This is a genomic window from Nonomuraea sp. NPDC049158 (assembly GCF_040648335.1).
GTDB lineage: Bacteria > Actinomycetota > Actinomycetes > Streptosporangiales > Streptosporangiaceae > Nonomuraea.
This window is the reverse complement of record NZ_JBEZDM010000036.1, coordinates 57672-106928: the sequence shown is the minus strand read 5'-3', so window position 1 is coordinate 106928 and position 49257 is coordinate 57672. Positions and strand designations below refer to the sequence as shown.

The following is a 49257-nucleotide window of genomic DNA, read 5'->3' as shown; positions in this document are numbered from 1 at the left end:
CCAAGGTGACGCGCTCGGCACTGCAGAACGCCGCTTCCATCGCGGCGCTCTTCCTCACCACCGAGGCGGTCATCGCCGAGAAGCCCGAGAAGACCTCTGCCGCTCCGGCCATGCCGGGTGGCGACATGGACTTCTGAGCCGGGTCGTGGGGTGGGATCGCTCAGGGTCCCGCCCCACCCGGAGCTCCGCTCAGCCGGTGAGCCGTCGGTGAGCGTGCGGTGAGCCACCGCCGCCACTGTTGAGCCATCGCCGGATCCGCCGAGGACCGGCCGCTGAACGAGGAGCAGAGATGAACAGCTTGACCGGCAAGACCGCGCTGGTGACCGGTGGATCGCGCGGAATCGGCCGGGCGGTCGCGCTGCGACTGGCCGCCGAAGGCGCTCTGGTCGCCGTCCACTACGGCGGCAACGACGACGCGGCCAAGCAGACGGTGGCGCGGATCGAGCAGGAAGGCGGCCGGGCGTTCGCCGTCCAGGCCCGGTTCGGCGACGATGGCGCGGTGGACCGCCTGTTCGAGGGGCTGGCCGAGGGACTGGCGGGCGGCGGCCTGGACATCCTGGTCAACAACGCGGGCATCAGCTCGGTCAACCCGATCGCGCAGATCACGCCGGAGGAGTTCGGCAGGCTGCTCACGATCAACGTCAGCACGCCGTTCTTCGTGATCCAGCGCGCCCTTCCGCTGCTGAACGACGGCGGCCGCATCATCAACATGGGCTCGACGGCCAGCCGCTTCGCGGTCTCCACGCAGATCGGCTACACCATCAGCAAGGCGGCACTGGAGTCGATGGCCCCGTCCCTGGCCAACGAGCTCGGCAGGCGCGGCATCACGGTCAACACGGTCGCGCCCGGCGCGGTGCGTACCGACATGACCGCGGGCTACTCCTCCATCCCCGAGGTGGTCGCCGGCATCGAAGCGATCACCGCGCTCGGCCGGCTCGGCGAGCCCGAGGACGTCGCGGACGTCGTCGGCTTCCTGGCGGGCCCGCGGGGCCGATGGGTGACCGGCCAGACCATCGACGTCTCGGGCGGCACCTACCTTGGCCCGATCGCCATGGTGTGACCGCGGTCAGTCCGGCCCAGGGCGGGGGCGGACCAGAAGGCGGTCGGCCAGGGCGTTGACGTAGTCGGGGGTGAGCGGGCCCGTGCCGAACAGGACGCGGACGTACATCGGGGCCAGGAGATGGTCGAGGATGTCCAGGCCCTCGGGGGGATGTTCGCCGCGGTCTCGGGCGCGGTCCAGCATGCCCTGCAGCTGGCGTCCGCGTTCGGCCAGGAACGCGTCTCTTGCCCGTACGCCGGCCTCTCCCCCGGTCGACAGGGCGATGACCAGGCGCAGCACCGCCAGCCCGTCGGGTCCGGTCACGTCGCGCGCGACCCCGGCGGCGTACGCGCGCAGGTCACCCTCCAAGCTGCCGGTGTCCGGGATGGGCGAGGTGGTGGTGAGCCAGGTGATCGCCACGTCCGTGAGCAGGGCCTCCAGGGTGCCCCAGCGGCGGTAGACGCTGGTGTCGGCCACTCCGGCGCGGGTGGCGACGTCGCCAACGGTGAAGTTGCCGTGGCCGCGCTCGGCGATCAGGTCGGTGACCGCGTGATGCACTGCGGCGCGGACGCGGGCGCTACGCCCGCCAGGCCGGCGAATCGGCTGCTGTTCCACCATGCCCGCCAGCTTAACGCAGTCACGACTTGCGTTTGCGAGCAATGGCGTCCTAAAGTCCCCCTAACGCAGTTAACCACTGCTTTAGGAGCGACCATGCGCCCGCTGTTCTTTCCCGACAACCCTCAGTTCTGGTACGAGACCCTGCCCACCTTCGGGCACATCGCCTACGGAGGCGCCGACTTCGGCGAGGTCGCGATCACCTGCGGCGCCCAGCGGCTGGCCTTCGCGCGCGTCTACGACTGGCTCGACGACGTACTCAGCCCGACCGACTGACCCCTCTCCCCGCCCTCATTTCGCAGACGCTCATTTCGCAGACGCTCATTTCGCAGACCTCGTTCTGGAGGACGACATGACCACCGCCACGATCGACAAGATCGACCGCGCCCTCGACATGACCGCCGCCATCGTCAAAGGCATCACCGACAGCCAGCTCCACACCCCTACCCCCTGCACCGGATGGGACGTGCGTACCGAGCTCAACCACATGGTCGGCGGCATGCGTGTCTTCGCCGCCGAACTCACCTCGACGGACGCGGGCGGCGACCACGAGGATGACTGGCTCGGCACCGACCCGCAGGCCGCCTTCGTCACCGCGGCCGACCTCGACCGCGCCGCCTGGCACCGCCCAGGCGCCCTCGATGCCACCGTACGCCTGGGGTTCGGGGCCGTTCCGGGGCCGATGGCCGCCCTCATCCACCTCACCGAAGTCCTCGTCCACGGCGCCGACCTGGCCCTGGCCACCGGTCAGGAGCACCTCGTCGACGAGCGGTCGTGCGGCGAGCTGCTCACGATCATGCACGGCATGGACTTCGATACCTTCCGCCGCCCTGGCATGTTCGGCCCCGCGGTCCCCGCCCCCGCCGACGCCCCCGCGCACCGGCACCTGCTGGCCTTCCTCGGCCGCGACGTCCCCGCATGGTGATCTGGCCGGCACCCCGGCGATGAGTTTGCGGCACGCGTCCGGTCTACCTTCCGACCACACGTCAACGGGAGGTAGCCATGACTACAGCGGGACACACAGCCAACCAGCGGTTGCAGAGCCTGGATGTGCTCGTCGGGGGGTGGGACATGGAGGCCTCGATCGACGGGCAGTCGATGGGCCGGTCCACGGCGATGTTCACCTGGCACGACAGTCGGGGATTCCTCATCATGCACGTCGACCCACCTCAGGCGATCGCCCGGCAATGGCAGGAGAGTTCGCCGTTTCCGATCGATGCCGCCATCGGTCTCGACGACCACAGCGGCGCCTTCGCCATGCTCTACGCCGATGCGCGGGGTGTCTGCAGGATCTACCGGATGAGCTTCGAGGACGGTCATTGGGAGATGTGGGGGCAGGCGGGGCCGGGCTTTCACCAGCGCTTCGAGGCAACCGTCCGTGGCGACGGCCGCCTTGTCACCGGGCGATGGGAGGCCTCCGACGACGGCGAAAGCTGGAAGCCTGACTTCGACGTCACCTACGCGCAGAGGTGAGGCGTGCTCTCGGGCCGGAACGCTTAGCGGAATCGACAGGCGGTGCCGGGCCTTCGCCCACCCTCGCCCCATCCTCCTGCCCGCGCACGCCCGACCTCCTGGACACAGGCAGCTGAAGCCACTGGCTGCCGGTCAGCCGATCGGTGGGGCGGATCAGCCGTTCGGTGGGGCGGAGAGCTGAGCCGCTGATTCATGCCACGGGTTGATGTGTGCCTTGCTGCCAGCTTGAGAGGCTGACGACCTCAATCGGAAGGGGCGAGCCACATGGCAGAAGTGAGCGACGGGCGTACGAACACGCCGGACGGCGGAGCGGTGAGTCGTCGTGGGCTGCTCGCCGGCGCGGGTGCCGCGGCGATCACCGCAGCGGGCACTGCGGCGGCCGGCACGTGGGGCGCCAATGCGGCGTTGGCGCAATCGGACGCGGCGGAGTCGGTCGCGGCGGGAGCGGACGCGGACACAGCGATATTCGGACCGGTGACCGTACGTCCAGGCGACTTCCGCTACGACAACCTGTTGCGAGGCAACAACTTCCGGTTCGTCGGCCGGCCGGAGGAGATCCGCGTGGTCGGGTCCACCGATCAGGTGGTGCGCGCGGTGTCGGAGGCCGTGCGCTCCGGCCGGCGGGTTGCGGTGCGCAGCGGCGGGCACTGCTTCGAGAACTTCACCGCCGATCCAGCGGTACGCATGCTGCTGGACCTCTCTCCAATGGACGCGGTCGGCTATGACGCCGGTCGGCGGGCGTTCGCCGTGCAACCCGGAGCCACCCTCGGCCACGTGTACCGGACGCTGCTCAAAGGCTGGGGCGTGACGATCCCCGGGGGCGGCTGCCCAGAGGTGGGTGCCGGTGGGCACTTCGCGGGCGGCGGATACGGACCGCTGTCCCGGCGGTACGGCTCGGTGGTGGATCACCTGTACGGCGTGGAGGTCGTGGTGGTCGACCGCGACGGCACCGCCCGCGCGGTGGTCGCCACCTGCGAGCCGGACGACCCGCACCGCGACCTGTGGTGGGCGCACACCGGCGGTGGCGGCGGCAACTTCGGCGTGGTCACCCGCTACTGGCTGCGCTCCCCCGGCGTGGCCGGCACCGACCCGTCCCAGCTGCTGCCCGCGGCGCCGCAGCGGATGCTGCAGCACGTGGTCATCTGGTCCTGGGAGCACATGACCGAGCAGGCGCTCACCGGCCTGCTGCGCAACTTCGGCACCTGGCATGAGCGCAACAGCGCGCCCGGCTCTCCGTACGCCGGACTGTACGGGATCCTCCAGCTGTCGCACCGCGCCGGCGGAACCGTCATGCTGGTCGCGCAGATCGACGCGGACCTCCCCGACGCCGACAGCATGGTGACCGGCTTCGCGTCCGCGGTGACCGCTGACGTCGACCTCAAACCGGCGCTCGACATCCGGCGGACGCTGCCCTGGTTGCACCGGATGACCTGGCCGGGCACCGGCGAGCCAGGTGACGTGCTCACCCGGCGCTACAAGATCAAGGCCGGCTACCTGCGACGCTCGTTCACCGAGACCCAGCTCGCGGCCATCCACCGCAACCTGACGAACGCCACCGGCGGCCCCAACGCAGGCATGCTGCTCATCGGCTACGGCGGCCAGGTCCGCGCGGTAGCGCCAGGAGCCACCGCGATCGCCCAGCGAGAGGTGGTCATGAAGGCGGTCTACCAGACGATCTGGGAAGACGAAAAGGAGGACAAGGCCAATCTGGCCTGGGTCCGCGGCCTCTACCACGACGTATACACCGACACCGGCGGCGTGCCCGTCCCCGGCGAGGTCAACGACGGCTCCTACATCAACTACCCGGATGCCGACCTGGCCGATCCGGTATGGAACACCTCAGGTGTGCCCGCGCACACTCTCTACTACAAGGACAACTACCCACGCCTCCAACGGGTGAAGGCCCGGTGGGACCCACGCAACGTCTTCCGGCACGCCCTGTCCATCGAACCCCCTCAGGCGGGCTGAGCCGCATCGGGAGGGAGCCGTCGTGAAGGTTGGCCGCATCGGAGCGCGCCGATGCGGAGGTTGGCCGCATCGGAGCGCGCCGTCGTGGAGGTTAGCCGCGCCGGGCCGCGCCGGCGCGTGCCGTCGTGGAGGTTAGATTCTGCGCTGGAGGCCAGCGACAGATGAAGACAAAGGAAGACAGAGGAAGAGGAGGAGGACGCGGATGAGCGATCCAGCGGCACGGTGGCCCGTGCTGGTGACCGTCGGGCCGTACGCGTTGCTGGCACTCCTGGCCGCTGTCACCGTGGCCATCAAGCGCTCGTCCGGCGCCTCCCCGCTCATCGACCTGGTTCTGTGCGCGCTGATGGCGGCATGGATAATGGGCGTCTTCACACTCCGTCCCGCCTGGCGCGAGCGCGTGCCGGTGATGGCCGTGTTCTTCACTGTGCTGATCCTGCTCACGGCGATTCTGGTGGTCAGGGACCCGTGGTTCGGGTTCTTCACCCCCGCCGGCTACCTCTACGCCTTCCGGGTCCTGCCCTGGCCGTGGGAACCGGTCGGCGTCGCGGCGGTGGCGATGGTGGCGGGCACGGCGCAGGCGTACGACGTGGACAAGACCACGCCCGTGGGGCTGATCACGTACGTCGCCGTCATGGCCGCGAATGTGATCCCTATGTGTGGCTTCGCCTGGTTTGCTCGGCGCGGCGCCCAGCAGAACGACGAGCGCAAGCGGGCGCTGGAAGAGGCGCGCGAAGCGAACCGCAGGCTGGAGACGACGCTGACGGAGAACGCTGCCCTGCACGAGCAGTTACTGGCGCAGGCCAGGCAGGCCGGCGTGCAAGACGAGCGGCGGCGGATGGCGCGGGAGATCCACGACACCCTGGCGCAGGGTCTCACCGGCATCATCACCCAACTGCACGCGGCCGAGCACGCCGGCGACGACCCAGTGGAATGGCGCCGGCACATCGAGGCCGCGACCGGGCTGGCCCGGGAGAGCCTGTCCGAGGCGCGGCGATCGGTGGACGCGCTGCGTCCTGAGCCGCTCCGGACGGCACGGCTGAGCGAGGCGCTGGCGAGCGTGGCCAGCCGCTGGTCGGTACTGCACGAGATCCCGGTCCAGGTCACGACAACCGGCACGGGCCGGCCGATGCGCCCGGAGGTCGAGGTCGCGCTGCTCCGAATCGCGCAGGAGGCGCTGACGAACGTGGCCAAGCACGCGCGAGCGACCCGGGCGGGGGTGACACTGTCGTACATGGAACGCGAGGTGGCTCTGGACGTGCGTGACGACGGCGTCGGCTTCGATCCGACTCGACTCGGGGACGGTAGTGGCGGCTTCGATTCGGTCCGGCTCGGGGACGGTGGTGCCGATGGCCCGCGTGCGGCTCACCTCGGATTCGGGCTGGTCGCGATGCGGCAGCGGATCGAGGGTCTGTCAGGGACGCTGCAGGTTGAGTCGGAGCTCGGCGGCGGCACGGGGATCTCGGCCCGCGTCCCTGCCGAGCGGGCGGTGTCATGAGCCGCCCGGATGCCGTGATCAGGCTGCTGGTCGTCGACGATCATCCGGTGGTCAGAGATGGTTTGAGCAGTATGTTCGCTCGCGATCCGGACTTCGAGGTGGTCGGTGAGGCCGCCGACGGAGCCGAGGCGGTTCGGCTCGCCGAGACCCTGCGGCCGGATGTGGTCCTCATGGATCTGCGGATGCCCGGCGTGGACGGCGTGAGCGCGACCAGAGAGCTGGCCGGGGGCGGGAGTGGGGCGCGCGTGCTGGTGCTCACCACGTACGACACCGATAGCCACGTGCTGCCCGCGATCGAGGCGGGCGCCACCGGCTACCTGCTCAAAGACGCTCCCCGTGACGAGCTCCTGCGGGCGGTCCGGGCGACGGCTCGGGGCGAGGCGGTTCTCGCGCCGTCGGCGGCGGCCCTGCTCATGAGCCGGGTACGCTCCTCCCCCTCGGGGCCGCTCAGCCAGCGAGAGCTCGAAGTACTCCAGCTGGTGGCGGCCGGTGGCACGAACCGGGAGGCGGCGGCGCAGCTGTTCATCACCGAGGCCACGGTCAAATCCCACCTGCTGAACATCTACGGCAAGCTCGGCGTCGGCGACCGCGCCGCCGCCGTCACCGAGGCGTTCAACCGGGGACTGCTCGTCCCGCGGACACCGGAACAACCCTGACGTGATAGCGGTGCGGCACGGCTGCCAGAAGGCACCGCGCCGGTGCGCGCATCAGCGCGCACCGGCGCGTGCCGGGCGTGGGCGGACCTGCTCGGGTGTGCCGGACCTGCTCGGGCAACGCGGGAAGATTCACCTGCTCGTGTGGGTGGCCGCCGGTCTCAGGCGGGTCCCTTCTCGTCGGTGGATTTCGCCACGTCTTCGGCCATGAGGGCCAGGACCTTGACGTGGCCGATGAGGAAACGCCGCGCAGGCTCAGGCAGCGTGAGCCCCAGGCCCGACTCGGTCGCGGGGACCAGTTGCTCGCGCAGGGCTCGCATGATCTGTGCGCGCCCGGCCTCCGGCAGCGTTCGCAGGTCGACGGCGCCACGCGCTGACGCCTCACCGCAGGACAAGGCGCAGGCAAGCGGGGCGCTGTTCGGCTACCTGCTCGGCCTGGTGGAGCACAAGGAACGCCAGCCGGGCGACGACCTCATCAGCCGCCTGCTCACCGAGCGGGTCGCCAAGGGCGAGCTCAGCCGCGAAGAAGCCGCCATGAACGGCATGATCCTGCTGTTCGCCGGACACGAGACCACGGCCAACATGATCGGCCTGGGCACGCTGGCGCTGCTGCGGCATCCGGATCAGGCCGCCCGGATCCGCGACACCGACGACCCCGCCGTGGTGGCGAACGCCGTCGAGGAGCTGCTGCGTTATCTGTCCATCGCCCGGGACATGATCGTACGAGTGGCCACCGAGGACCTCACCATCGGCGGGCAGCTCATCCGGGCCGGCGAAGCGGTGACCGTCAACCTGCCCGCCGCCAACCGGGACACGGCGTTCCTCGACCAGCCCGACACCGTGGATCTCGGCCGCAACACCCGCGGGCATCTGGCCTTCGGCTACGGCATCCACCAGTGCCTGGGGCAGAACCTGGCGCGGGTGGAACTGCAGGTCGCGCTGCCGGCACTGCTGCGCAGGCTGCCGGGGCTGCGCCTGGCCGTGCCGTTGGAGGACGTGAAGTTCCGGCATGACATGTCCGCCTACGGCGTCCACGAACTGCCAGCCGCCTGGTGACAACCCCCGCTACCGGCGGGAAGTCAGAACCGATGGATGCACTGAACGGCAAGGCCGTTCGTCGTGACGGACGCGGGCACAGCCCTCGGACGAGTCATCGCCCGCGGTGACCGGTGCCGGACGTGGCATCGGACGGCCGGTCGCGATAGGGCTGGCCGGCTGACTCAGTCGTCGCTCGGGAGCCTGGCCTCGCCGGCCGACTGGCGGACCGCGATCTCGACGAGCTTGCCGATCTGAGCCGCGGGAACGGCGACGCCGGGCGTCTGGAGGGTCCAGCGGAGGAAGGCCTCAACGTTCATGGCGGGCGTTTCACCGAGATAGGGGTGGATGTATACCGGCGTGTTCGGTTCACTGCGCCAGCTGTCGGCAAGTGTGCCGATGTCCACCGCGTCATAACCGAGGACGTCCAACAGCCGGATGGTCTCCGCCTTGGCCGCCGCGTCGTCGCCGGCGAGGGGCAGGGCGCTGCGGTCCGGCGCTCCTGTGGGCCGGGCGAGGGCGAACAACTGGTGCGGGGTGATGGTGTTGAAGACCTTGACCACCTGGGAGTCCGCGAGGTGGCGCTGGATCAGCGCGCTGGAGGTCAGTTCACCCGCGTCCAGGTCGGCCAGGTGCCCGTCCCGCTCGGGGTAGTAGTTCGCCGTGTCCAGCACCGTCTTGCCGGCCAGCGCCTCGGCGGGGAGCTGCTCGTAGGCGTTCAGCGGGATGGCCGCCACCACCAGGTCCGCGGCGCGTGCCGCTTCTGCCGGTGTGGCCGCTCGCACGCCCCGCCCAGCTCGGCGACGAGATCGGCGAGGGTCTCGGGCCCTCGCGAATTACTGAGGACAACCTCAAGGCCGGCCGTGACGGCCAGGCGGGCGACGGACGTACCGATCATTCCGCTGCCGATGAGTCCGAGGGTTTGGGACACGACTGATCTCCGTTCGTTCGTTTTGTGTAGATGCCGGGACAGGAAGCGCGGCACGGCCGTACCCGCTTTCGCGTGGGTGGCTCGCCTGACAGCGTGGAACCACCGCGACCGCCCGGCCAGGCCCGCGTTCTGCGTACTCACGGCGTGATCACCCGCCGCACACCCAGACGTAGGGTTGTCGCGTGGACGACCGGATCGAGCTGAGCGAGTTCCTCAAGTCACGCCGTGCGCGCCTGCGCCCGGCGGACGTCGGGCTGCGCGACTACGGCGGAACGCGCCGGGTCGCGGGGCTGAGGCGTGAGGAACTGGCCCGGCTGGCGGGTGTGAGCATCGCCCACTACACGCGTCTGGAACAGGGCCAGGGCGACAGCGTCTCGGACGAGATCTTGGGCGCCGTCGGCGCGGCGCTGCGCCTGGACACCGACGAACTGACTTACCTGCACCAGGTGGCACGGCGCCCCCAGCCGTGCGCGGGGGCCGCGGACCCGTCGGAGGTGCCGCTCAGCTTTCGGTACCTGCTGGCGTCGTTCGTGACGACGCCGGCTCTGGTGATCGGCCGGCACACCCAGATCGTCGGCTGGAACCAACTCGCCGTGGCGGTGTTCGGCGACTTCGCCGCGCTGCCCGAGAACCGCCGCACGCTCTCGCACCTGCTGTTCGCCGAGCCCTCCGTGCGCGCGTTGCACCGCAGCGGCTGGGAGCGGGCGGCACGCGAGCATGTGGCGCATCTGCGCGTACTGCTCGGGCGCTATCGCGGGGACGCCGGACTCGCGGCGCACATCGACCACATGGGGGAACTGAGCGCGGAGTTCGCGCGGATGTGGGCCGAGCATCCGGTCGCGCGGCTGCGGTCCCGGACGTACGTGCTGCACCACCCGGTCGTGGGCGAACTGACCCTGCACGGCGAGCTCATCACGCTGCCCGACGAGCCGTCATGCTGCGGGCTGGACCTGTACGCCGCCGAGCCGGGCTCGGCATCTGAGCAGGCACTGAAGAAACTCGATAGCCGGTAACCGTCCACGACGAATTCATGCCCGGTCGGTGTCCGCTGGTTCGACGTCGATCTCCCCGATGTGATCGACCTGCGCCGTAAGCTCTATCCGGAGCCGGACGGGTATCGCACCGAAGACGAGAACAAGCGGATCCTTCAACAGTTCGCCGACCGTTTCAGCACTGGCGAGTTGCTGTTCGAGGCACCATGGGTCGTTCGCATGACACAGCGGATGTCGAAGAGTCTGGCCCGCAAGGGATATCCGCCCTACTGGACGGCGATTCGCGACCGCCGGGAGATCGAGCGATGGAATCCGCGATTCAGGTACATCGAGAATGTCCCCTTCACCTCGCTGTTCGCGAAGATTCCCGTACGCGTCTACCGCGTCACGTACCGGCTCATGAACACGTTCCCCGCGTCCAGGGACAACTACCGGATGTTCCGCTTCAGCTTCTGACCGCGCTGGGCGCCAGACCTGATTGATCGTTTAATCTTTCCGGGTGACGGACACACCTGAAGCTCTCGCACTGCCCACTGCCCTGGCCGAGGTGGCCCAGGTCGGCTTCGAGTGGGAGTGGGACGAGGAGACCGATGAGAGCCGGGGCTGCGACTTCGAGCTGTACGACCACTTCGAGGAGCCCGACCGGACGGCGTGGTGGTTCCGCCTGTGGACCGGCAACCAGGAGGTCGACGGCGGCGATTTCCGCTTCTTCGGCACGACCGGGTCGGGTGACTACACCGGCTTCTGGCTGGTACGGCCCGATGCGGCGATCACCGACCAGCCCGTGGTCTACATCGGTTCGGAGGGCGAGTACGGTGTGATCGCCCGGGATCTCGGCGACCTCCTCTGGCTGTTCGCCGCCGGTCTGGGCCCCGCCGAGGCCTTCGCGGACCCCGACTCCCCTACCGAGCCGAATGCGGCCTTCCAAACGATCGCCGAGCGGCACGCACCCGGCCGCCGCCGTACCCCCAAGCAGATCGTGACCGCCGCACAAGCGGAGTTCCCGCATTTCACGGGCCTCATCGACGCGATGTGCCGGTGAGCGATGACGAGTCCCGAGTCCCGCGCTATGTGGGGTCGTTCTCACCGGTAAGTCGACGGGTCATGAGGTCGATCGCCGGGAACGTCACCGGTTCCGGTGGTTGGCCTGCCTGTACTACCCAGGCTTCGCCGGTCGCGCCGTGCCGGACGATGGCTTGGACCGCGTCGGCGACTTCGTCCGGGTCGGCGATGGCGAGATGGTGCCTGAGGACGTGGTCGCGGATGCCGGCGAGCATCGGTGTGTCGACGAAACCCGGGTAGACCGCGTTGATGGTTACCCCGGATTCGGTCAGGGCGGGTGCGAGTGACCGGACCAGCCCGATGATGGCGTGCTTGCTGGCGGAATAGACGGGGTCGAACGGGTTGGGCGCGATGCCGGCGAGGCTTGAGGTCACCACGATGGGGCCCTTGGCCCGGACTGCCACCGCCGACCTGGACGGCGCCTTCGAGCGGGCGCAGACCGGCGGCGCCGAGGTCGTCCAGGAGCCGACCGAGCAGCCGTACGGCGTCCGCGACTGCGCCTTCCGCGATCCCGCGGGCAACCTCATCCGCATCCAGGAGCAGCGCTGAGCCGACCGGCGATAACATTTCGCCGACCTGAGGAGGAGACCAGCCCATATGCCCAGCGGAGCGACCCCCGAAGCCAACCGGTCCTACCGCGCGGTGCTGCGCGACCGCCAGATGGCCGGGCTCCTGCTGGGCGACCTCCTGGCCAACGCCGGTACGGGCATGATCATCGTGGCCATGCCCGTACAGACGCTGTCCATCCACGGCAGTGTGCCCAAGGCGATCGCCATCGGGCTGGTGGAGGCCGCGCCGTTCGTCCTGTCCACCATCCTCGCCCTGGCCATCGGACTGGGGCGGGTGAGGGTGCCGCCGCGAACCCTGCTGATCGCCGACTGTGCCTTACGGTCGCTGACTTTCGCCATCCTCGGCGTCTTGGCCGTCACCGAACAACTTTCGCTGCCCGTGCTGATCGTTGGTCTCCTCTTTGGCGCGACGTTCCGGATGGCCGGCTCAAGCAGCCGACGTCTGCTGGCGACGTCCATCGCGGGCGAGAGCGGGCGGTTCGCGGTCAACGGCTTGCTCGGGCTGAATTCCACGTTCGCGCTCTACATCGTCGGCCCGGTGCTGGGCGGAGTGATCGTGGCGTCCACCGGCGCGGGCGTCGCGCTCTTCTTCGACGCGTGCGGTGCGCTGATCCTGCTGGCTGCCGTCCTGGTATCCGTTCCCCGAGCCACCAAAGATCGTGACGCGCCTGGTCGCGCAGGAGCCCGCGAATCGGGTTGGCGGATCCTGCGTCGCCGACCGGTCGCCGCGCGGCTGCTGGTGGTCGAGTTCTTCTTCAATTTCTTCTACATGCCGATCGAGGTGGCGCTTCCCCTGTACGTACGCGGGACGCTGGACGCCGACGCGTCCGCTCTGGGTCTCATGTGGGGTGCGCTGGGCATTGGCGCATTCGTCGGCGCCGCTCTCGTCAATCAGTTGCGCAACCTTCCGCAGCGTCATGTGCTGATCGCCATCATCGGCCTGTGGGCGATGTGCCCGATCGCTCTGGCGTTCGTCGGCGATCTCACTCTCGCGCTGATCGTTTTTGGTCTGGGCGGCCTGGTGTGGGCGCCGTTCACGCCTGTCGCGTACAGCTTCCTGCAATCGGGGCTCGAGCCCGACGAACAACAGCAGGTCGTCACGCTCTGGACGACCGGCTCCACGGTGGCCGCCCCGCTCGGCCTGATCGTCGGCGGACCACTGATCGAGCTGGCCGGGAGCACCGGAGGGCTGGCGTTGTCGGGTGGGCTGACTCTGCTGCTGCTCCCGATCGCGGCACTGGCTGTGCTCAGACGAGCACCCGGGTCGATCGCGCATTCCAGGCGCGATCGGGTGCGGTAAACGGACCTGTCACTTGCCGTGGCGTCGAGAGATCAGACGCGGAGCAGGTCGGTCGAGACCGTCCAGAGGCGTTTGGCGGCGGTGGGATCGAGCGCCCATTCCTTGACACCGTGGGGGTGCTGTGTCAGGTCGGCGTCGTCCGGCACGGTGTAGGCCTCCTGTGCGTCGTCCAGGTAGTGGCCTCCGGAGTGAGCGAACTCCGGGGCGACGGCCGCGACGATGCTGGCGGCGGCTCCCTGCTCGACCGTTTTGTAGGTGAAGACTCCGGCGGCCTCGGCCGCATCGAGCGACGCCTTCTGCTGCGCGGTGAAGTTCCGCTGCAGTCCCGTTGCGACACCGCCGGGGTTCACCGCATTGGCGATGATTCCGTCGGATGCCCAAAGGCGGGTCGCCTCGACGGCGAATAGAGAGTTCGCCGTCTTCGATTGGGCGTAGGCGATCTGCGGGTCGTAGCCGCGACGCTCGAAGTGGAGGTCGTCGAAGTCGATGCCGGAACGCATGTGCGCTGTCGAACTGACCGAGACGATCCGCGCTCCGTCGCGGTCGGCCGCTCCCAGCGCCAGAGCGTCGTGAAGGCCGGAGGCCAGGGCGAAGTGGCCGAGATGGTTCGTCGCGAATTGCAGTTCCCAGCCCTCAGGCGTCCGTTCGAGGCCACCGGTGACCACGCCCGCGTTGTTGATCAACAGGTGAAGCGGGCCGTTCCACGTGTCGACGAATCGCGTGACGGTGGTCCTGTCGGTGAGATCGAGCCGGACGACTCGGGGCCGGATCCCTCCGGTCGACTTCGCGATCGTCTCGGCGACAGCGTCACCCGCGGTCGCGTCTCGGACAGCGAGCGTCACTTCCGCTCCGGCAGAGGTCAACACACGAGCCGTCTCGGTCCCGATTCCAGAGGAGCCTCCGGTCACGATCGCGCGGACGCCGGTGAGATCGACGCCCCGCAGCACCTCGGCGGCGGTGCTGGAAGAGGTAAAGGGCGTGGAAATGAGTTTGGCGGCGGTCATGGCCGCGACTATACAGACTAGACAAGATTTGTATAGTTAGCTTCTCGCTCGTATGCTCGCTTCATGAGCAGTCCCGAGGTTGGTCACCCGCCGCCGTCGACAGTCGCCGACACCGACCGTCGGTCCATGGTTCTGGACTCCGCCATGGGCACGTTCGCGCGATTCGGTTACCGGAAGACCTCGATGGAGGAGGTGGCGCGGGCGGCGCGTATCTCCCGGCCCGGGCTCTATTTCCTGTTTTCCGCGAAGGAGACTCTGTTCCGTGCCGCGGTTGCCCAGGCCTTGGATCGCGACATCACAGCGGTCGAACACGTCCTGGCCGACACCGGCCGACCCCTTCTGGAGCGTCTCGTCGAAGCGTTCGATCAGTGGGCGGGTCGTTACATCGGCCCGCTGACGAGCGATGTCGCGGTGGTCATCGAGGACAATCCCGACCTCCTCGGAGAGATCATCGAGACCCCGCGGCGACGTTTCGAGGAACTGATCACAGACGCGATCGCCATGAAGTCGGGACGAGAGGCGGCTTCCCCTGTCGCGCAGACGATGATCAGCGCATCGATCGGCCTCAAGCATCAGATCGCATCACGGGAGGTCTACCTCGAACGACTGGAGGTAGCCATCGATCTCCTGCTGCGCTGAAGACGCTTGCCAAAGTCGCGCGGAGGCGGTGATGGCGCGGTGGTAGCGGCTGTCCTCTTCGCTATGGCTGTGGCCGCCGCCGGGCTACAGCACCGGCCGATGGCGCGGACGCGACGATCATCTCGAAGGCGGTCGCCTGGCCCGGCGGGAGAAGGGTGTCGCGCAGCTCGGTGAGGCTGGTGCCGGTGTCGCGGAAGTAGCAGGCCAGCTGCACGCTCATCAACGTGATCATGCCTGATCGGTCAGCGTCGGCGTTGCGCAGGAAGCCGATCGCGTCGTCGCGGAGGGTGCCGGTGTCGGGCACCGCGATCAGCTGCCAGAACTTGGTGAGGGTGGCCAGCAGCAGGTCCTCGCGCTCGGCGGGGGCCGAGGGGCACCGGAGTCGGCGCCTGGGTTCTTCTTCGCCGGGATGCCGCTGCCGCTGCACACGCTCGGCAAGGAGAACCCGATGTACCTCCTGCCGATCAACCAGCGCGATCTTGAACGCGTGCTCAACGAGCGCGCGGCCGAACTCGGCGCGGAGGTCCGGCGAGGGTGGGACGTACTGTCCTTCAGTCAGACCGATGACCAGGTCGACGTCGTGGCGCGCGGTTCGGACGGCACCGAGACGACCTTCACGGCCCGATACCAGCCCTCACCCGCTGGTTCAGCCCGGGCCGGCTCGCCGTACGTTGACGAGCCGACGACTCGAGCCTCCGGGCAGCTGAACTTCCCTCGGGAGGGTGCCGGAGCACCCTCCCGAGGCCGCGCCCGCTACAGCGGAGCGCGGCGAACGGAGTGCTAGTCGGCGAGGAACAGTTCGATGACCGGTACGACGACGTCAGGACGCTGGACCGGCAGGTCGAGGGTCAAGGTGTCCGGGTTCAGGGCGCCGATGGCCGTGTTCTGGGCCGTCTGGGAGGGGTCGATGACCCGCGTACGGATCTCCGAGGCGTCGTGCAGGAACTGGGCGTACTTCACGCGCCCGCCCAACCCGGGCAGGTGCAGGTGGCGGAACGGCCAGCCGAACACGTGCAGGTAGAGCCGATCACCGCGCTGGGTGTAGCGGCAGTCGGGCGGCGCGGTGAAGCCGCTGGGGCCGGCGCCGTAGATGGAGCGGGAGTTCAGCCGCATCCACTCACCGATCTCAGCCAGGCTCTGGCGGGCCCGCGGGTCGATCTGGCCGCGTCCGTCCGGGCCGACGTTGAGCAGCAGGTTGCCGCCCTTGGCGACGCTGTCGATCAGCATGCGGACGAGCAGGTCAGGGGTCTTGTAGTCAAGATTGTCCCGGTCGTATCCCCAGCTGCCGTTGAGGGTCTGGCAGGCCTCCCACGGCACCTCTCGGCCGTCGATGGTCATCGGGGCGGCGGGCTGGTACTGCTCGGGGGTGACGAAGTCGCCGGGGATGGCGAGCCGGTCGTTGACGATGATCCCCGGCTGGAGTTCGCGCACCATCTCCAGCAACTCCGGTGAGCGCCAGTCGTCGGCGCCCTTGCCGCCCCAGTAGCCCGTTCTGCCGGCGTAGGAGAAGTCGAAGAACAGGTAGTCGATCTGACCGTAGTCGGTGAGCAGCTCGCGTACCTGGGCGTGCAGGTAGTCGGCGTACTTGGAGATGTCGCGGCCCTTGGCGGCGGCCTTGAACTCCTCGTCCTCGCGCTGCGGGTGCAGGGAGTCGACGGGGAACTCGGGGTGGTGCCAGTCGATCAGCGAGTGGTAGAAGCCGACCTTCAGCCCTTCGGCGCGCAGGGCCTCCACGTACGGCGCGATCAGGTCCTTGCCCCAGGGCGTGCGCGTCACCTTGTAGTCGGTCTGCGCGGAGTCCCACAGGCAGAAGCCGTCGTGGTGCTTGGTGGTGAGGACGACATAGCGCATGCCGGCTTCCTTGGCCAGCCGTGCCCACTCCGCCGGGTCGTACAGGTCGGGGTCGAAGTGGTCGAAGTAGCGCTGGTAGTGCTCGTCGGTCATTTGCTCGCGGTTCTTCACCCACTCGTGGCGGGCGGCCAGGGAGTACAGCCCCCAGTGCACGAACATGCCGAAGCGGGATTCGGAGAACCAGGCGTGGTCCACTACGTTCCTTTCGAAAAGAGATTTCGCGAAAAGAGATTTCATCGGCCGCCGAGACCGCTGGTAGCGATCCCGCGTATGAGATGTTTCTGCAGGAGGATCAGGATCGCCGCGGTCGGCGCCATGGAGATCACCGAGGCGGCCATGATGAGGTTCCACTGGGTGCCTTGCTGGCCGACGAAGAGCGACAGGCCCAGCGGGACGGTGGCCTTCTCATCAACTGTGTTGATGATGATCAGCGGCCACATGAAGCTGTTCCAGTAGTTGATGAACGTGAAGACCGCCAGCACCGCGAGCGCGGGTCTGATCAGCGGCAGCATGATGCTGGTGAAGATGCGCACCGATCCCGCGCCGTCGATGCGGGCGCCCTCGGAGATCTCTTCGGGGACGGTCAGGAAGAACTGGCGCAGCATGAACGTCCCGAAGGCGGTGAAGGCCCAGGGGAAGATCAGCGCCTGGAACGAGTCCACCCAGCCGAACCATTTCATCAGCATGAACATCGGCACGACCAGCACTTCCTGGGGGATCATCAGCGTGGCCAGGAAGACCAGGAAGAAGCCGTCGCGACCGCGCCAGCGCAGCCGTGAGAAGGCGTAGGCCGACATGGCCGAGGCCACGAGCACCACGATCGTGCCGCAGATGGCGACGGCGAGCCCGTTGAGGACGAACTTCCCGAACGGCAGGAACTCGAACGTCTCGCTGTAGTTCTCCCACCGGACCAGCGAGCCGAACAGGCTCGGTGGCGACTGGAACACCTCGTCGGCGGGCTTGAGCGAGGTGGCCAGCATGTACACCAGCGGCGTCAGGAACGCGGCGGCCACCAGGTAGAGCGCGACGTGCGAGATGACCAGCCGGATGCGGCGGACGGCGTGATCAGACATCGTAGGTCACCCATCTGCGCTGGCCGACGAACTGCACCGCGGTCACGCCCAGGATCAGCACGAACAGGATCCAGGCGCCGGCGGACGCGAGTCCGTACTGGTAGATCGAGAACCCCTTGTCGAAGACGAACATCATGAGGGTCTCGGTGTCCATGCCCGGCCCTCCGCCGGTCATCAGGAACGGCTGGGTGAAGACCTGGAACGAGGTGATGAGCGTCATGGTCGAGGCGAAGAACAGCGCCGGGGAGATCATCGGCAGCATGATGCGGAAGAACTGCCGCCACGGTCCCGCCCCGTCGATCTGCGCCGCCTCCAGCAGATGCCGCGGGATGGCGTCCAGCGCGGCCGAGAAGACCAGCATGTTGTAGCCGAACCCCTGCCACACGCTCATCGCGACGACGGCGAACATGGCCCAGCCCGGCTCGCCGAGGAAGTTCGGCGCGTGCGTGCCGGTGGCGGCGTACAGCGAGCCGTCGATCAGCCCGTTCGGCTGGTAGATCATCCGCCAGACGATCGCGTTGGCCACCATCGGCGTGACCACGGGCAGGAAGAACACCACCCGCAGTGCCTTGCGGCCCTTGATGCGCGGGCCCATCCACACCGCCAGCCCCACCGACACGATGAGGTTGAGCGGCAGATAGAGCACCACGAACAGCAGTGTGTTCAACAGCGCCCGCCGGAAGACGGGGTCGGTGAACAGTGTGGTGAAGTTCTCCAGTCCGGTGAAGGTTCGCTCGCCCACCGCGGGCCACTGGAAGAAGGCCATCACCAGGGACAGCACGATCGGGAAGAGGGTGAAGACCGTCAACCCGATCATGCTGGGCGCCGCGAAGAAGGCCGCGGCCCTTCCGTCGCGGCGCAGACGGGGGCGCCGTCTGCCCGCGACCGCCGCGGGGCGGGCTATGGCGTCGTCGGACACTTCGCTCCTTAGGCCGGTGACTGCTGCTGCACCTGGTCGAGTGCGTCCGCCGCCGTGGTCTGGCCGTTGAAGGCCTGAATGCCGTACTGGGCCAGCAGCTTCTCCACCGGGTCCCAGTTCTTGGTCGTCCGGAACGGCTTCGCGGAGGCGTTGGCGGCGTCGAGGACCGGCTTGGAGCCCTCGAAGGCGTTCTCGTACCACTTGTTCTGTACGGACTTGCGCGCCGGGTAGGCGCGCCCGACCGCGCCGAGCTGCCCGAGCACCTCGGCGCTGGTCATCGTGCTGACCGCCTTGAACGCCTCGTCGGGGTACGGGCAGGACTGGGAGATGCCGAAGCCGGACCCGGCGGTGTAGCTCTTGGTCCCGTTGGGACCGGCGGGGATGGTGGCCAGGCCCACACCGAACTTGGCCTTCGCCTTGAGCTCCAGAACCGACCAGGGCCCGTTCACCGACATCGCCGCGTTGCCGTTGAGGAACTGGGTCTCGGTGAAGTTGTTGTCCACGCCGGGTATCTTGGGCGAGACTCCCTGCTTGGCGGTCAGGTCCGCGTACCACTGGAAGCCGGCCTTCATCTGCTCAGTGGTGAGGGTGAGCTTGCCGGACTCGTCCATCGGCTCCGCGTTGCCGGTCTTGGCGAGGATCATCGAGAACATCCCCAGGGCCGAGGGGTAGCCCACGAAGCCGTACTTGCCGCCGGTGGTCAGCTTCTTGGCCGCCGCCTCGAAGTCCGCCACGCTCCAGCCGACCTTCGGCTCCGGCACGCCGGCCGCCTTGAACATGTCCTTGTTGTAGGTGATGATCAGCGAGCCGACGTCGTACGGCAGCGCGTACTGCTTGCCGCCCGAGGCCAGCCCGGCCATGATCGATGTGTCGAAGTCGGCGGTGTCCAGGCCGTTCTTCTTGATCAGGTCGTCCAAGGGACGCATGCCGCTGACGTAGCCGCCCGTGCGCAGGCTCTGCATGGAGACGACGCACGGAGCGCTGCCACCGGCGAGGCGGGTGCCGAGCTTGGTGAAGTAATCCTTGAAGGGCGAGGTCTCGAGCGTGATCTTAATGTTCGGGTACTTCTGGGTGACCTGGTCGGCCACTTTCTGCCAGGCGTTTCGGTCCTCGGTTCCGGACGCCCACATCCCCCAGGTGAGCGTGACCGCGCCGTTGCTCGCCTTGTTGCCTCCTGCCGAGTCCTGGCCGTCGCCCCCGCAACCGGTCGTTAGTCCTCCCGCGATGACCAGCGCTGACGCCAGCGCCAATGATCTCCGACCGCTATACATCTGCCTGCCCATCGCAGCTCCACTCAATAAGCTCGGGGCCGAGTTAATTGCTCCGAAACTAGGGCGTAGCAATCCGTAATGTCAATGAGCGCGTGATAGGAAATATCCGATGACTGCTCGCCGAACAGCCGGTCGTGGTGATCTGACCCGCGTCGAGATCCTGGCCCTTCTCGGCACTGCGGGAGCCCTGGACCGCCGTCAGATCGCGGCCCGGCTCAAGCTCGGCGACGCGACCGTTCACGAACACACGCGACGCCTGCTGGCCTGCGGTTATCTACGTACTCTCAGCCCGCAGGCCGGGGTGGTGGGGCGGCCGCGCATCCCCCTGCAGGTCGTACCGGAGGCCGCCGCGACCATCGGCGTACGCGTCGCGACCGACCACCTCGTCACCGTGGTCGCGGGACTGGATGGACGGCTGCTCACATCCGATGTATCTTCCTTCGACAGTCACGCAGACCCGCTCCCCCAGCTACTCACCGTCATCGACCGGCGGCTGGCCGACCCTGTCATGGGTCCCAGGCTCAAGGCCGTGGGCGTGGCCGTGCCGGCTTCCGTTGATGCGGGCTATATCCGGTTCTGTCCCCGCTTTGGGTGGAGCAACCTTCCCCTTGGGGAACGGCTACGCGCCAAGCTGCCGATCCCGGTGCTCGTGGACAATGACCTCACGGCCAGCACCACCGCCGAACTCCTGTATCGGGCCGGTCTTGAGCACGACGACTTCCTGGTGCTCGGCATCGGCGACGGGGTGGGGGTCGGCGCGGTCCTGCGGCGGCGGGTGCACCGCAGCCCGGGTGGGCTGTCCGGCGAGTTCGGCCACACGCCGGTCGCCGCTACCGGCCCGCGCTGCGCCTGCGGTGCCCGGGGCTGCCTGGAGACGTTCACCAGCGACGACGGGATCCTGCGCGCCGCCCGTCGCGAGGGCCTCGCCGAGGCGTCCACCACCATCGAGGAGCTCCGCTCACGGTGGGTCTCCGGTGAGCGGTCGCTGGCCCGGGTGCTCGCCAAGATCGGCGCCATGCTCGGGCGGGCCGTCGCCGGCGTGGTCAACCTGCTCGGCACGCCGACCATCGCGGTCATCGGCGAGAACCACGTTCTCTGGCCGGGTCTGGAGCCCGGGTTCTCCGTGGTGATGCGGAGCAGCCAGGTCACCGCGGCCTACCGCGTCCAGGTGATCGTCCGTCCTTGGAGCGATGCCCAGCACGCGCTCGGCGCCGCCGGCCTGGCACTCGCCGCTCCGGAAACGCTCTTCATCTGACCCGCCCCGGCGCCGAGCGCATGCCGCGAAGCCCATACCGTGACCGTTATACTAATAACGGTATAAGTATTGGGCCTGATTGAGGCGGGGAGTCACAGCACATGGTGGAGATCAAGAGCGATGCCGCGATGGACGCGATGCGGGAAGCCGGGCGCGTGGTTGCCCGCGCCCTGGCCGCGGCCCAGAAAGCGGCCGGCATCGGAGTGTCCCTGCGGGAACTCGACGAGGCGGCCCGCGCGGTTCTGGCCGAGGCGGGGGCCGGTTCCCCGTTCCTCGGGTACCAGCCGTCCTTCGCCCCGGCTCCCTTCCCCGCCGTGATCTGCACCTCTGTCAACGACGCCGTGGCGCACGGCATCCCCACCGGCTACCGGCTGCGCGACGGCGACCTGGTGAGCATCGACTGTGGCGCCCAGCTCGACGGCTGGGCCGGCGACGCGGCCATCAGCTTCACCGTAGGGACGCCACGCCCCGCGGACCTCGATCTGATCGCCGCCACCCAGCAGGCCCTCGACGCCGGCATCGCCGCCGCTCGGGTGGGCAGCCGCCTTGGCGACATCTCCCACGCCATCGACACGGTCGCCCGCAAAGCGGGTTGCGGCATGCCCGCCGACTTCGGTGGTCACGGCATCGGCCGCCAGATGCATGAAGACCCTCATCTCCCCAACCGCGGCCGCCCCGGTCGCGGTTACCTCCTCCAGCACGGCCTGGTTCTCGCCATCGAGCCCATGCTCATGGCCGGCGGGCGGAACGCCTACCGTACCGACGCCGACGGCTGGACCCTGCGCACCACCGACGGCAGCCGGGCCGCCCACATCGAGCACACCGTCGCCATCACCGACCAGGGCCCCCGCATTCTGACCCTGCCGTAAACCCCGGCACCCGGTAGTGGCGCGTCCGTCTCACCCATGCCACACTCACTGTTATAGAACTCTATGCTGAGTTATAGAACGATGGGAGTATGGCATGCGAGACGTGTTGCCCTGGCGTGAGCCGGTCCCGCTGGACGGGCCGATGGGCGAGCCCCGAGCGCGGGGCCGATTCGGCGAGTACGGCGGACGGTACGCGCCGGAGTCCCTGGTGGAGGCGTGCCGTGAGGTGGACGAGGCGTTCCGGGAGGCCTGGGCGGATCCGGGGTTCCGCGGCGCCCTTGCGGAACTGCTCGCCGTGAACGCCGGGCGGCCGACCCCGCTCACACCGGCCCGCCGGTTGTCGGAGGCGCTGGGCGTGCGGCTGTACCTCAAGCGCGAGGATCTCACCCACACCGGATCCCACAAGATCAACAACGTGCTGGGCCAGGCCCTGCTGGCCACCCGGATGGGACGGCGCAGGCTGATCGCCGAGACGGGGGCGGGCCAGCACGGGGTGGCCACCGCGACCGCCGCCGCGCTGCTCGGGCTGGAGGCCACGGTGTTCATGGGCGAGCGCGACATCGAGCGGCAGGCGCTCAACGTCTTCCGGATGCGCATGCTGGGCGCCGAGGTGGTCCCGGTGACCACGGGCAGCCGTACCCTCAAGGACGCGACCAGCGAGGCCATGCGCCACTGGGTGGGCGCGACCGGCGACACCCACTACTGCGTCGGCTCGGTCATCGGGCCGGATCCGTACCCATGGATGGTCAGGGAGTTCCAGCGGGTCATCGGCGACGAGGCCCGCGGGCAGTGCGCCGCCGAGCTGCGGACCGGCGTCCCGGACTACGTGGTCGCGTGCGTCGGCGGCGGCTCCAACGCGGCCGGTACGTTCGCCGGATTCGCTGACACCTCGGCGCGCCTGGTCGGTGTCGAGGCGGAGGGCGGCGCCGGGGCGGCCCGCGGCCGGCTCGGCGTCCTGCACGGCTGCCGCTCGCTGTTCCTGCAGGACGACGACGGGCAGATCACCCAGGCGCACTCCATCGCCGCCGGGCTCGACTACCCGGGAGTCGGCCCGGAGCACGCCCACCTGCGCGACCTGGGCCGGGCCCGCTACGTCACGGTGACCGACGACGAGGCGGTCGGCGCGGCGGTACGGCTGGCGCGGACCGAAGGCATCGTCCCGGCGCTCGAATCGGCGCACGCCCTCGCCTGGGTGATCCGCGCGGCGGGCGGCGGCGACCTGCCCGCGGGATCGACGGTGCTGATGACGTTGTCCGGCCGGGGCGACAAGGACGTCTCAACCCTGAAGGAACTGCTGTGACGAGCCCCACCCTGGCCGCGGGCGCGGTCGAACGCCACCTGCGTGCCCGCCGGGACACCGGCCGCGGCCTGCTCATGCCGTACGTCACCGGCGGGATCACCCCCGGCTGGACGGACTACCTGCGGGCGTTCGCCGCCGCCGGGGCGGACGCGATCGAGGTCGGCCTGCCCTTCTCCGACCCCACGCTGGACGGCGTCACCATCCAGCAGGCCAGTGACCTGGCACTGGCCCGGGGGGCGAGCACCCGCCGGATCCTCGCCGACCTGTCCGGCATGCCGGACCTGGGCGTGCCGCTGGTCGTCAGCACCTACTACAACCTGGTGCTGAACGACGGCCCCGAGGCGTTCTGCGCCGCGCTGCGCCGGGCCGGGGTCGGCGGCCTGATCGTGCCCGACCTGCCGGTACACGAGGCGGCCGAGCTGACGGACGTGGCCGCCGCCGCCGGGATCGAGCTGGTCCTGCTGGCGTCGCCGGCGACGCCGCAGCCGCGGCTGGCGGAGATCTCGTGCCGCGGCCGCGGATTCGTCTACGCGGTGTCGCTGATGGGCACCACCGGTGAGCGGGCCGGCCTCGCCGCTTCGGCGGCGGAGCTCGGCGAGCGGATCAGGCGCGTCACCGACCGGCCGGTGTTGCTAGGATTTGGCATTTCCACCCCGGACCAGGCACGCGAAGCCCGCCGGCACGCCGACGGCGTGGTGGTCGGCGCCGCGGTCATGCGGCGGGTGCTCGACGGGGCCGGCCCGGACGACCTGCGGGCCTTCCTCGCGACCCTGCGCCGGGCCCTCGACCAGGAGTGTGACCGACCACGATGACGTCCGACGCCGGGCACGAGGCGAGATACCGCGCCATCGCCGCAGACCTCGCCGCGAAGATCCGGTCGGGACACTACGCCCCCGGTACGGCCCTGCCGCCGCAGCGGGAGCTGAGCGCCTCCTACGGGGTGACTCTCATGACGCTGCGCCAGGCGTTGCGGGAGCTCAGCGACGAGCGGCTGATCGTGCAGCAGCCCGGTAAGGGGACGTTCGTCGCCCCGCCGCACCTGGCCTACCAGCTCGACTCGCTCCGCAGCCTGGTCGACGACCTGCGTAAACAGGGCCACGACGTGCGCACCGCGGTGGCCGGGCGGGCGGTGCGCCGAGCCCCCGCCCGGATCGCGGCGGAGTTGCGGCTGCGTCCCGGCGACACCGCCCTGCGGCTGGAGCGGGTCCGCGAGTTCGCGGGACGTCCCGCCGTACACCAGGTGTCCTGGGTCCGCCGTCCGGTGGCCGACCAGATCCGCGACCGTGACTTCACCGCCGTCTCCCTCTACACGGCCCTCGCCGACGCGGGGGTGACGGTCTCCCGGGCGTCCGAGGTGGTCCGGCCCGGTTTGCTCGACCCCGCCGCCGCCCGCCACCTCCAGGAGCCGCAGGGCAGTCCGGTGCTCGTCAGCACCCGGATCACCTACACGCTCGATGCCACGCCCGTGGTGTCCGACCATGCCACCATCCTCGGCAGCATGATGGAGATCCGCACCGAACGCGCCGCCACCGGCCTCTCCCTCACCTGGGGCGCCACCAGCTGACAACCCGTGCGCGGTCTATCCCACCGCCAGGAGGCCGGCCCGCGCCGACTGAACGCCAGGCCGCTATCCCCGGCCGAGCACCTTGTCCAGGAAGGAGTACAGGTGCGCCTGGGTACGGGCGACCTTCTCCCCCAGGCTGAGGGACTCATCGATGGTTCCGCCTCCTGCCGCCTCCTTCTTCCCGCGTGTGTAGAGGGAGCAGGCCAGGTCGGTGCACAGGTAGTGCCCGACCGAGTTGCCCTGGCGGCCGGCTTCGCCGGTTCGGCGCGCGGTCATCAGCGCTACGCCGCCGTTGGTGTGCGTGGTCAGGCACAGCGAGCACATGCTGCGCGAGGTGAAGCCGCGCGACGCGCCCGATGCCACCCGGAGCGCGATGCCGACGAGGGGGCCGTCGCGTTCGGCGACCAGGTAGGCGCGTTCGGGCGCGCCCGGATCTCGCCATCCGAGGAAGTCGAGGTCTTCCCAGGGATGGTCGGCGAGGTCTTTGGGGACGTTCAGACGCTTGGTCTCGCCTTTGGAGCAGTTCACGAATGAAGTACGGATGTCGCGCTCGGTGATGGGTCTCATGGGCGGGGAGGCTAGCTTCCTTACAGGTATTATGCAAATACTTAAAGGCTGTAAGTTCACGAGAAGGGCGGCACATGGCACGCGCGGGATTGACCGCCGAACGCCTGACCCGGGCGGCGGCGGACCTGGCCGACGAGATCGGCTTTCAGAACGTGACCGTCTCGGCGCTCGCGCGCAGATTCGACGTCAAGCCCGCCGCCCTGTACTCGCACGTCAAGGACGTGCAGGACCTGAGGGCCAGGGTGGCGTTGCTGGCCCTGGCGGAGCTCGCCGACAGGGCCGCCGCCGCCCTGGCCGGCCGCGCGGGCAAGGACGCGCTGGTGGCCTTCGCGAACGCCTACCGGGGCTACGCGAAAGAGCATCCGGGCAGGTACGCCGCGATGCAGATCGAGCTCGACTCGGACAGAGTGGACACCAGCGCGGGGCGTCCGCACGCGGACATGACGCGCGCGATACTGCGCGGATACGCGCTGCCGGAGCCCGACCAGACGGACGCGGTGCGCATGCTGCACAGCACGTTCCACGGGTATGTGAGCCTGGAGACGGCGGGCGGGTTCCGCCGCCACCCTCGTGACGTGGACGCTTCGTGGTTCAGAGCGCTGGACGCCCTCGACGCCGTTCTCCGAAACTGGCCGCCGGCCTGAGCTTATTCGTTGGCTGCCTCAGGGCGCGGGGTGCGATCATGGAGCGATGGCGACGACCTGGGACGAAGCATTCGCGAACCGGTACCAGGAATGGTCGGGCCACATGACGGCCGACGTGGCCTTTTACCTCGATCTCGCGCGCGAGGCGGACGGGCCGCTGGTCGAGTTGGCGGTCGGGGACGGGCGGGTCGCGATCCCGATGGCGCAGGAGACCGGCCGGCGGGTGATCGGGATCGACGTCTCCCCGGCGATGCTCGCGCAAGCCCGTACCCGTGCGGCCGAGGCCGGCGTGGAACTCGACCTGCGCGAGTGCGACATGCGTGACTTCGTCCTGGACGAGCCCGCGGCACTGATCTACTGTCCGTTCCGATCGCTCCAGCACCTGCCGACCTGGGCCGACCGCCGCCGTACCTTCGAGCGCGTCGCCGCCTCGCTCCGGCCGGAGGGCCGGTTCGCCTGGAACGCCATCGCCTTCGACCATCAGATCGCGGTCCAGCTCGACGGCGCGCGGCTGGACAAGCCCGTACCGCACACGGTCCGTTACGCGGTTGGCGACAACCGCGTCGGCCGCCACCCACAGCACTGCCGCCCGCGCCAAGGTGTACGGCGAAAGCGCCGACCAGGAAGCCGACGAGCGGATCGTCGCCGACGACACCGCCCGGGCGGCCGACGAGCGTCGCGGCGAGGCCGCGTGAGCCACCGATTCGGCGAGCTGTGGACCGTCCAGCTCGGCGACCGCGAGGAAGTCCGGCTCGTCGTGACCGGCGACTTCTACCACACGCTCTACAACGACAACGTGCTCACCGCGCACGTCGAGGCCGCCGACCTGGCGCACGCCCTGACCGCCTTCGTCGTCGACGTCGGCGACGACCGAGCCGCCATGATCGACCGCATCAGCACCGTGGCGGCCACCCGGCTCAAGAGCAAGGTGGGCGACCTGCCCGAGGCCCAGCTCGCCGCCGCGCGCAGCATGCTGGGCACGATCTTCTCCATCACGGGATGATCCGCCCGCGATCAGGGACGGGGTCACGCTCTTCCTGAGCCAGGCCAAGATCGGCCGTCGGCGCGGGTCAGCCGCGCACTGCGGCCAGGCACTCGTCGTACAGGTCCATGATGTCGCCCTTGCCGTCGTTGGCGACCCACGTCATTGACGCGGCATCCAGGCACGCGAACGCCGTCGCGATCACCGCGCGGGCCCTCGGAGTCGTACCGCCGGCAGCGGCGTCCATGCGCGCCTCGATGAGCGGCAGCAGGTCCTCCTGGAACCGCAGCCGCTTCTCGAGCCACCCGGCACGCAGCGATGCGGTGTTGTGCAGGAGGCGGAACCGCTCCAGGGCCTGGTCGCGGCTGTCGTGCAAGGCCAGTACGGCAGTAACCCCTGCGCGCAGGACCTCCCAGATGCCGGCTTCGGCGGGCTGCGCGCTGATCGTGTCCGTCAGGACTTGCCGGAACCGGTCCTGGTCGCCGCCGAGAAGGTCCTCTTTGGTGCCGAAGTAGCGGAAGAGGGTGCGCTGGGAGACGCCGGCCTCTCGGGCGATCTGGGCGATGGTCGTCTCGTCGTAGCCCTGCTCGGTGAACAGGCGCAGAGCCGTCTCAAGGATCTCCTGGGAAGCCAGCTGCCGTGTCCGGTCCCACAGCGTGGTCGGTGCGTCCTTGGCTCCCTGCTTCATGTCACCAGATTACTGCCAGGCGGGCACTCGCATCACCTTTGGCAGCGACTGCCAATCTGTCGTACGCTGCCAGCAATGGCTCACCCAGGAATACGCCAAGGAGCGCATCATGTCCGCACCCGCAGCTTTGATCACCGGTGGCACCAGCGGCATCGGCAAGGCGACCGCCGAACTGCTCCACTCTCGCGGCTACCGCGTCATGGTGACCGGCCTCGGCAATGTCGCCAACGCCGGACTCCCCGAAGACGTCGTGATCGTCCGGGCCGACGCGCGGTCCCTGCCGGACATCGACCATGCGGTGGACCAGGCACGCCGGCGCTTCGGCGCTCTCGATCTGCTCTTCCTCAACGCGGGCATCTCCCGCCCCGGCCCGATCGAGTCGACCGACGAAGACGCCTTCGACGCCCTGTTCGACGTCAACGTCAAGGGCAACTTCTTCACCCTGCGAAAGGCGCTCCCCCTCCTCAACGAGGGCGCCTCGATCGTGTTCACCGTGGGCGCCGGCGAAGGGATCGGAGCCGCGATGACGGCCGCCAAGGGCGCTCTGATCCCCCTCATGCGGTCCCTCGCGCTCGAACTCGCCCCCCGCCGCATCCGCGTCAACGCCGTCAGCCCGGGAATGATCAACACTCCCGTCTACAGCAGGATGGGCATCTCCCAGGAAATGATCGACTCCTGGGCTCGGGACGTCCCGCTCGGCCGCGTCGGCGCTCCCGCCGACATCGCCGAGGCCGTGGCCTTCCTCGCCTCGGACGCCGCCGGCTACATCACCGGCGACAACCTCATCGTCTCTGGAGGCATGGGCGTTCACGCCAGTGCCTGACGAGCGCTTCCAGTCGTCACCGGCCGGGGCCGTGGCCACCCCCGGACGGCGCGCTCCGCCGCGCGAGGTCGGCGACAGGGAGCCGGCTGAGCTGCACGTCCTCCTTGTTGGTGCCGTACGCCGCGTACAGCGAGCCCTTCCACACGATGCTCTTCGGGTAGCTGTATCCGGCGTTCTTGTACAGGCCCTCGTAGCGGCGCGGCTGCAGGTCCTCGGCGGTACGCAGGTTGTACGCCTTGTCGAAGGTCACCCCGTCGGCGCTGGTCAGCACCGTCAGCGGGTACCGGTTGCGGGTGCCGGTCGGGTTGCCCACCAGGTAGGCGGTGCCGTCCGGCAGGTTCCCCGCGCTCTGCTTGGTGCGCGAGTCGGGCACGTTGGTCTCCACGGACGCCGACCAGGTCTGGCCGTCGTCGGTGCTCACCGCGGCGAGCTTGCGGAGGGTTCCGCCGCCCTGGTCGCGGAAGACCATCACGATCGAGCCGTCCGGGCGCCGGTACCAGCTCGGCTCCAGCTCGCGGCTCATCTCGGCGGTGTTCGGCTGGTTGGTGAAGTCGCCCTGCTTCCAGCCGGAGACGCCGAGCGGGTCGTCGGTGTAGTACGGCTTGACGAACAGGCCGGGCTGCACGTGGAACGCGGTCAGCACCCGCCCGCCCGGCAGCGCCTTGACGTCCTGCTCGATGATGCCGTTCACCGGCTGCCCGTCGGCGCCGGTCACCCGGCGGGGGCTGCTCCAGTGCCGGCCGTCCCTGCTGGTCACGTACTCGGTGTAGCCGCCGCGCGGGGTCAGGCCGCGTGGCCAGATGTTGAGGTAGGCGACTAGGGTCCGCCCGTTGGTCCACCAGCCGCCGCTGGAGGTGTACCCGTCGGTGCGCGGCGCGGTGAGCGGGATCTGCTTCGACCACCTCTTCCCGTCTTTGCTGGTGGCGTAGGTGACGATCGTGTCGGGCGCGTCCTCGTCCACGGCGGAGCTCTGCCACTGCGCGTACAGCCGGCCCTTGAACGGCATGAGCACGACGCCGTGGTTGTACTTCAGGTCGTCGTCGCCGGGCGCGAAGACCGTGATGGTCTCGGCGTGCTCGGCGCGGGCCAGGCCGAGCGTGGCGGTGTTGGAGGTGTCGATGAGCCCGTCTGTCACCTTCAGCGGCGGGCCATCCGCGGCGGCGTGCGCCGGGGCGGCGGACAGGGCGAGGAGAGCCGCCAGGGCGAGGGCGGCGGTGCGGACAGGGGGGTGTGATCGCGTACGCGTCATGGCATTCTCCATATGGCTGGAAGCGAAGCGGCCAAGGTGGTCAGTGGTGGAGCGGGAGATCGCGGGCGAGCCGCCGCAGGGCCTCCTGGTCGGGTTCCGGAATCGGCATGCGGGAGCGGCCGACCGGCCGCCCGGCGAGGCGGTGCACGGCGAGCATCCGCGTCGGCTCGCCGCGGATCGCGTCCACCACCTCGTCCACGTCGCCCTGCAGGCGCGCCACGGTGCCGGCGTCCGCGCGCTTCAGCGCGGCCCGCATCGCGACGAACGGCTTGGCGAACGCCGACGCCACCCCGGACACGATCCCGTCGGCACCCGCGGCGGCCGCCGCCGCGTAGTCGGCGTCGCTGCCGGTGTAGATGAGGAATCCTTCGGGCAGGCGGGCCCGGTACGAGGCGATCGTGTCGAGCGATTCCCCGCTGACCTTCACCCCCACGACGTTCGGCAGGCCCGCGAGCCGCACCAGCAGGTCCTCGTCCACCGCCACGCCGGTGCGCGCCTCGAAGAGGTAGACGAACACGGCCAGCCCGTCGGCGTCCGCGCTGACGTCCCGGAAGAACGCGTAGACCTCTTCGGGTGGCGTCGGCAGGTAGAACGGGGTGAGCACGGCGATCTCACGGGCGCCGGCCGCCCGCGCGCCCGCGATGAGCCGCGACACCTCGAACCGGCTGGCGGCCCCGACGTGCACGATCACGCGGATGCCGGGCAGCGCCTCCACGGCGAGCGCCGCGACGGCGTTGCGTTCCTCTATCGACAGGGCCGGGAACTCGCCGGTCGTGCCGAGCACGAGCGCCCCTTGGACCCCGGAGCGCGCGACGTACGCGAGGATCTCACGGGTCCCGGCCAGGTCGAGTGAACCGTCCTCGGCGAACGACACGGGTACGGCGGCGATGATGTCATGTGACGAGATTTCAGTCATGGATCTTTCGCGGGAGATGAGGGGATGCCGGGTTAGATGAGCGGATCACCCGGCGGCGTACGCCTCGTCCATTGACGCCAGCACCTGCTTGGCGTCCGCCTGTCCGGAGAAGAGCTGCTGGATCCCGGTGAAGTGAGCGGCCTGCACCTGCGCGCTGGGCCAGCCGGTGTCCGGGAAGGGCGCGGTGTGACCGGCGGCGATGATGTCGATCGCCGCCCGCACGGCCGGCGTCGCCTTGACCTCGGCCCCCTGGATCGCGGGGATGCCGGGCGCCGTGTCGAACCAGACCTTGATGGCCTCCGGCGTGGCCAGCCAGTCGACGAAGCCGAGTCCGTTCACCCTGTTCTTGGCCTTGTCGTTGACCGCGAAGCTCACGCCGATGCCCCGCGGCACCGGGTTGGTGCCGCTGTCACCGCCGGGCAGCGGGAAGAACCCGAACTCCGCGCCTTCCGGGGCGGTCGAGACGATCTGCGCGTACGAGGCGAGCACCTGCACCACGCCGACGGCCTTACCGGTGTTGACCAGGTTGTAGGACGCGGTCACGTCGGTGCCGAGCGGATCGGCGTTGAAACAGCCCGCCTTGTTCATCTCCAGGTACTTGGCGAAGGCGGCCTCCCAACCGGAGCCGGCGAACCGCGCCTGCTTTCGCGCCATCTTGTCGTTGAACGACGGGTCGGCGGCGTAGACGGTCGAGGCGACCAGCGCGTACGGGATGAGCTGGGTCACCCAGTCGGTCTGGACACCCAGCGCGAAGGCGACCTTGCCCTTGGCCTTGACGTCCGCGCAGAACTTGAGCAGCTCGGTGTAGGTCGCCGGCACCTTCAGCCCGGTCTCCTTCAGCGTGGCGACATTGTAGATCGCGCCGATCGCGTCGAGCTTGGACGGCAGCCCGTAGGTCTTGCCGCCGATCCGCATCGTCTCGGCGGTGCCGGGTTCGATCTTGGCGGCCCACGGCCGGTCCGACAGGTCGGCCAGGTACCCGGCCTTGTGCAGGATGGAGATGGCGCCGGGATTGCCGCTGCCCGGCCACACCGTGAACACATCGGGCGCCGTCCCCGACGACAGCTGGGTACGCAGCGTCGTCTGGTACTGCGCGGTGTCGGCCACGGTCAGGTTGATGTCGAGGCCGGTCTTCTTCTTGTACGCCGCGACCACCGCCTCCATCGGCGCCTGGTTGTTCGACGTCGTGGCGATGGTGAGCGCCTTGGTCTTCTCGTCGCTCGCCGCCTGCGGCTGCGACCCGCAGCCGGTCAGGGCCAGCGCCGCCGCGGCGAGAGCGGCGATCTTCCGGTTGAACATGCTGGTCGTACTCCAGGGGGTCGAAGGGAAATCAGTGGGTCGGCGTCGCGGCTGCGGCCGGGAAGCGGAAGGTGTAGCTTCCCGACGCCAGTCGCAGCCGGGTGCCCTCCTGCTGCTCCGCCTGGAGGGTGACCCCTTCCGAACGGGTGAGGGCCGCGCCTCCTTCCGTGATCGTCGCCGCGGCGGGCACCGGGAGCACGGCCTCGGCGGCTGCTCCCGGCGGGATGAGGACCGACCATTCGCACCACCCCGCCTCGTCGCGGCGCCAGGAGCTGGCGACGCGCCCGCGAGGGGTGTCGATCGCGCCGCGCGCCCAGTCGAGGGAGGTGTGGAGCTGCGGCGCGAGCCAGATGTCGGCGTACCCGGCCGAGCCGGGCGCCTGCCCGATGCCGAGCACCCCGGTGAACAGCCACTCGCCGACCGCGCCGAGGGAGTAGTGGTTGAAGCTGTTCATCCGCGGCGACTGGAAACCGCCCTCCGGCCTCCAGCCGTCCCAGCGCTCCCAGATCGTCGTCGCCCCGTTGCGTACGGAGAACAGCCATGACGGGTAGCGGTCGTCGTTGATCAGCGCGTACGCCAGATCCGAGCGGCCGATCGCGGTAAGCACCGGGCACAGCAGCCCGACGGTGATGAAACCCGAGGTGAGGGAGACGCCGCGGCGTTCGATCGCCGCCACGAGCCGCCCGGCGACGGCATCGCGCTGCTCGGCCGCGCACAGGTCGAAGGCGAGGGTGAGCAGGTAGGCGCCCTGGGTGTCGCCGTGCACCTGGCCGTCGGGGCCGACGAACTCCGCCCGGTAGGCCGCGCGGACACGCTCGGCGAGGCCGGCCAGGTCCCGCGCCTCGGCGTCGCGCCCGAGCACGGCGAGGCTGCGCGCGGTCAGTTCGGCGCTGTGCGCGAAGTAGGCGGTGGACAGCACGTCCTTCGGGGTCTCCGCACCGACCTGCAGCCAGTCCCCGTAGTTGTTGCCGACGCGTTCGCGCCAGATCAGCCCGGGATTGTGCCGTTCGATGTGCCGTACCCACGCGACCATCGCGTCCACGGACTCGCGCAGCACGTCGGCGTCGCCGGTCGCGCGATAGAGGTGCCAGGGGATCGTCACCCCGCCGTCGCCCCAGGCCGGCGCGCCTTCCCGCAGGTGGATGAGGCGGGGCGAGAGGTCGGGGAACGCGCCGTCCGCGGACTGGCCGAGGCGCACGTCCCGCAGCCAGCGGCGCAGCAGCGGGGCGACGTCGGCCAGCAGCAGCGCGGTCGGCGTGAACACCTGCGCGTCGGCCAGCCAGCCGAGCCGCTCGTCGCGCTGCGGGCAGTCGGTCGGGATCGACACGAAGTTGCCCCGCAAGCTCCAGGTGATGTTCGAGGCCAACGCGTTCAGGTCCGCGCTGGAGGTCTCGAACGCGCCGGTCAGCGCGAAGTCGTTGTGCAGCACGACCGCCTCGACCTGCTCGGGGCCGAGGTCCCCGGTCAGGCCGAGGACCTCGGCGTAGCGGAAGCCGTGCAGGGTGAAGCGGGGCTCGAACACCTGCGCCGGCGAGCCGTCGGTCCAGAAGACGTCCACGGGTTCGGCGGTGCGCAGGTTCGCCGTGTAGAGGTCGCCGTGCTCGTCGAGCACCTCGGCGTGGGTGAGCTGGACCCGGGTGCCGGCGGGCTGGCCCGTGAGGGTGAGGGAGACGCGGCCGACTACGTTCTGCCCGAAGTCGACCACGAACCGCCCGCCGCCCCGCGGCGTCACCGCGACCGCGGGCACCCGGCCCGTCACCCGCACCGCCGGGTCGGCCTCCGGGACCAGCGTGGAGATGTCGCGGGAGGTCACCACCGCCTCCGACCAGGCCGAGGTGTCGTGTCCCGGCAGCTCCCAGCCCGGTTCGGCGCGGCGCGAGTCCTCGTACTGGCCCATCAGCGGGTCGGCGTAGAGGATGTCGCTCGGCGACTCCCTCCACCCCTCGCCGCTGACGATCGACCGGCGTGAGCCGTCCGCCCCGTCCACGTCGAGCTGCACCAGCAGCGCGGGCTCGGTGCCGTAGTGCTGCGCCTGGTGGCGCCGGTCGGTGCCGATGAAGCCCGCGTACCAGCCGTCGCCCAGCAGCGCCGCGACCGTGTTGCGGCCAGGCCGCAGCAGGGCGGTCACGTCCCACGTCTGGTACGTGATCCGCTCCCGGTACTCGGTCCAGCCCGGCACCAGCTCATCCCGCCCAACCCGCCGGCCGTTGACGTAGAGCCGGTACACGCCCTTCGCCGACGCGTGCACCCGGGCCGACGCCGGCACCTCGGTCAGGTCGAAGCCGTGAACGAAGCGGCGCACCGGCTGCAGCTTGTTCACCGTGTAGCTGATGTCGGTGTCCTGGGGCGGCGCGGCCACCTGGCGGTAGATCGGGTTACGGCCGATCCACGCGGCCCGCCACTCCCCCGCGTGCACCACCCCGGTGCCGAACCGGGCCCGCGCCACCGCCCGCGCGCCCGTCTCGTCCTCGACCTCGACCTCGACCTCCCACTCGTAGGCCGACGACGACACCAGCGGCCCGCCGCCGTAGCGGGCACCGACAGTGCTGTCCGACGTCACCACACCGGAGTCCCACACCAGCACCGCGCCGCCGGTCGCCGGCAGGTGCCGTACCCGGACGCGGTAGGAGCGCTGGCGCGCGCCCCGCCGGTCCGATTCCAGCCGCCAGGAGAACGAGGGCGCGGCGACGACGCCCAGCGGCTCGTGCTGCCCGCCGGTCCGCAGCTCGTAAGGTCGCAACTCGGTCATCCCTTCAGCCCGCCCGCGAAACCGCTGATGATCCTGCGTTGCAGCAGGAAGTAGACGACCAGCACCGGCAGGATGCTGATCACCAGGCCGGCGAACACGATCGGCCAGTTCGACACGTACTGCCCGACGAAGGCGTACAGCGCGACCGTCACCGTCTGCCGCGCCGTCCCGCTCAGATACAGCAGCGGGACCAGGAAGTCGTTCCACACGGTGATCGCGTTCAGGATGACGACGGTGCCGGTGACCGGGCGCAGCAGCGGGAAGATGACGCTGCGGAAGGTACGCAGCGCGCCCGCGCCGTCGATCGAGGCCGCCTCCTCGTACTCCCTCGGGATCGTGCGCAGGAACCCGGTGTAGAGGAAGATCGAGAACGGCACCTGCATGCCGGCATAGAGGATCACCAGCGCCCACAGCGAGCCGAGCAGCCCGACGTCGCGCATGGTCTGGTAGAGCGGGATGAGGGCCACCTGGAACGGGATCAGCATGCCGGCGAGCACCAGCCAGAAGACCGTGGACGACAGCTTCGAGGTGATCCGCGCCAGCGGGTAGGCCGCCATCGAGGAGATGACCACGATCAGCACCACGCTGACGCCCGTCACGATCGCGCTGTTGAGCAGCGCGCCCGCCAGGCCCGCCTGCTCCCAGGCGGCGACGTAGTTGCTGAACGTCGGCGCCGTCACCGGCCGCAGCGGCGAGGAGGCGTCGTTGGCCGGCCGCAGCGACAGGTTGACCAGGATGTAGACCGGCAACACGAACACGAGGGCGGCCAGGAGCATGACGACCTCGCGGGCGAACACGCCCTTGGTGTAGCGGAACATCAGCTCACCGCCTGCCGGTTGGACAACCGGTACTGCGCGACCGAGAACACCGCGACGATGACGGCCAGCACGAGGGCGAGCGCGATGCCGTACCCGAACTGGTCGAACTGGAAGGCCGACTTGTAGAGCAGCGTGGAGAGCGTCTCCGTCGCCCCACCCGGTCCGCCGCCCGTGAGCACGTACACCTCGGTGAACATCTTGAACCCGCCGATCAGGGTCAGCATCACGTTGATCGTGGTCGCGGTGGCCAGCAGCGGCCAGGTCACCGACCAGAAGCGGCGCCACGCGCCCGCGCCGTCCACCGCCGCCGCCTCGATCACCTCAGGCGAGATCGACTGCAGGCCCGCCAGGTAGATCACCATCGAGTAGCCGGCGTGCTGCCACACCACGATCATGACCACCGACACCGCCGCCCACGTCGGGTCGCCGAGCCAGCTCTGCCGCAGCGCGCCCAGCCCGACCGCCGCCAGCAGGCCGTTGACCGCGCCGTCCGGCGTGAGCATGAACTTCCACAGGTACGCCACCACGACCGGCGTGATCACGACCGGGGCGAAGAAGACCACGCGCAGCACGTTGCGCGTCTTCAGGCCCGTGTGCAGGCCGACCGCGAGCAGCAGCCCGACAGCGTTCTGCAGCACCGTGATCGCGAACGCGAAGATGAGCGTCATGGTCAGCGCTTCGAGCGAACTGTCCGAGGAGAAGATGCGCGCGAAGTTGTCGAAGCCGACGACGTTGTAGTCAGGGGAGAGCCCGTCCCAGTCGGTGAAGGCGAGCGCCCCGCCGCGCAGGGTCGGCACCACGACGGCGAACCCGTAGAAGGCGAGCGCGGGCAGCGCGAACCACAGCAGCTTCCGCGACGGCGCCGCCGGCCCCCGCCGCCCACCGCCGTCCGTTCGCGGCGCTTCGGTGGCCGGGCGCGCGGCGGTGCCGACGCTGCTCATGAGGCGGTTTCCTCCGTCCGGCCGACGGCGGTCGGCGCCGCTTCGGCTTCGGCATCGATCATCGCCAGGACCGCGTGCCCCATCCGGTCACGCGCGCCCCGCAGGTGGGCGCGCATCGCGGCGGCGAGCGGGTCCGCCTCACCGGCGACGATGAGCTCCAGCAGCCGCCCGTGATCGTGCGCGGACGGGTGCAGGTCCGCGTCCTCCTCGACGGTGAGCTGCATCAGGCTGGAGATCAGCGGCTCGTAGTCCTCCCACACGTCGAGCAGCCTGCGGTTGCCGCCCATCTCGTACAGCAGGGCGTGGAAGCGCAGGTCGGCCTGGGTGAAGTCGCGGGCATGGGACCGGTCGGCGGCGGTCACCATCTCACGCACGATCGCGTGCCCCGCCTCCAGCTGCTCGGGTGTGGCCAGCCTGATCGCGCGGGTCACGGCGACCACCTCGATCGCCTCGCGCAGCTCGTACAGATCCTCGATGTCGAGCTGGGTCAGGCCGACGACGAAGAAGCCCCGCCGCCGGGACTCCACCAGCCCCTGGGCCTCCAGCAGCCGCAACGCGTCCCGGACCGGGCCACGGCTCACGTCGTACTGGGCGGCCAGGGAGTCCTCGACCAGATGCGTCCCGGGTCGCAGCGCGCGCCGGACGATCTGTTCGCGCAGGAGCTGGGCGAGCTGGTCTCCCAGGGCCGGCGCGCGTGCGGGCCTCTTCGACGTGAGCACTTCGAACCCTTCCGTTCACTGTTAACGGTTTGCCAGTTAACCGTTAACGAAGAGAGGGCGTCAAGGCTTCGGGCTTCTGCGATACCTTCGGCCGTAGCCGAATCCAAGGGGTCCCTGGCATGCTCATGGTGGCGTTCTCCGCCTACGACCTGACCTCCATCCGGTTCGCGTACTCCCCGCTCAGGGAGGTCTCCGCCGGGCATCCAAGCGCTGCGCACCCCCGCCGGGCGTCCTCTGCATCTGCCGTGGTTCAAGCAGGTACGCCCCCGGCTCGGCGGCGATCTGGCCCCGCTGCTCGACCTGATCAACGGGCGCGGTTACATCCCCGACTTCCTGTGTCCCGTCCCCACCAGCCCGACCCCGGACCTGGCCGGCGAACTGGCCGTCCTGCGCGCCACCCCGCACGAGATCATCCGCACGGATCTCGACCGCATGGCCGCCGAGATCCCCGGCTCGCTGACCGGCTGCGCCCTGGAGCTGTACCAGGATCCGGCCCCCGGCCTTGACCAGTTGGCGCACGCCATCGAGGCCTTCTGGCGACTCGCCATGGCGCCGCACTGGCCGCGCATGCGCAACCTTCTCGAAGGCGACCTGCTCTACCGCGCCCGGCAGTACGCCGAACGCGGCCCCGCCGGAGCGTTCGCGGACATGCACCCGGCCATCCGCTGGGAAGATCGCACCCTCTACCTGGACGAACGCCCGGAGGAGCTGTCCCGGACGCTGAACGGCGAGGGCCTGCTGCTGGCCCCGTCCGTCTTCGTCTGGCCCAGACTGCTCTACCGCACCGACTCCCCCGGCCAGGCGGTCATCACCTATCCCGTACGCGCCGTCGCCACGCTGTGGGAACGCGGCACCGCGCCCTCCCCCGACGCGCTGGCCGCCGTCATCGGCCGCTCCCGCGCGCTGCTGCTGGCCGAGCTCGACACGCCCGCCTCCACCACGGACCTGTCCCGGCGCACCGGGCTGTCCCCCGCCAGCGTCTCCGAGCAGCTCACCCTGCTGCTGTCCGCGGGCCTGGTCACCAAGCACCGCGTCGGCCGGGCCATGCTCTACGTCCGGACGCCGCGCGCCCAGGCCCTGCTGGACGACTGATTCGGCGCAGGCCGAATGTGTCGCTCCGCGCCGAGTGCCGCCCGCACCATTGCCCGGCGCTTGCGCGCTGGGTGTGGGGGTCTTACCTGCCTCCACAGGCGTTTGGGGTCTCCGCTTCCCGCCCATTTCAGGTTCGGGTTTCCGTCCAGCGGCGACCTGCCGCCTCCCGGCGGCCAAGATGTTGATCGCGGCGTTCACATCCCGGTCATGCCTCACGCCACAGGCGCACACCCACTCCCGCACGTTCAGCGGCATCACCTGCGCCAGGTTCCCGCACGCCGAGCAGAGCTTGGAGGAGGGATGGAACCGGTCGATCCGGGCGAAGGCGCGACCATAGAGTCTCGCCTTGTACTCCAGCATGCCCACGAACGCCGACCAGCCCGCCGGGCCTTGACCCGGTTCACCGATCCCTTCTCTTTGCGCGACAGCACCTTTTGAAGGCGCTTGAGCTTCTTCTCCGCCCGGCGCAGAAACCGGGGCGAGTCGATCTTCCGGCCATCGGCCAGCACCGCGAAATGCCCCAACCCCAGATCGATACCGGTCTCAGCCTCGATGCGGGGCAACGGCCGTTCGGTGACGACGACCACGAACGAGGCGAAGTACCGGCCCGCCGCGTCTTTGATCACCATCACGCTGGACGGACCGGAGGGCAGGCGGCGTGACCGCTGGCGCGGGCACAGGAGGCAGCCTCGTCCAGCCGGGGTGATGACGGCCTCGATCGTCAAGGGCGGGATGCGGTGACGGCCCAGTCCAGTCACGGTCCTGGGGGATGACCCGGGCCAGATTCTCGCCTTGTTCGCCCTGCCGCTAACCCCGCCGGACTCGCGCGCTCCTCAACGGTCTGACTCCGCGCCCGTCGCTCACGGGCGCGGAGTCAGACCGTGGAAGATCAGGTCGAGCAGGGCGGCCGCCTGCCCCGCCGCGTCCGGCTCCGTCTCGGTGACCAGCGCGATGGCGTTCACCAGCTTGAACAGCTGCTCGACCGGTACTCCCGTCCGGACGTCGCCCGCTTCCTGTGCCCGCGCCAGCAGCGCCCGCGCCGCCCCGAACACCGCCGCGCGGCACGACGAGCCGTCCTCACCGAGCGCTGCCAGCAGCGATGCGGCCAGCCCGCGCTCCGTACTGCCCTGCGCGATCACTGCGCCCAGCCACTCTTTTAGCGCCGCGCCCGGCGACGGCGCGGACATCAGGTCTCCGGCCCGGCGGCACAGGGCGTCGATGTGGTCGCGGAAGACCGCCTCCAGCAGCGCCTGCCGGGTGGGGAAGTGCCGGTAGAGCGTGGCGTTGCCGACTCCCGCCCGCTGTGCGATGTCGTCCAGCGGCGCATCGGCCCCTAGCTCGGCGAAGGCGGCCCGAGCACAGGCCACCAGCCGGTCGTAGTTGCGCCGGGCGTCGGCCCGCATCGTCGCCTCCCGGGTTTGCCTAAGTGGGGACTATCCCCGTATCGTACCCGAACAGAAACCGGGGAGACTCCCCGGTTAGGAGGGGTCATGAACTCCCAACCACCGAAGTACGCCGCCCGGCACGCCGAGCATTTCGCGATGGAGCGCCGCGACGGAGTGCTCCTGCTGCGCACGCACACCGGCGGCGGCCCGGCTGTCATGTCACTCGCGCTGCACCACGCGTGGGGCGAGGTGCTGCGGGAAGCGGGCGCAGACCAGGACAACGAGGTGCTGATCCTCACCGGCACCGGCGGCGCGTGGACCGGCGGGCTCGACCCCGCCCTGCGCGAGCGGCCGCCGGCGCAGCGGGGCGAGGACCGCTACGACCTCTACCGCGACGGCATCGCGCTGCTACGCAGCCTTGTCTTCTCCGTTGACGTGCCGACGATCGGCGCGCTCAATGGGCCCGGCTACCACCAGGAGCTGGCCCTGGCCTGCGACCTGACGCTGTGCACCCCCGGCACCGTGTTCGACGACACCCACTTCCGCTCCGGCGCCGTGCCCGGCGATGGCCAGCACCTGGTCTACCAGGAGCTGCTCGGCCTCAAACGGACCGCGCGGATGCTCTACGCCGGGGCCGGCGTCGGCGCCGCCGAGGCGCTGGAGCTGGGCTTGGTCAACGAGGTCGTGCCAGACGAGCAGCTGCAGCCGCGCGCCTGGGAGCTGGCCGCCGAGCTCATGGCCGCGCCGCGCGCCACCCGCCGGCTCACCCACGCCATCATCCAGCGCCCCTGGCAGCGCCGCCTGGTCGACGATCTGGCCTTCGGCCGTACCCACCACCTGCTCAACACCTGACCCCATTCTCGACCCACCACCTGCCCTGTTCTCGACCCCCGTCATCGGAGGAAACATGATCACCGTTCTCGTGACCGGCGCCACCGGCACCCAGGGCAGCGCCACGGCCCGCGGCCTGCTGGCCGCCGGGCAGCGGGTCCGCGCTCTCGTCCGCGACCCCGGCACCCCTGCCGCGCGGGCGCTTGCCGCCGCCGGCGCCGAGCTGGTCCGCGGCGACATGGGCGACCGCGCCTCGCTCGACGCGGCCACCCGCGGCGTCGACGGCGTCTTCAGCGTCCAGCCCACCCTCGGCTACCCCGGCACGCCGCCCGACTTCACCATCGACGACGAGCTCCGCTACGGCCGCAACGTCGCCGACGCCGCCGCGGCGGCCGGCGTCCGCAGCTTCGTGTACGCCTCCGTCGGCGCGGCCGACGCCTCGCACGGCATCGCGCGCTGGCAGACCAAGGACACCCTGGAGCGGTACGCCCGCGACCTGGGCCTGCCCCTGACCGCGCTGCGGCCGGTCCGGTTCATGGAGAACCAGGTTCATCCGCAGATGGGCGTGCGCGACGGCGTCCTGGCCGACGTCTTCCTGCCGGACGTGCCGGTCCAGCTCATCGCGGCCACCGACATCGGCGAGTTCGCCACGCTGGCCTTCACCCGTCCGGCCGAATACACCGGCCGGACGATCGAACTGGCCGGCGACGAGCTGACCATGCCGCAGATCGTCCGAGCCATGGAGCGGGCGCTGCGGCAGCCCATCACCTACCGGCATATCCCGCGCGAGGCCCTGGTCGGCCGCGACGCCGACGCCGTGGCCGGCTACGACTTCGCCAACCACGGCGGCGGCTGGCACGCCGACATCGACGCGCTACGCAAGGAGCACCCGGGCCTGATGGACTTCGCCACCTGGCTCGACCGCGAGAGCGCCGCTGCCTTCACGACGGCCCGCGCCTGACGGCCGCAGTCCGCAGAACCACGCGGAACCTGGCGTCGCCCCGCCTGCGCGTCCGACGCCTTTTCAGGGCTCAGACGTGGAGGTTCCGGTAGATGGTTGCGCGGCCGACGCCGAGCCGGTCCGCGATCTGTTGCACGGTGTACTTGCGTTTTCCGTCCCGGCCCTTCACCTCATACAGCGCCCGGGCCATCTCGACTCCGTCGGCGTCCAGTGCCCGCGGCCGGCCACCGACTCGGCCACGAGCTCGCGCGGAGGCGAGGCCTTCGAGCGTGCCCTCGACGATGAGCTCGCGAAGAAACTCATCGAACGCGCCGAACATGTCGAACTGCAGCCGCCCGGTCGGGGTGGAGGCGTCGATACCCTGCTTGAGCACGAACAGATCGACCTCGCGCCCGCGCAAATCGGCCGCCAGATCCAGCAAGTGGCGTAGGGAACGAGCTGCTCGCGACAGACGTGTGATAACGAAGGTGTCACACGGCCGCAGGTAGTCCAGGGCCTTGTCCAACTCGGGCCGCCGGTCGAGTTTCCCGGACGCCCTATCGATGAAGATCCGGTCACACCCGGCAGCCATCAACGCGTCGCGCTGGCTGTCGGGTTCTGATCCCGGGTGCTAACACGACCGGCGTCGGAGTCGCGCTCGTTTGGGGCTCATGACACGTTTCTTTCCGGAACCCCAAGTTGCGGTAGGCCACGCAGGCGTCGGCCACGGCCTGCTGGAGCACCACCGCCGACACCTCACCCAGCCACGCCCGATCAGGACGTTGTTCGGCCTCGGTGATGACCTGCTTGGACAGCTCGCCATCGGTGTGAACGGCAGCCCCTCGGCGTCGGCATGGCGACGCAGCGGAGGGACGTGTGCGCCGACTTCGAAACCGAACTCCGAGAGTTCAACGGCGGCCACGACCACGTCCACCTCCTGGTGACCTTCCCGCCCAAGATCGCCCTGTCGAAGCTGGTCAACAGCCTCAAGGGCGTCTCCTCACGCAGACTGCGGCAAGAGTTCCCCGACCTGGCCGCCCACTACTACCGGGCCACCAAGCTGTGGTCGGGCTCCTACTTCGCCGGCTCCGTCGACGGTGCACCGCTGACGCAGGGTGGCCGCGACGCTGCGCAGCCTACGAGAAAAATCAGCGTTGGTGCTCTTCGACCGTCCGCGCGGCGTGGTGGGGGGTGGCCAGGTCCAGCAGGACCATGGCGTCGTAGTCGCGGGTGCCGGGCTCGGCGACGTACACGGCCAGGCGCTGGCCGGGAGTGCCTTCCAGGTGCATGCTCTGGACGTCGAGGGTGATCGTCCCGACATGGGGGTGGCGGAAGGTCTTGCGCACGTTCTTACGGCCGGTGACCTCGTAGCGTTCCCAGAGCTTGGCGAAGTCGGGGCTCTTGAGCAGGAGTTCGCCGACGAGGTTGGTGAGGTCGGGGGCGTCGGGATCGGTGCCGGCCTGGGCGCGCAGCCGGGCGACGCAGCCGCGGATCTGGTTCTCCCAGTCGGGGAACAGTTCGCGGGCTGTGGGGTGGAGGAACAGGTAGCGGGCGAGGTTGCGTTGCTTGGCCGGCCAGTCGTCCATCCCGGCGTACAGGGCGAGCCCGCCGGGGTTGCAGGCGAGCAGGTCCATGCTGCGGCTGACGATGTAGGCCGGGTTCGGGCGCATGCTCTGCAGCAGGAGCTTCAGGTGCGGGCGGACCGTACGGCTGGGCGGGGGCGGCGGTTCGGGCGCGTAGTGGGCGGCCCGGGCGGCGAGGCCGCGCAGATGGTCGTGTTCGTCCTCGTCCAAGCGCAGGGCGCGGCCGAGGGCGTCGATGACGGCGGGGCTGGGCCGGGTCTCCTTGCCACGCTCCAGCCTGGTGTAGTAGTCGATGCTGACGCCGGCCAGGGTGGCGAGTTCCTCCCGGCGCAGGCCCGGGGTGCGGCGCAGGCCGGGGCCGGCGGTCAGGCCGACCTCGGCGGGGGTGATCTGGGTTCGGCGGGCGCGCAGAAAGCGTCCCAGCTCGCTGCCGCCGCCGTCGTTGTGCTGATCAGCCATGCTTTCAGTGTTACAGCCGCCTGACGCGAACCGCGCGGCCGAGGGGGGCCCTGTCACACCCCTGAACGCGGCTCCCCGGCACAGCACGGTCTGCCACCGGGTGAATGCGCAGAGCACGATGGCTGTTGGTGACGATGCCGCGCCGCTCGCGTTTGGACGCGGCATGACGCCTCGTGAGGGCCCTTGCGTCCCTTCGGTACCCGCCATCAACGTATCGATCCATCGGAGATAGCAACGATGAAGCACATCAAACTGCGTGACCTGGACGTTTCCCGCATCGGGCTGGGCGCGATGGGCATGTCCCACGGCTACACCGGCTCCGGCACCGACGAGGCCGAATCCATCCGTACCATCCACCGGGCGCTGGAACTGGGCGTCACCTTGATCGACACGGCTGAGATCTACGGGCCGTACACCAACGAGGAACTCCTCGGTCGCGCCCTGAAGGGCCGCCGCGAGGAAGTCGTACTGGCGACGAAGTTCGGCCTGATCGCGCACGCCGGCGCGGGCCCGTGGAACCTGGACAGCAGCCCGGCCAACGTCCGCACCTCGGTCGAGGGGTCGCTGAAGCGGCTGGGCACCGACTACATCGACCTGTACTACCAGCACCGGGTCGACCCGAACACGCCGATCGAGGAGACTGTGGGCGCGCTGGCCGAGCTGGTCGCCGAGGGCAAGATCCGCCACATCGGCCTGTCTGAGGCCGGGCCCGACACCATCCGCCGCGCCCACGCCGTCCACCCGGTCACCGCCGTGCAGTCGGAGTACTCCCTGTTCACCCGGGGACTGGAGGAGCGGGTGCTGCCGCTACTGCGCGAGCTGCGCATCGGCCTGGTGCCCTTCTCGCCGCTGGGGCGCGGGTTCCTGACCGGGCAGATCCGTTCCGCCGACGGCTTCGCCGAAGGCGACTTCCGGCACGGCAACCCGCGCTTCACCGGTGAGAACTTCCAGCACAACCTGCGCCTGGTCGACGAGGTCCAAGCCATCGCCGCCGAGGCCGGCGCCACCCCGGCGCAGGTCGCGCTGGCCTGGCTGCTGGCCCAGGGCGACGACATCGCTCCCATCCCCGGCACCAAGCGCGTCAGCCGGGTCGAGGAGAACACCGCCGCCGACGGCATCCGGCTGTCGGATGAGCGGCTCGCGGCGCTCAGCAGCCTGCCCCCGGCGGCCGGCGACACCCACACCGAGGCCGGCCTGCGGATGATGGAGCGCTGACTCACCCGCCTTCAGCTGGGTCCACCACCCTTCCCACAGTCTAAGGAGCACGTCATGCGTGCAGCCGTGATGTACGGTGCCGGCGACGTCCGCGTCGAGAACCGGCCCGACCCGAAGATCCAGCAGCCCACCGACGCGATCGTCCGCGTCGTGCTGTCCTGCGTGTGCGGCAGCGACCTGTGGCCGTACAAGTCCATGCCCGCCACCGACATCGGACGCCCGATGGGGCACGAGTTCCTCGGCGTGATCGAGGACACGGGCTCCCAGGTGAGCGCCCTGAAGACGGGCGACCTGGTCGTCGCGCCGTTCACCTACTGCGACAACACCTGCGACTTCTGCCGCAAGGGCCTGCAGCCCTCCTGCCGCCACGGCGGCCGCTACGGCATCGACAGCGCGGACGGCGGCCAAGGCCAGGCCGTCCGCGTCCCGGTAGCCGACGGCACTCTGGTCACGCTGCCGGTGGAGGAGACCTCCCCGCTGCTGCCCTCGCTGCTCACGCTGTCGGACGTGCTGGGCACTGGCCACCACGGCGCCGTCACCGCCGGCGTCCGGCGGGGCGACCGCGTCCTGGTCATCGGCGACGGCGCGGTCGGCTTGTCGGCTGTGATCGCGGCCAAGCGCCTGGGCGCCGAACAGATCATCCTCATGGGGCGGCACACCGATCGCACCGACCTGGGGCGCGACTTCGGCGCCACCGATGTCGTCGCCGAGCGCGGCGACGAAGGCGCGGCCAGGGTACGGGACCTGACCGGCGGCGACGGCGTCGATCGCGTCATCGAGGCCGTCGGCGCCCTGCAGGCACTGCAGACCGCCTTCGGGGCCGTCATCGACGGCGGCACGATTAGCCGCCTGGGCGTGCCGCAGTACGGGGAAGGCCCCATCGGCCCCGACATGATCATGCGGAACATCACCCTGACCGGCGGCGTCTCACCGGCCCGCGCCTACATCGAGGAACTCATGCCCGACGTCCTGAACGGCACCATCGACCCGGGCCGCGTCTTCGACCGCACCGTCGGCTTGGAGGAGGTCCCCGACGCCTACCGCGCCATGGCCGACCGCGAAGCCCTCAAGGTGCTCATCCGCCCCTGATCTTCGACAGAGCGCTGCCCAGCCGCCGCTCTTCGTACAGACCGAGCCAGGCTCTTCGAACAGGCCAAGTGAGCAGATAAGCCGTATCGGCGCCACACGCTGGGAGATCGAGACCCGCCGACCGCTGGACGGGCGGGTGCGGGCTCTCGGATGTCCGTATCGTGAGCACCGGGCGCGTTCGGTGGTCCGTTTCTCTTGTGGAGGGGTAGCGATGTTGCGTGCGGTGTTCGTACGAACCTTGAAGGCCGGTGTGACGTATGAGCAGTTCAAGGAAGCTTGGGTTCCGGAGGATACGGACGGCTATCCCGCGAAGGTCAGCGTCTCGCGCAATGTCGCCGACGACCGGCAGGTGATCACGGTCCTTGAGCTGGACATGCCCCTGGCCGAGTTCGAGGACAAGCGTGCGGCGCTGACCCGTCCGGACGCACTGGAGCGGCTCGCCGAGATCGTGGAGACGACCGAGTTGGCGGGCCTTTATGAGGGTGTATTCGATGAGAAGGATCTGTGACGATCGCGGGTGAGTGATGTCGTTCAAGGCCGAGCAGATGGCGAGGCTGGCCGAGTCCGGGTGGTCGGGCTGCGAATCCGTGGCCGAAGCGGTGGCGCGGGCCGGGCTCCCGGCGGTGACGCCTGACTACCTGGCGACCGCGTTCTCCGACGAACTGTGGGAGGCCGCCGAGCGCGCGGTGCTCGCCCTTCGGAACCACTTCGCCTCGGCTCGCTTCGCGGATGAGACGACGTACGGGATCCTGCTGGTACCCGACCCCGGCCTGCTGGACACCCGGCGCCCGATGGCCGCGGCCACGCGAGCGGATCAGCTCGGCACGCCCACCAAGGACGTGTTCGACGAGCGGTTGCCCGCAGGCGTCCTCGGAATCGGGCCTGGCAGGTCGTGGACCATGGTCGCCACGATCACTGGTGCTTATGGGCCGTCTCTGGGCAGTCACCACCAGATCGTGGACGAGCCGGCGGCGTCGTTCACGGTGGCGGGCACGGACACCAGGACGCTGATGATCCGTCAGCTCTGGGGCGCCCGAGTCCTGCAAAGCGGGCGCGACCTGCCCGACTGCGAATCGAACGCGAGGTGGACGTTCACGCTGTTCCCCGGCGAGGGCCTCACCGATGGGCAAGCCGAATCCGGCACCGTACTCAAGGGCAAGGTGCGTTTCCGGCTCGGCAAGCCCGACCGCGGCATCGGCTCGGCGCGCGTGGCTCCCGCCATCGCCGTCACTTAGGGCGCCAGCGGCCTAGGGTGACGCACATCCCATAATCATCAAACTAGACATATGGGACGTGAGTCGCGGCGTCGCTATGACGCGGTGCTCGACGTCGAGAGTGGGCTCGAATCGGATCTGCGAGCCAGGCGGGCCCAGGTCACCCCCCAAGACGCCGGGCTCAGCTCCTGCGGCCTGCGCCGGACTCCCGGTCTGCGCCGTGAATGAGGTTCAGGGGGTCCCCCGAGCTGTTGGCGGATCACAATTCGATCTTGTGTCGGTGGATGCCCGGCCATGCCCCCGGCAGCGAATGGGCCGAGTTCCTGACTCCCTCGGCGCCGACTTCGCCATCACGATGGACGTCTCCGGGCCCGACTTCGGCTGGGAGCACTTCGTGGAACAGGTCGGCGTCGCCGGGCGGGTGAGCATCGTCGGCGAACGCACCCGCCTGCCCTGGCGTCAGGACACCGTACGAATCCCGCTGGTCGATCCCGTGCCCGCGTACCCGTTCCTGCTGCTCCACCACCACCAGAACCGTCACCCACTGCTGACCGCGCTGATCGACTTCGTCACCCGCGACTACCAGCCCTTCGACCCGGACCACCAATGGCTCCCCGAACCCGACCGAGCCTCATTCCCTCCTGGGTAACCCCGCCTTCCGGGTAGTCGTGTGGCCGGAGCACCATGGGTCACGACCATCACGCACGACAAGGGCGGACACGGTGCAGCGCATCGGCGGACCAAGAGCTGGGTCACCGACCACCCCAGCGAGACGGCCGCGGCGAAGAAACCCGCCACGAGCGGCGGCAGCCCGGCCAGCCGCTGACCGAACAGCGGCAGGAACGACTCGACCCCCTGCCACACCGGCCGCCTTCGTGGCCGTGCCCGGCGGGACTCCCGCCACGCTCACGGCCCGGCCGCCGCCAGGACCAGCAGCACGGCCATCGCCGGGCTCAACGCGCAGGCCAGGGACCCGGCGGTGAACGTGGCGAAGCCGAGGAGATAAGCGCCGACGTTCCCCCACTGAGACAGGGACCGGCCGGCGAGCATCGTCGCGATCACCATGGCGACGAGGTAGATCGTCATGTTCCAGGCGTAGAAGCTCGCACCACCGAGGTCGGCGACCGCGGTCGGCAGCAGGCTGGCGACGAGGTAGATGTTGATCGCGCCGACGAGCACCCCGCCGGCCAGCACGATCGCCGCCCCGAGGTGTCGCGCCCGAGTAGTTCCCGCCAGGGGGCGGTCTCGACAGCAGGTTGTTCGTAGGTCATGGCTCCAAGCCTGTCGTTGGACCGGCTCCAGAGACTTTCCGTCACTCGCGCTGGCCGAAGAGCGCGAAAGCCTCAAACCGCGGGAGAGAGCGGTGCCGGTTGGGAGCGTGGGTCGGCGAGGTCGTGGGCGGAGCGGGCCAGCCAGATCAGCGTCAGGACGCCGACGGCCCCCATGGCGTTGACGAGGACGCTCGTCTCGTTCATGAACAGCGAGTCCGCCAGCCCCACGAGGAACGGCGCCACCAGGGCGGCGATGCCGTACCGGATGGTGTCCCGCCGCCAGCGGCCGTCGCGTCGCTGCGCGCGCAGCACCAGCACGGTCCAGATCAGGTACCCGAGGCCGCAGATCAGTTCCAGCCAGTCGGGCACCGGCAACTCGAGGGCGTAAAGGACCTCGATGACGCCGAAGCCCGCGTACCCCAGCACACCGGCGCCCCGCGCATGTTCGGAGAACTCCAGGTTGGGCCCCAGCACCGACGTGTACAGCGTCACGACCAGCCACATCACCATGGCGTCGAGCACCACTGCCCACCAGGGCCAGGACGGCAGGACGGCGCAGAGCAGCCAGGACGCCGCCGCGACGTACAGGGCGATCCGCAGCCGCCGCGTGTCCTGGTCCAGCTCGGGCGCCGGCCCCGCCAGCGGCCCGCGCAGGCTCTGCCACAGCCCCCAGGCCCACGGCAGTCCGGCCACGACCAGGACGAGCACGTTCGGCCAAGTGGCCGCGACCTTCTCCTCCGTCTCCGTGAACGCCGTCAACCACCACAGCACACCGAGGTTGCCCACGGTCAGCGCGATCACGGCGGCGACGGCCAGCGCGACGATGTACACACCCGTGGTGAGCAGGGCGGGAGTGGCTAAGACATGACGACGGAACACGTGGCACTTCCTGGGGCGAAAGGGAAT

At 69.7% G+C, this 49257-nt stretch carries 55 protein-coding genes and 5 pseudogenes; 33 read left to right on the top strand and 27 right to left on the bottom strand.

The window, feature by feature from the left end:
- The first annotated feature begins 289 nt into the window (after nucleotides 1-289).
- A complete protein-coding gene (locus tag AB0B61_RS46540; protein ID WP_358447013.1) occupies nucleotides 290-1060 on the top strand; it encodes an SDR family oxidoreductase in 771 nt (256 codons plus the stop codon).
- A gap of 6 nt (nucleotides 1061-1066) precedes the next feature.
- Here AB0B61_RS46540 and AB0B61_RS46535 read toward each other — a convergent pair whose 3' ends face one another.
- Complete coding sequence (locus tag AB0B61_RS46535; RefSeq protein ID WP_358447010.1) at nucleotides 1067-1657, bottom strand: TetR/AcrR family transcriptional regulator; 591 nt, start codon at nucleotides 1655-1657, stop codon at nucleotides 1067-1069.
- Nucleotides 1658-1750: 93 nt separating this feature from the next.
- Between AB0B61_RS46535 and AB0B61_RS46530 the strand changes: the two genes are divergently transcribed.
- The 6 genes from AB0B61_RS46530 to AB0B61_RS46505 all read left to right on the top strand — a co-directional run bounded on the left by AB0B61_RS46530 (nucleotide 1751) and on the right by AB0B61_RS46505 (nucleotide 7246).
- Nucleotides 1751-1930 (top strand): hypothetical protein, encoded by a 180-nt coding sequence (locus AB0B61_RS46530; RefSeq protein ID WP_358447007.1) that lies wholly within the window; start codon nucleotides 1751-1753, stop codon nucleotides 1928-1930.
- Between the two features lie 76 nt (nucleotides 1931-2006).
- Nucleotides 2007-2579 (top strand): TIGR03086 family metal-binding protein, encoded by a 573-nt coding sequence (locus tag AB0B61_RS46525; RefSeq protein ID WP_358447004.1) that lies wholly within the window; start codon nucleotides 2007-2009, stop codon nucleotides 2577-2579.
- 146 nt (nucleotides 2580-2725) lie between these two features.
- The gene (locus AB0B61_RS46520) at nucleotides 2726-3127 is read left to right on the top strand and encodes a hypothetical protein (RefSeq protein ID WP_358447002.1); all 402 of its coding nucleotides are present in this window, start codon (nucleotides 2726-2728) and stop codon (nucleotides 3125-3127) included.
- A gap of 264 nt (nucleotides 3128-3391) precedes the next feature.
- The gene (locus AB0B61_RS46515) at nucleotides 3392-5095 is read left to right on the top strand and encodes an FAD-binding protein (protein WP_358446999.1); all 1704 of its coding nucleotides are present in this window, start codon (nucleotides 3392-3394) and stop codon (nucleotides 5093-5095) included.
- 202 nt (nucleotides 5096-5297) lie between these two features.
- Nucleotides 5298-6590, top strand: coding sequence for a sensor histidine kinase (locus AB0B61_RS46510; RefSeq protein WP_358446996.1), 1293 nt, complete (start codon nucleotides 5298-5300; stop codon nucleotides 6588-6590).
- Nucleotides 6587-7246 (top strand): response regulator transcription factor, encoded by a 660-nt coding sequence (locus tag AB0B61_RS46505; RefSeq protein WP_358446993.1) that lies wholly within the window; start codon nucleotides 6587-6589, stop codon nucleotides 7244-7246. Before AB0B61_RS46510 ends, AB0B61_RS46505 begins: the two co-directional genes overlap by 4 nt.
- A gap of 158 nt (nucleotides 7247-7404) precedes the next feature.
- Here the strand turns inward: AB0B61_RS46505 and AB0B61_RS46500 are convergent, their stop codons facing one another.
- On the bottom strand, nucleotides 7405-7563 hold the full coding sequence (locus AB0B61_RS46500) for a hypothetical protein (RefSeq protein WP_358446990.1): 159 nt from the start codon (nucleotides 7561-7563) through the stop codon (nucleotides 7405-7407).
- On the opposite strand from AB0B61_RS46500, the gene AB0B61_RS46495 reads away from it, so the two are divergent.
- Nucleotides 7562-8299: a cytochrome P450 gene (locus AB0B61_RS46495; RefSeq protein WP_358446987.1), complete on the top strand. Its 738-nt coding sequence runs from the start codon at nucleotides 7562-7564 to the stop codon at nucleotides 8297-8299. The genes AB0B61_RS46500 and AB0B61_RS46495 overlap by 2 nt on opposite strands.
- Nucleotides 8300-8463: 164 nt before the next feature.
- Here AB0B61_RS46495 and AB0B61_RS46490 read toward each other — a convergent pair whose 3' ends face one another.
- Together AB0B61_RS46490 and AB0B61_RS46485 are read right to left on the bottom strand one after the other, a co-directional pair.
- Nucleotides 8464-9063 carry an NADP oxidoreductase gene (locus AB0B61_RS46490; protein ID WP_358446984.1) on the bottom strand — a complete coding sequence of 200 codons (600 nt, stop codon included), beginning with the start codon at nucleotides 9061-9063 and terminating at the stop codon, nucleotides 8464-8466.
- On the bottom strand, nucleotides 8997-9176 hold the full coding sequence (locus AB0B61_RS46485) for a hypothetical protein (RefSeq protein ID WP_358447017.1): 180 nt from the start codon (nucleotides 9174-9176) through the stop codon (nucleotides 8997-8999). Before AB0B61_RS46485 ends, AB0B61_RS46490 begins: the two co-directional genes overlap by 67 nt.
- Before the next feature lie 215 nt (nucleotides 9177-9391).
- Here AB0B61_RS46485 and AB0B61_RS46480 point away from each other — a divergent pair, with 215 nt between their 5' ends.
- From AB0B61_RS46480 to AB0B61_RS46470, 3 genes are read left to right on the top strand one after another with little or no spacing between them, the layout of a single operon-like run.
- Nucleotides 9392-10222 carry a helix-turn-helix transcriptional regulator gene (locus AB0B61_RS46480; protein ID WP_358446981.1) on the top strand — a complete coding sequence of 277 codons (831 nt, stop codon included), beginning with the start codon at nucleotides 9392-9394 and terminating at the stop codon, nucleotides 10220-10222.
- A gap of 60 nt (nucleotides 10223-10282) precedes the next feature.
- A complete protein-coding gene (locus tag AB0B61_RS46475; protein WP_358446978.1) occupies nucleotides 10283-10657 on the top strand; it encodes a hypothetical protein in 375 nt (124 codons plus the stop codon).
- Nucleotides 10658-10700: 43 nt separating this feature from the next.
- A complete protein-coding gene (locus AB0B61_RS46470; RefSeq protein WP_358446975.1) occupies nucleotides 10701-11243 on the top strand; it encodes an SMI1/KNR4 family protein in 543 nt (180 codons plus the stop codon).
- A gap of 25 nt (nucleotides 11244-11268) precedes the next feature.
- On the opposite strand, the gene AB0B61_RS46465 is transcribed toward AB0B61_RS46470, so the two are convergent.
- Complete coding sequence (locus tag AB0B61_RS46465) at nucleotides 11269-11640, bottom strand: SDR family NAD(P)-dependent oxidoreductase (RefSeq protein WP_358446972.1); 372 nt, start codon at nucleotides 11638-11640, stop codon at nucleotides 11269-11271.
- A 22-nt stretch (nucleotides 11641-11662) separates the two neighbouring features.
- Here AB0B61_RS46465 and AB0B61_RS46460 point away from each other — a divergent pair.
- Together AB0B61_RS46460 and AB0B61_RS46455 are read left to right on the top strand one after the other, a co-directional pair.
- Nucleotides 11663-11812 (top strand): annotated as a pseudogene (locus AB0B61_RS46460) (VOC family protein); the annotation flags it as partial.
- Nucleotides 11813-11860: 48 nt separating this feature from the next.
- A complete protein-coding gene (locus tag AB0B61_RS46455; protein ID WP_358446970.1) occupies nucleotides 11861-13132 on the top strand; it encodes an MFS transporter in 1272 nt (423 codons plus the stop codon).
- A 32-nt stretch (nucleotides 13133-13164) separates the two neighbouring features.
- Here AB0B61_RS46455 and AB0B61_RS46450 read toward each other — a convergent pair whose 3' ends face one another.
- On the bottom strand, nucleotides 13165-14136 hold the full coding sequence (locus tag AB0B61_RS46450) for an SDR family NAD(P)-dependent oxidoreductase (RefSeq protein WP_358446967.1): 972 nt from the start codon (nucleotides 14134-14136) through the stop codon (nucleotides 13165-13167).
- 63 nt (nucleotides 14137-14199) lie between these two features.
- Here AB0B61_RS46450 and AB0B61_RS46445 point away from each other — a divergent pair, with 63 nt between their 5' ends.
- Nucleotides 14200-14775, top strand: a complete 576-nt coding sequence (locus AB0B61_RS46445) for a TetR/AcrR family transcriptional regulator (protein ID WP_358446964.1) — start codon at nucleotides 14200-14202, stop codon at nucleotides 14773-14775.
- A gap of 61 nt (nucleotides 14776-14836) precedes the next feature.
- Here AB0B61_RS46445 and AB0B61_RS46440 read toward each other — a convergent pair whose 3' ends face one another.
- Nucleotides 14837-15202: a hypothetical protein gene (locus AB0B61_RS46440; RefSeq protein WP_358446961.1), complete on the bottom strand. Its 366-nt coding sequence runs from the start codon at nucleotides 15200-15202 to the stop codon at nucleotides 14837-14839.
- Between AB0B61_RS46440 and AB0B61_RS46435 the strand changes: the two genes are divergently transcribed.
- Complete coding sequence (locus tag AB0B61_RS46435; protein WP_358446958.1) at nucleotides 15185-15559, top strand: FAD-dependent monooxygenase; 375 nt, start codon at nucleotides 15185-15187, stop codon at nucleotides 15557-15559. The genes AB0B61_RS46440 and AB0B61_RS46435 overlap by 18 nt on opposite strands.
- On the opposite strand, the gene AB0B61_RS46430 is transcribed toward AB0B61_RS46435, so the two are convergent.
- From AB0B61_RS46430 to AB0B61_RS46415, 4 genes are read right to left on the bottom strand one after another with little or no spacing between them, the layout of a single operon-like run.
- Nucleotides 15556-16821 carry an alpha-L-fucosidase gene (locus AB0B61_RS46430; RefSeq protein ID WP_358446955.1) on the bottom strand — a complete coding sequence of 422 codons (1266 nt, stop codon included), beginning with the start codon at nucleotides 16819-16821 and terminating at the stop codon, nucleotides 15556-15558. The two genes, AB0B61_RS46435 and AB0B61_RS46430, sit on opposite strands and share 4 nt — an antisense overlap.
- A gap of 38 nt (nucleotides 16822-16859) precedes the next feature.
- On the bottom strand, nucleotides 16860-17699 hold the full coding sequence (locus tag AB0B61_RS46425) for a carbohydrate ABC transporter permease (protein WP_358446953.1): 840 nt from the start codon (nucleotides 17697-17699) through the stop codon (nucleotides 16860-16862).
- Nucleotides 17692-18618 (bottom strand): sugar ABC transporter permease, encoded by a 927-nt coding sequence (locus AB0B61_RS46420; protein WP_358446950.1) that lies wholly within the window; start codon nucleotides 18616-18618, stop codon nucleotides 17692-17694. The genes AB0B61_RS46425 and AB0B61_RS46420 overlap by 8 nt, the downstream gene beginning before the upstream one ends.
- Before the next feature lie 8 nt (nucleotides 18619-18626).
- The gene (locus tag AB0B61_RS46415) at nucleotides 18627-19868 is read right to left on the bottom strand and encodes a sugar ABC transporter substrate-binding protein (RefSeq protein ID WP_358446947.1); all 1242 of its coding nucleotides are present in this window, start codon (nucleotides 19866-19868) and stop codon (nucleotides 18627-18629) included.
- Nucleotides 19869-19998: 130 nt separating this feature from the next.
- Between AB0B61_RS46415 and AB0B61_RS46410 the strand changes: the two genes are divergently transcribed.
- From AB0B61_RS46410 to AB0B61_RS46390, 5 genes are all read left to right on the top strand, one after another.
- A complete protein-coding gene (locus AB0B61_RS46410; protein WP_358446944.1) occupies nucleotides 19999-21144 on the top strand; it encodes an ROK family protein in 1146 nt (381 codons plus the stop codon).
- Nucleotides 21145-21245: 101 nt separating this feature from the next.
- Nucleotides 21246-22013: a type I methionyl aminopeptidase gene (map, locus tag AB0B61_RS46405; protein ID WP_358446941.1), complete on the top strand. Its 768-nt coding sequence runs from the start codon at nucleotides 21246-21248 to the stop codon at nucleotides 22011-22013.
- Nucleotides 22014-22107: 94 nt separating this feature from the next.
- Nucleotides 22108-23313, top strand: a complete 1206-nt coding sequence (trpB, locus tag AB0B61_RS46400) for a tryptophan synthase subunit beta (RefSeq protein WP_358446938.1) — start codon at nucleotides 22108-22110, stop codon at nucleotides 23311-23313.
- Nucleotides 23310-24125, top strand: a complete 816-nt coding sequence (gene trpA, locus AB0B61_RS46395) for a tryptophan synthase subunit alpha (RefSeq protein WP_358446935.1) — start codon at nucleotides 23310-23312, stop codon at nucleotides 24123-24125. The genes trpB and trpA overlap by 4 nt, the downstream gene beginning before the upstream one ends.
- Nucleotides 24122-24877: a GntR family transcriptional regulator gene (locus tag AB0B61_RS46390; RefSeq protein WP_358446932.1), complete on the top strand. Its 756-nt coding sequence runs from the start codon at nucleotides 24122-24124 to the stop codon at nucleotides 24875-24877. Before trpA ends, AB0B61_RS46390 begins: the two co-directional genes overlap by 4 nt.
- 63 nt (nucleotides 24878-24940) lie before the next feature.
- On the opposite strand, the gene AB0B61_RS46385 is transcribed toward AB0B61_RS46390, so the two are convergent.
- Entirely contained in the window at nucleotides 24941-25444 is a 504-nt protein-coding gene (locus AB0B61_RS46385) for an FBP domain-containing protein (RefSeq protein ID WP_358446929.1), read from the bottom strand.
- Between the two features lie 74 nt (nucleotides 25445-25518).
- On the opposite strand from AB0B61_RS46385, the gene AB0B61_RS46380 reads away from it, so the two are divergent.
- Both AB0B61_RS46380 and AB0B61_RS46375 read left to right on the top strand, forming a co-directional pair.
- On the top strand, nucleotides 25519-26088 hold the full coding sequence (locus AB0B61_RS46380; protein ID WP_358446926.1) for a TetR-like C-terminal domain-containing protein: 570 nt from the start codon (nucleotides 25519-25521) through the stop codon (nucleotides 26086-26088).
- Between the two features lie 46 nt (nucleotides 26089-26134).
- Nucleotides 26135-27091, top strand: coding sequence for a methyltransferase domain-containing protein (locus tag AB0B61_RS46375; RefSeq protein ID WP_358446923.1), 957 nt, complete (start codon nucleotides 26135-26137; stop codon nucleotides 27089-27091).
- Nucleotides 27092-27158: 67 nt separating this feature from the next.
- Here the strand turns inward: AB0B61_RS46375 and AB0B61_RS46370 are convergent, their stop codons facing one another.
- Nucleotides 27159-27758 carry a helix-turn-helix domain-containing protein gene (locus tag AB0B61_RS46370; RefSeq protein WP_358446920.1) on the bottom strand — a complete coding sequence of 200 codons (600 nt, stop codon included), beginning with the start codon at nucleotides 27756-27758 and terminating at the stop codon, nucleotides 27159-27161.
- Nucleotides 27759-27867: 109 nt separating this feature from the next.
- On the opposite strand from AB0B61_RS46370, the gene AB0B61_RS46365 reads away from it, so the two are divergent.
- Nucleotides 27868-28581 (top strand): SDR family oxidoreductase, encoded by a 714-nt coding sequence (locus AB0B61_RS46365; protein WP_358446917.1) that lies wholly within the window; start codon nucleotides 27868-27870, stop codon nucleotides 28579-28581.
- 16 nt (nucleotides 28582-28597) lie between these two features.
- Here the strand turns inward: AB0B61_RS46365 and AB0B61_RS46360 are convergent, their stop codons facing one another.
- Genes AB0B61_RS46360 through AB0B61_RS46330 form a run of 7 tightly spaced genes read right to left on the bottom strand, consistent with a single transcriptional unit; the run spans nucleotide 28598 to nucleotide 37272 of the window.
- Nucleotides 28598-29830, bottom strand: coding sequence for a sialidase family protein (locus AB0B61_RS46360; protein ID WP_358446914.1), 1233 nt, complete (start codon nucleotides 29828-29830; stop codon nucleotides 28598-28600).
- A 40-nt stretch (nucleotides 29831-29870) separates the two neighbouring features.
- On the bottom strand, nucleotides 29871-30746 hold the full coding sequence (locus AB0B61_RS46355; RefSeq protein ID WP_358446911.1) for a dihydrodipicolinate synthase family protein: 876 nt from the start codon (nucleotides 30744-30746) through the stop codon (nucleotides 29871-29873).
- Nucleotides 30747-30791: 45 nt separating this feature from the next.
- Complete coding sequence (locus tag AB0B61_RS46350) at nucleotides 30792-32045, bottom strand: extracellular solute-binding protein (protein WP_358446908.1); 1254 nt, start codon at nucleotides 32043-32045, stop codon at nucleotides 30792-30794.
- A 31-nt stretch (nucleotides 32046-32076) separates the two neighbouring features.
- Nucleotides 32077-34794, bottom strand: a complete 2718-nt coding sequence (locus AB0B61_RS46345) for a family 78 glycoside hydrolase catalytic domain (protein WP_358446905.1) — start codon at nucleotides 34792-34794, stop codon at nucleotides 32077-32079.
- Nucleotides 34791-35612 (bottom strand): carbohydrate ABC transporter permease, encoded by an 822-nt coding sequence (locus AB0B61_RS46340; RefSeq protein ID WP_358446902.1) that lies wholly within the window; start codon nucleotides 35610-35612, stop codon nucleotides 34791-34793. Before AB0B61_RS46340 ends, AB0B61_RS46345 begins: the two co-directional genes overlap by 4 nt.
- Nucleotides 35612-36553, bottom strand: a complete 942-nt coding sequence (locus tag AB0B61_RS46335; protein WP_358446900.1) for a sugar ABC transporter permease — start codon at nucleotides 36551-36553, stop codon at nucleotides 35612-35614. Before AB0B61_RS46335 ends, AB0B61_RS46340 begins: the two co-directional genes overlap by 1 nt.
- Complete coding sequence (locus AB0B61_RS46330) at nucleotides 36550-37272, bottom strand: GntR family transcriptional regulator (RefSeq protein ID WP_358446897.1); 723 nt, start codon at nucleotides 37270-37272, stop codon at nucleotides 36550-36552. Before AB0B61_RS46330 ends, AB0B61_RS46335 begins: the two co-directional genes overlap by 4 nt.
- A gap of 432 nt (nucleotides 37273-37704) precedes the next feature.
- Between AB0B61_RS46330 and AB0B61_RS46325 the strand changes: the two genes are divergently transcribed.
- On the top strand, nucleotides 37705-38364 hold the full coding sequence (locus AB0B61_RS46325) for a DUF5937 family protein (RefSeq protein ID WP_358446894.1): 660 nt from the start codon (nucleotides 37705-37707) through the stop codon (nucleotides 38362-38364).
- A gap of 231 nt (nucleotides 38365-38595) precedes the next feature.
- Here the strand turns inward: AB0B61_RS46325 and AB0B61_RS46320 are convergent.
- The 3 genes and pseudogenes from AB0B61_RS46320 to AB0B61_RS46310 form a co-directional block, all read right to left on the bottom strand.
- Nucleotides 38596-38724, bottom strand: a pseudogene (locus AB0B61_RS46320) (zinc ribbon domain-containing protein); the annotation flags it as partial.
- Between the two features lie 35 nt (nucleotides 38725-38759).
- Nucleotides 38760-38993: pseudogene (locus tag AB0B61_RS46315) on the bottom strand (transposase); the annotation flags it as partial.
- Nucleotides 38994-39224: 231 nt separating this feature from the next.
- Nucleotides 39225-39767 carry a helix-turn-helix domain-containing protein gene (locus AB0B61_RS46310; RefSeq protein ID WP_358446891.1) on the bottom strand — a complete coding sequence of 181 codons (543 nt, stop codon included), beginning with the start codon at nucleotides 39765-39767 and terminating at the stop codon, nucleotides 39225-39227.
- A gap of 87 nt (nucleotides 39768-39854) precedes the next feature.
- On the opposite strand from AB0B61_RS46310, the gene AB0B61_RS46305 reads away from it, so the two are divergent.
- Together AB0B61_RS46305 and AB0B61_RS46300 are read left to right on the top strand one after the other, a co-directional pair.
- Nucleotides 39855-40601: an enoyl-CoA hydratase/isomerase family protein gene (locus AB0B61_RS46305; protein WP_358446888.1), complete on the top strand. Its 747-nt coding sequence runs from the start codon at nucleotides 39855-39857 to the stop codon at nucleotides 40599-40601.
- 55 nt (nucleotides 40602-40656) lie between these two features.
- Entirely contained in the window at nucleotides 40657-41541 is an 885-nt protein-coding gene (locus AB0B61_RS46300; protein WP_358446886.1) for an NmrA/HSCARG family protein, read from the top strand.
- 70 nt (nucleotides 41542-41611) lie between these two features.
- Here AB0B61_RS46300 and AB0B61_RS46295 read toward each other — a convergent pair.
- Nucleotides 41612-42127: pseudogene (locus AB0B61_RS46295) on the bottom strand (recombinase family protein); the annotation flags it as partial.
- Between the two features lie 267 nt (nucleotides 42128-42394).
- On the opposite strand from AB0B61_RS46295, the pseudogene tnpA reads away from it, so the two are divergent.
- A pseudogene (tnpA, locus tag AB0B61_RS46290) lies at nucleotides 42395-42628 on the top strand (IS200/IS605 family transposase); the annotation flags it as partial.
- 40 nt (nucleotides 42629-42668) lie between these two features.
- Here tnpA and AB0B61_RS46285 read toward each other — a convergent pair.
- Nucleotides 42669-43562: a helix-turn-helix transcriptional regulator gene (locus AB0B61_RS46285; RefSeq protein WP_358446883.1), complete on the bottom strand. Its 894-nt coding sequence runs from the start codon at nucleotides 43560-43562 to the stop codon at nucleotides 42669-42671.
- Between the two features lie 237 nt (nucleotides 43563-43799).
- Here AB0B61_RS46285 and AB0B61_RS46280 point away from each other — a divergent pair, with 237 nt between their 5' ends.
- The 6 genes from AB0B61_RS46280 (at nucleotide 43800) to AB0B61_RS46255 (ending at nucleotide 47729) form a co-directional block, all read left to right on the top strand.
- Nucleotides 43800-44777, top strand: coding sequence for an aldo/keto reductase (locus tag AB0B61_RS46280; RefSeq protein ID WP_358446880.1), 978 nt, complete (start codon nucleotides 43800-43802; stop codon nucleotides 44775-44777).
- Nucleotides 44778-44831: 54 nt separating this feature from the next.
- Entirely contained in the window at nucleotides 44832-45866 is a 1035-nt protein-coding gene (locus AB0B61_RS46275; RefSeq protein ID WP_358446878.1) for an alcohol dehydrogenase catalytic domain-containing protein, read from the top strand.
- Between the two features lie 211 nt (nucleotides 45867-46077).
- Nucleotides 46078-46374, top strand: coding sequence for a hypothetical protein (locus tag AB0B61_RS46270; protein WP_358446875.1), 297 nt, complete (start codon nucleotides 46078-46080; stop codon nucleotides 46372-46374).
- Nucleotides 46375-46390: 16 nt separating this feature from the next.
- Nucleotides 46391-47101 (top strand): hypothetical protein, encoded by a 711-nt coding sequence (locus AB0B61_RS46265; protein WP_358446873.1) that lies wholly within the window; start codon nucleotides 46391-46393, stop codon nucleotides 47099-47101.
- Nucleotides 47102-47152: 51 nt separating this feature from the next.
- A complete protein-coding gene (locus tag AB0B61_RS46260; protein WP_358446870.1) occupies nucleotides 47153-47308 on the top strand; it encodes a hypothetical protein in 156 nt (51 codons plus the stop codon).
- Nucleotides 47309-47390: 82 nt separating this feature from the next.
- Nucleotides 47391-47729, top strand: a complete 339-nt coding sequence (locus AB0B61_RS46255; protein WP_358446867.1) for a hypothetical protein — start codon at nucleotides 47391-47393, stop codon at nucleotides 47727-47729.
- 257 nt (nucleotides 47730-47986) lie between these two features.
- On the opposite strand, the gene AB0B61_RS46250 is transcribed toward AB0B61_RS46255, so the two are convergent.
- Together AB0B61_RS46250 and AB0B61_RS46245 are read right to left on the bottom strand one after the other, a co-directional pair.
- The gene (locus AB0B61_RS46250) at nucleotides 47987-48274 is read right to left on the bottom strand and encodes a hypothetical protein (RefSeq protein WP_358446865.1); all 288 of its coding nucleotides are present in this window, start codon (nucleotides 48272-48274) and stop codon (nucleotides 47987-47989) included.
- A 149-nt stretch (nucleotides 48275-48423) separates the two neighbouring features.
- Nucleotides 48424-49230, bottom strand: coding sequence for a hypothetical protein (locus AB0B61_RS46245; RefSeq protein ID WP_358446862.1), 807 nt, complete (start codon nucleotides 49228-49230; stop codon nucleotides 48424-48426).
- Nucleotides 49231-49257: the final 27 nt, after the last annotated feature.

Bases quoted from the DNA above. Each gene is read 5' to 3' on its own strand.
- AB0B61_RS46540 (WP_358447013.1), top strand. From the start codon at position 290: ATGAACAGCTTGACCGGCAAGACCGCGCTGGTGACCGGTGGATCGCGC.
- AB0B61_RS46300 (WP_358446886.1), top strand. From the start codon at position 40,657: ATGATCACCGTTCTCGTGACCGGCGCCACCGGCACCCAGGGCAGCGCC.
- AB0B61_RS46500 (WP_358446990.1), bottom strand. From the start codon at position 7,563: ATGCGAGCCCTGCGCGAGCAACTGGTCCCCGCGACCGAGTCGGGCCTG.
- AB0B61_RS46370 (WP_358446920.1), bottom strand. From the start codon at position 27,758: ATGAAGCAGGGAGCCAAGGACGCACCGACCACGCTGTGGGACCGGACA.
- AB0B61_RS46525 (WP_358447004.1), top strand. From the start codon at position 2,007: ATGACCACCGCCACGATCGACAAGATCGACCGCGCCCTCGACATGACC.
- AB0B61_RS46335 (WP_358446900.1), bottom strand. From the start codon at position 36,553: ATGAGCAGCGTCGGCACCGCCGCGCGCCCGGCCACCGAAGCGCCGCGA.
- AB0B61_RS46410 (WP_358446944.1), top strand. From the start codon at position 19,999: ATGACTGCTCGCCGAACAGCCGGTCGTGGTGATCTGACCCGCGTCGAG.
- AB0B61_RS46425 (WP_358446953.1), bottom strand. From the start codon at position 17,699: ATGTCTGATCACGCCGTCCGCCGCATCCGGCTGGTCATCTCGCACGTC.
- AB0B61_RS46260 (WP_358446870.1), top strand. From the start codon at position 47,153: ATGGGACGTGAGTCGCGGCGTCGCTATGACGCGGTGCTCGACGTCGAG.
- AB0B61_RS46340 (WP_358446902.1), bottom strand. From the start codon at position 35,612: ATGTTCCGCTACACCAAGGGCGTGTTCGCCCGCGAGGTCGTCATGCTC.
- AB0B61_RS46355 (WP_358446911.1), bottom strand. From the start codon at position 30,746: ATGACTGAAATCTCGTCACATGACATCATCGCCGCCGTACCCGTGTCG.
- AB0B61_RS46365 (WP_358446917.1), top strand. From the start codon at position 27,868: ATGTCCGCACCCGCAGCTTTGATCACCGGTGGCACCAGCGGCATCGGC.
- AB0B61_RS46390 (WP_358446932.1), top strand. From the start codon at position 24,122: ATGACGTCCGACGCCGGGCACGAGGCGAGATACCGCGCCATCGCCGCA.
- AB0B61_RS46275 (WP_358446878.1), top strand. From the start codon at position 44,832: ATGCGTGCAGCCGTGATGTACGGTGCCGGCGACGTCCGCGTCGAGAAC.
- AB0B61_RS46280 (WP_358446880.1), top strand. From the start codon at position 43,800: ATGAAGCACATCAAACTGCGTGACCTGGACGTTTCCCGCATCGGGCTG.
- AB0B61_RS46510 (WP_358446996.1), top strand. From the start codon at position 5,298: ATGAGCGATCCAGCGGCACGGTGGCCCGTGCTGGTGACCGTCGGGCCG.
- AB0B61_RS46435 (WP_358446958.1), top strand. From the start codon at position 15,185: ATGCCGCTGCCGCTGCACACGCTCGGCAAGGAGAACCCGATGTACCTC.
- AB0B61_RS46515 (WP_358446999.1), top strand. From the start codon at position 3,392: ATGGCAGAAGTGAGCGACGGGCGTACGAACACGCCGGACGGCGGAGCG.
- AB0B61_RS46305 (WP_358446888.1), top strand. From the start codon at position 39,855: ATGAACTCCCAACCACCGAAGTACGCCGCCCGGCACGCCGAGCATTTC.
- AB0B61_RS46375 (WP_358446923.1), top strand. From the start codon at position 26,135: ATGGCGACGACCTGGGACGAAGCATTCGCGAACCGGTACCAGGAATGG.
- AB0B61_RS46485 (WP_358447017.1), bottom strand. From the start codon at position 9,176: ATGATCGGTACGTCCGTCGCCCGCCTGGCCGTCACGGCCGGCCTTGAG.
- AB0B61_RS46350 (WP_358446908.1), bottom strand. From the start codon at position 32,045: ATGTTCAACCGGAAGATCGCCGCTCTCGCCGCGGCGGCGCTGGCCCTG.
- AB0B61_RS46535 (WP_358447010.1), bottom strand. From the start codon at position 1,657: ATGGTGGAACAGCAGCCGATTCGCCGGCCTGGCGGGCGTAGCGCCCGC.
- AB0B61_RS46445 (WP_358446964.1), top strand. From the start codon at position 14,200: ATGAGCAGTCCCGAGGTTGGTCACCCGCCGCCGTCGACAGTCGCCGAC.
- AB0B61_RS46270 (WP_358446875.1), top strand. From the start codon at position 46,078: ATGTTGCGTGCGGTGTTCGTACGAACCTTGAAGGCCGGTGTGACGTAT.
- trpB (WP_358446938.1), top strand. From the start codon at position 22,108: ATGCGAGACGTGTTGCCCTGGCGTGAGCCGGTCCCGCTGGACGGGCCG.
- AB0B61_RS46265 (WP_358446873.1), top strand. From the start codon at position 46,391: ATGTCGTTCAAGGCCGAGCAGATGGCGAGGCTGGCCGAGTCCGGGTGG.
- AB0B61_RS46345 (WP_358446905.1), bottom strand. From the start codon at position 34,794: ATGACCGAGTTGCGACCTTACGAGCTGCGGACCGGCGGGCAGCACGAG.
- AB0B61_RS46325 (WP_358446894.1), top strand. From the start codon at position 37,705: ATGGCCGCCGAGATCCCCGGCTCGCTGACCGGCTGCGCCCTGGAGCTG.
- AB0B61_RS46360 (WP_358446914.1), bottom strand. From the start codon at position 29,830: ATGACGCGTACGCGATCACACCCCCCTGTCCGCACCGCCGCCCTCGCC.
- AB0B61_RS46530 (WP_358447007.1), top strand. From the start codon at position 1,751: ATGCGCCCGCTGTTCTTTCCCGACAACCCTCAGTTCTGGTACGAGACC.
- AB0B61_RS46385 (WP_358446929.1), bottom strand. From the start codon at position 25,444: ATGAGACCCATCACCGAGCGCGACATCCGTACTTCATTCGTGAACTGC.
- AB0B61_RS46455 (WP_358446970.1), top strand. From the start codon at position 11,861: ATGCCCAGCGGAGCGACCCCCGAAGCCAACCGGTCCTACCGCGCGGTG.
- AB0B61_RS46520 (WP_358447002.1), top strand. From the start codon at position 2,726: ATGGAGGCCTCGATCGACGGGCAGTCGATGGGCCGGTCCACGGCGATG.
- AB0B61_RS46450 (WP_358446967.1), bottom strand. From the start codon at position 14,136: ATGACCGCCGCCAAACTCATTTCCACGCCCTTTACCTCTTCCAGCACC.
- map (WP_358446941.1), top strand. From the start codon at position 21,246: ATGGTGGAGATCAAGAGCGATGCCGCGATGGACGCGATGCGGGAAGCC.
- AB0B61_RS46285 (WP_358446883.1), bottom strand. From the start codon at position 43,562: ATGGCTGATCAGCACAACGACGGCGGCGGCAGCGAGCTGGGACGCTTT.
- AB0B61_RS46495 (WP_358446987.1), top strand. From the start codon at position 7,562: ATGATCTGTGCGCGCCCGGCCTCCGGCAGCGTTCGCAGGTCGACGGCG.
- AB0B61_RS46380 (WP_358446926.1), top strand. From the start codon at position 25,519: ATGGCACGCGCGGGATTGACCGCCGAACGCCTGACCCGGGCGGCGGCG.
- AB0B61_RS46310 (WP_358446891.1), bottom strand. From the start codon at position 39,767: ATGCGGGCCGACGCCCGGCGCAACTACGACCGGCTGGTGGCCTGTGCT.
- AB0B61_RS46255 (WP_358446867.1), top strand. From the start codon at position 47,391: ATGGGCCGAGTTCCTGACTCCCTCGGCGCCGACTTCGCCATCACGATG.
- AB0B61_RS46505 (WP_358446993.1), top strand. From the start codon at position 6,587: ATGAGCCGCCCGGATGCCGTGATCAGGCTGCTGGTCGTCGACGATCAT.